This is a genomic window from Solirubrobacter phytolaccae, from assembly GCF_027587195.1.
Lineage (GTDB): Bacteria > Actinomycetota > Thermoleophilia > Solirubrobacterales > Solirubrobacteraceae > Solirubrobacter > Solirubrobacter phytolaccae.
In genome coordinates, this window is record NZ_JAPDDP010000064.1 from 1 (window position 1) to 46,811 (window position 46,811).

The window sequence follows — 46,811 nt, forward strand, 5'->3', positions numbered from 1 at the left end:
CTCGCGCCGCCCGCCAACGCCGCGCACTCGCGCCGCCCGCCAACGACGCGCACTCGCGCCGCCGCCGCGCGCGACGCGCACTCGCGCCGCCCGCCCACCACGCGCACTCGCACCGCCCGCCCACGACGCACCGTCCCTACACCGCGGCCAATCGAGCCCCCAGCGCCCGTACGGCGTCCCGCAGCTCCTCCGGCCGCACCACCTCGAACGCGCACCCCGCCCCGGCGAGCAGCCCCGCGGCCCAGTCCAGCGAGTCGGCCCGGAGCGTCAACCGCGTCTCGTCCCCGACCGCGTCCAGCTCCGCCAACGTCGCCGGGAACCGTCGCGCGGCCTCCTCGACCGAGCACGCCAGCACCACTTCGACCTCGTAGCGCCACGGCACCCGGGCCAGTGACCGGCTGACGAACGCCGTCGCGTCGAAGCCTTCGGGCGCGGGGACCCCCGTGCCGCCGACATCCACGAGTGACACGCGGTCCGCTCGTAGGAGTCGCAGCGACTCGCGGACGTGGTCGAAGCCGGCCACGTACCAGCGTCCGCCGTGCGCGACGACGCCGTGCGGGCTGAGCTCGCGCGCGGTCTCCACGCCGGCGGAGTCCGTGTAGATCACGGCGACCCTTCGCCCGCGCGCCGCGGCGTCCGCCAGCGCGAGCAGGGTCTCGCCGTCCGGGGGAGCGGCTTCGACCTCGCCGGTGAACCCCAGGACGGAGTCCAGCGACTCCACGCCGCGGCGCATGCGGTCGGGCAGCACGCGCCGGACCTTGCCGAGCGCGCTGTCGGCCTCCAGCCCGAGTCGGCGCGCCGCGAGCAGCCCGAGGGCGACCGCCGCGGCCTCGCCACTGGTGAACATCAGCGGCGGCACACGAAACCCGGGCTTCAACCGATAGCTGCCGCCGCGGCCGCGCTCGCCCTCGACGGGGATGCCGAGGTCGCGCAAGGCGACGATGTCGCGGCGCACCGTGCGGACGTCGACGCCGAGCCGGCGCGCGAGCTCCGGCCCCGTCGCGGTGCCGCGGTCCTGCAGGGCCTCGAGCAACTCGAGGACGCGTCCCGCCTTCGCCATTAGAGGACCGATTCTGCCCTGTTTACCGCGTACGGTCCACCCCATGCCCCACGAACCCCGGAACATCACCTTCCTCGGCCGAGACGGAGAGACCAAGCACTACGGCATCGGCGACCCGGATGCGGCGCATGTCGAAGCGCTCCGCGCGCGGGCGCGTGCGGACGCGCCCGGCTTCACGATCGCCCACCGCGGCGTATCGGCGGCGCTGAGCCTCGTCTACTGGTGGGCGAACGAGAACGAGCTGCACGCGCAGTTCTTCGTCGCGCCGCTGGACGAGCCGGGCGCGCTGGAGCCGTACGTGAGCACCGGGATCACCTGCGTGTGGGAGATGGAGGTGCTGGACTTCGAGCGCCGCGCGTGGCTGCAGGACGTCCTGATCGACGACGATCTCGAGGCCTACCTCGAGCGTGCGCTGGAGCCGGTGGCGGTCTGATGCCGGTCACCGACTTCGACTTCCTCCCGGGCCGCTGGGAGATCACCAACCACAAGCTCGTCGACGGCGAGTGGCAGACGTTCACGGCCACCTCGACGGCCTTCGCGATGCTGGGAGGGGTCGGTAACCACGACCACTTCGTGACCGACGGCTACGAGGGCTTCAGCCTGCGGCTGCACGATCCCGAGCGAGACGTGTGGCGGATCTGGTGGTCCTCGACGCAGCGCCCGGGCCGGCTGGACCCGCCCGTCGAGGGGCGCTTCCACGGTGACGGGACCGCGACCTTCGAAGCCGACGACGTGCTCGACGGCGTCCCGCTGCGGATGCGGTTCGTGTGGTCGGACATCACGGGCGAGTCCGCGCGCTGGGAGCAGTTCTTCTCCTACGACGGCGGCGGGAGCTGGGAGTCCAACTGGATCATGGAGCTGCGCCGCACGGGCGCCTGACGATGGTCGCACGCGTCACGCAGGCCGCGCCGCATCGGCGCCGCGCGCTCGCGTCGCGCCCCGTCACCGGGGCGCGACGGGGGCACGGGTGTCTATGCCGGGGTGGCGACGAGCTTCTGCGCCGCGTCGGCGATGGCGTCGGCGTCGATCTTGGCGCCGTGCAGCAGCTCTTCTGGCGTGCCGGAGCCGGGGATCTCACGGACGGCGAGCTTGACGACGTGCGCCTGCTCGTCACCCGCGGCCAGCGCTTCCAGGACGGCGTCGCCGAGGCCGCCCTCGGGGGCGTGGTCCTCGACGGTCACGATCGCGCCACAGTCACGGGCCGCGGCCCGGACGGCCTCGGCGTCGATCGGCTTGATCGAGTACGCGTCGAGCACGCGCGCCTTCACGCCGCCGTCGGCGAGCCGCTCGGCGGCCTTGACGGCCTCGTCGAGCGTGATGCCGGTGGCGATGATGGCCACGTCGTCGCCCTCGTGGGCGATGCGCGAGCCGCCGATGCGCACGTCCTCGTCCGGCGCGGTGCGCACCGGGGTCTTGGCGCGCAGGGTGCGGATGAACGAGATGCCGTCCTGGTCGGCCAGCGCCGCCACGAGCTTCGCCGTCTGCTGCGCGTCGCTCGGCTGCAGCACGGTCGAGCCGTGGATCGCGCGGATCGAGGCGATGTCCTCGAGCGCCATCTGGGAAGGGCCGTCCTCGCCGATGGAGACGCCGGCGTGCGAGCCGCTGAGCACGAACTTCGCGCGCGAGATCGCCGCCATGCGGACGAAGTCGTACGCGCGCGACAGGAACGCCGCGAACGTGGACACGTACGGCGTCCAGCCGCGCACCTGCATGCCCACGCCGGCCGCGACGAGCTGCTGCTCGGCGATGAACATCTCGAAGTAGCGGTCCGGGTGCGCTTCGCGGAAGTCTTCGGAGTGCGTGGAGTTGGACACCTCGCCGTCCAGCGCCACGACGTCGCCGCGGAGGTTCGCCAGCGCGGCGATCGTCTCGCCGTAGGCCTTGCGGGTCGCGACCTCGTCGCCCAGCGCGTAGCTCGGCAGCTCGCCGCCGGGGGTCTCGAACACGTGCGGCGTGCCCGGCTCGGGCTGGGCCACGTCGACGGACAGCGAACGCTCGCCGCCCAGCTCCGCGATCGCGCCCTCGGGATCGTCGAGCGGCTTGCCGTGCTTGCCGAGCTCGTTCTCCACGGCCTTCACGCCGCGGCCCTTCATCGTCTTGGCGACGATCGCGACGGGCTGGCCCTTCGTCGCCTCGGCCTCGGCGTAGGCGGCCTCGATCGCCTCGACGTCGTGGCCGTCGACCGCGATCGCCTTCCAGCCGAACGCCTCGATGCGGCGGACGTAGCCGTCGAGGTCCCAGCCGAGCATCGTCTCGCGCGTCTGGCCCAGGCGGTTGACGTCGATGATCGCCGTGAGGTTGTCGAGCCCTTCCCAGCCGGCGTGCTGGAAGGCCTCCCACATCGAGCCCTCGGCCATCTCGGAGTCGCCGCACAGCACCCACACGCGGTACGGGAGCTTGTCGAGCGAGCGGCCGGCCATCGCGACGCCCACGCCGATCGGCAGGCCCTGGCCGAGCGAGCCGGTGGCGACGTCGGTCGGCGGGATGCGCGGGGTCGGGTGGCCTTCGAGGCGCGAGCCGAGCTTGCGGAAGGTCAGCAGCTCTTCGTCGTCGATCGCGCTGACGGCTTTGAGCACCGAGTAGTACAGCGGCGAAGCGTGGCCCTTGGAGAAGATCAGGTGGTCGTTCGCCGGGTTGTCCGGGTTGGTGTAGTCCAGCCGGAGATGGCCGTCGATGAGCACCGCCATGAGGTCGGCGGCGGACATCGAGGAGGTGGGGTGGCCGGAGCCCGCAGCGGCGGAGGTGCGGATGGAGTCCACCCGCAGCTGCTGGCCGAGCTCCCGCCGGAAGTCGGCGTCGTGAGCCATGCCCTACGCCGCCACGAGCGTCTTGAGCTTGGTCTCGAGGCCCTCGATCAGGTCGGCGAAGGACTTGGCGAACTTCTCCACGCCCTCGCGCTCGAGCACCTGCACGACGTCGTCGTAGGACACGCCGGCCGACTCGTAGCGGTCGAGGATGCGGCTCGCTTCCTCCGTGTCGTCGAGGATCGTGTCGCCGCGGATGTCGCCGTGGTCCAGGACGGCCTCGACGAGCTCGCGCGGCATCGTGTTGACCGTGTCGGGGCCGACGAGCTCCTCGACGTAGACCGTGTCCTTGTAGTCCGGGTTCTTGACGCCGGTCGAAGCCCACAGGCAACGCTGCTTGGTCGCGCCCTTGGCTTCGAGCGCCTTCCACTCGGGGCTGCTGAAGACCTGTTCGTAGGTCTGGTAGGCGAGCTTGGCGTTGGCGATCGCGAGCTTGCCGAGCAGGTCGTCGTGCCCGCCGATCTCCTTGAGGCGCTTGTCGGCCTCGGTGTCCACGCGCGAGACGAAGAAGGAAGCCACGGAAGCGACCGTCTTCGGATCGCCGCCGCCGTCGACGAGGCGCTGGACGCCGCGGACGTAGGCCTCGGCGACCGCGCGGTGGCGCTCGAGGGAGAAGATCAGCGTGACGTTGACCGGGATGCCGCCGGCGACCGTGTCCTCGATGGCCTGCAGGCCTTCGAGCGTCGCGGGGATCTTGATCAGGAGGTTGGGGCGGTCGACGAGCTCGAAGAGGCGGATCGCCTCGGACTTCGTCTTGTCGGTGTCGTGCGCGAGGTTCGGGTCGACCTCGAGCGAGACCCAGCCGTCCTGGGCCTTGCCCTTGTCCCAGACGGGGCGCAGGATGTCGCAGGCGTCGCGGATGTCGTCCTTCGCGAGCTGCCAGAAGATCTCCTTGGCGTCATCGTGCTCGGCGCTGAGCTCGCGGATCTGGTCGTCGTAGGCGTCGCCTTCGGCGATGGCGCCCTGGAAGATCGTCGGGTTGGACGTGACACCCTCGACTCCCTGCTCGACAAGGCCCTTGAGGTCGCCGTCCTTCACGAACGTGCGCGAGAGGAAGTCGATCCAGACGCTCTGGCCGCGCTCGGCCAACTGCTGGAGCGGAGTGCTCATTGGGCGGTCCTTTCAAAGGGGGTTCCTACACAGTGACACTCCCCTTCTGGGCTTCCGGGCTAACGAACGGTGAACCCGCCCGAGTGGGGGGAAGACCGTCGGCTAGCTGGTGCGATGAAAGCGGGACGCCGCGCGGCGCTGCGGCGTCCCCGCGATCAACGTGGCCGGCCCGAGAGCTCGCGCAGCCAAGCGGCTACGGCTTGCTCATCGCGCCTGGACTCCCGCCGACGAGCGGCGCGCGCTTGGGAGGCCGTGATGGTGTTCGGCTCGGGCTGCCGGACGAAGCGCTGAGAGGGTGTCGTGGGGGGACGACCCTGGCGCGGTTGCTGGTCCGCCTCAGAGGCAATCGACATTGCTGACAAACCTACCTGGCCGAATGGGGGATGTCCACGCCTCTCGGGCCAACGGTGAAGCTTTGTTCTCGACCTGACGTCGAAAATCACCAGTTTGCGAGACAGGCGGCGGGCACCAGCAGATACTCCAAGAAGAAGAGCATCCAGACGCGCATGTAGAACCGCGTGAATTCGGTGTGACAGCTGGGATTGGCGGCTCTCGCCCAGTGCAGCAGCAGGCCCGCCGCGAGCGCGTGTCCGAGCGCCAACACGAACGGATTCGCGTACTCCGTCAGCAGCGGCGGCGCAACCACGATCATCCCGGCGTAGGCAATGAACAGGGCTGCCAAACCCGCCCGGAACACCCGCTCGGGCCCGAGCCGCACGGTGAACGTGCGGATGCTGTACCGGCGGTCCCCTTCGAGGTCCGGAACGTCCTTGAGGATCGCGATCGCGAGGCTGAACGGCAGCACGAACAGGCACAGCGCGACCACCGGCGGGTCGATGCGCCCCGCGAAGTGCCAGTACACGCCGAGGTTGACCACGACGGACCGCACACCGGAGATGCACAGCGAAGCCGCGACCGGATATCGCTTGAGCCGGAAGGGCGGCAGCGAGTACAGCGCCCCGACGGCCAGGCCGGCCGCGACCGCGCCCGTCTCCACCGCTCCCTGCGTGAGCGCCATCCCGAGCGGCAGCACGCTGCATACGACCACGATCACCGTCGCGGCCCGCAGGCTCAGCTCCCCGGCCGCGATCGGCAGGAACGGCTTGTTGACGCGATCGATCTCGACGTCCGTGAGCTGGTTGACCCCGACGATCGCGACGTTCACCGCGAGGCCGGCGACGAGCGTCGCCACCAGATCCCACACGGGCGGCGCCACGTCGAGCGTCGTCGCCGCGATCGCCCACAGCCCGAGCACCGACAGCGCGGTGCCGATGACGGTGTGCGGCCGCGAGAACCGCCACAGCACGAGCACGGGGTTCGCCCGCGCGGACACGGCGGCCCGGGACTGCGGCGCCGTGCCCGTTCCGCTCACGTCGCGGCCGCCCGCCGTGCTCTTCGGGCGCGGAAGGCCAGCACCGCCGCGATCGGCACGAACGCCGCGCCCGCCGCGGAGCCCGCCACGAACCGGACGGCGAACTTCAGCGGGCTCGCGGGCGACTCCTCGGCCGGTGCCGCGCGCGCGGCCGGCGACGGTCCCGGCGCGGGCTTGACGCCGCTCACCGCGAGCGCGTACGGGACGCGCTGGTCGCGGTACCAGTCCGGCGCGAGCGAGACCGTGCGCACGTCGGTGAAGCCCGCGGTCTCCATCCAGCCCGTGTAGTCCTCGGCGGGCGGGAACAGCATCCACGCCTCGGCCAGGGCGCGCGCCACGCGGTTGGCCGGGCGGACCGGGCCGATCACGAGCGCCGTGCCACCGGCCCGCGTGACGCGGTAGGCCTCGGCGATGCCCTGCTGCGGGTCGGGCCAGTACTCGATCGAGCCGGCGGAGACGTAGCGGTCGAAGCGGTCGTCCTCGAACGGCAGCGCCTCGGCGTCGCCGATCATCCGCGGGCAGGCGGCGAGCGCGGGCTTGGTCCGCGAGCGCTGCAGCTGGTGGGGGCTCTGGTCGAGCATCGTCACGTCGGCCGCGTCCACGCGCGCCACGATGCCCTCGGTGGTGAAGCCGGTGCCGGCGCCCGCGTCGAGGACCTGCTGGCCGGGCTCCAGGTGCGCGGCATCCAGCGCCAGGGCGCGCATCTCGGTGGTCCAGAACAGCGGGTTCACCCACCGGTCGTAACCCAGCGACAGGAACCGGTAGAACCAGAACGCCTCGCGTTTGTGCTGGATCAGTCGCATTGGTCGGGCACCATACGGCCATGAGCGAGGAGTTGGACCAGTGGCTGCCGGATCCCGTGATCCGGTCTCGCCACCGGCGCGAAGCGCGGGCGTCGGCGGACGCGTTGTGGGCGGCCGCGACCGCGATCCGGCTCGAGGAGACACGCCGGCTCGGCCCGCTCATCGGCTGGCGCATCCCAGGGGTGACAGGGTCCTCCACGTATCACGAGCTCTTCCGCGCCTACCCCTTCAGCGTCCTGGATGAATCGGAGCTTGGCCTGGTGTCCGGCCTGTGCGGCCGGATCTGGACGCTGGCGCGCGACTATCCCGCGCTCGACGGCGCTGATGCCTTTGCCGCATGGGACGAGCCGGGCACCGTCCGCGTCGCCTTCGCGCACGGCGCGCGAGCGCTCGGGGACGGTCGCGCCGAGCTGTGGTCGGAGGCGCGCGTGCAGCCCGTCGACACGCGCGCGCGGCTGCGGTTGAAGGCCGTTTGGGCACTGGTCGGCCCGTTCGAGCGGCTCGTCGGCGCGGAGCCGCTGGAGCTCGCCGTGCGCCGGGCCGAAAACGCCTGACCAATGTCGCAACCGCGCCCGAAAAGCGCCCCGGGCCGACGCAACGTCAATATCCTCGCGGCCATGGAGGCGGACCCGGCCCGGATCGAGGCGGCTCGACGCCTGCTGGCGGAGGTTCCCGGTGAGGCGATCGATCGCCTGGCCGCGCTCAGCGCACGGCTGCTCGGCGCCACCCACGCGCAGGTCTCGCTGTTCACGGACGTGCAGGTGCCGCTCACGCCGCCCACGCCGAGGCGTCCGCCTGCGGACGTGCTCGCCGCCGCCACCTTCGCCGACGCGCCGGCGCCCGCGCAGCCGGGCATCGGCGCCTATCTGGGGGCGACGATCGATGCCGACGGCCATCGGGTCGGCGTCCTCTGCGTGTACGACGCGCAGGAGTTCGCCTGGACCGAGCACGACCAGGACCTGCTCAAGGAGCTCGCGGCGGCCGTCGCGGCCGAGCTCGAGCGCGGGTCGCTCGCCGCCGAGCTGGAGGACAGCACCGCGCGCTTGGACCTCGGCTTCGCCGCGGCGGACATCGGCAGCTTCGATTGGGACCTGCAGACCGACGCGCTGCACTTCGACGACCGGCTGCTCGAGCTCTTCGGCTACACGCTCGAGACGTGGACGCCGCACATCGACTCGTTCTCCGTGCGGCTGCACGCCGACGACCTCCCGCGCACCCAGGCGGCGATCGCGAAGGCGATCGAGCACTGCGGCGACTATGAGGCCGACTACCGGGTCGTGCACGCCGACGGCAGCACCCGCTGGGTCGCGGCGCGCGGTCGCGTGCTGTGCGACGAGCGCGGGAAGCCCGCGCGGATGCTGGGCGCCGCGTACGACACGACCGCGGTCCACAGCGCGGCCGAACGGCTGGGACGCGTGCTCGAGACGATGAGCACCGCGTTCATGACCTTGGACCTCAACTGGAGGTTCAGGTATGTCAATGGCGCGGCGGAGCGGATGCTCGGCCACGGCCGCTACGACCTGGTCGGCCAGGACCTTTGGGCCAAGCTCCCGGAGCTGCGCAACAGCGAGGCCGAGCGCAAGTACCGGCGCGCGCTCGAGTCCGGCGAGGAGGTCGGGTTCGAGCACTACCACCCGACGCTGGACGCCTGGTTCGACGTGCGCGCGATCCCCAGCGAGGACGGCCTCTCGGTCTACTTCCACGACATCACCGGCCGCGTGCGCGCCGAGCAGGACGCCGCGCGGCTCGCGGGTGAGCGCGAGGACGCGCTCGCCGCCAGCGGCGCCGCCACCGGCCGACTGCAGATCCTCAGCGGCGCCAGCGCCCGCCTCGCCGGCACGCTGGAGGCCGAGGAGATCCTCACGATCCTCTCCGACGTGCTCCTCAACGGCTTCGGCAGCGGCGTCGTGATCGCGCTCAAGGACCGCCTCATCCGCGACCTCGAAGGCCAGGAGACGACGACGGCCGGCCCGGGCTTTCGGATCGCGCACACCGCGAACACGGACGAGGTGCTCAGGGGCCGGTTCCTCCCGGCCGGCGCGCTCGCCGCGGCCGCGGTGCAGGAGCAGCCGGCGAGCACGTTCGACGTGTCGCTCGGCGGCCGGCTCGCGCTCACGCTCCCGCTCGTCTCGCGCGGCCGCATGCTCGGCGCGATCCTGGTGCTCGACCCGGCCTCCAGCGCGCTGGACCGGCGCGTGATGATCGAGCTCGCCGCGCGCGCCGGCGTCGCGCTCGACAACGCGATGCTGTTCGGTGCCGAACGGCGCATGGCGCTCACGCTCCAGCGCTCGCTGCTCCCCGCGGACCTGCCCGAGCGTCCCGGCATCGCACTCGCGGCGCGCTACCTGCCCGGCACGGGCGGCCGCGACGTCGGCGGCGACTTCTACATCGCCCACCCGCTCGAGGACGACCGGCTGCTGCTCGTGATCGGGGACGTGATGGGCCACGGCGCCCAGGCCGCCGCGCGGATGGGTCAGCTCCGCGCGGTGCTGGCCGCCTACGCCTACGACGGCGACCCGCCCGACCGCGTGCTCGCCCACCTCAGCGTCCGCGCGCCCGCCCTGCTCGACCTGCCGATGGCGACCGTGCTCGCGGCGGTCTACGACCCGACCGACCGCCGGCTGACGTTCTCACTCGCGGGGCATCTGCCGCCGCTGATCGTCGCCCCGGACCACGACGCCTACTTCGTCGCCGCCGACCCCGGCCCACCGCTCGGGACCCAGGTCGGCGAGTACGAGCGCCACGTGACGACGTTGCCGCCCGACGCGACGCTCGTCTTCTACACGGACGGCCTGATCGAGGAGCGCGACCGCGCGATCGACGCCGGCATGGAGGAGCTGCGCCGGGCCCTGACCGGCGTCGACCTCTCACCGGACGACGTCGCCGACCACCTGCTCACGGCGCTGGACCGGGAGCAGGGCGGCGAGGACGACATCGCGCTGCTCGTCATGCGGGCGTAGCGCCGTCCTCCAGCGCGGCCGTCGAGGACTCGCCCCGGAACCACACGCGCCGCCCGCGCCGGACGACCACGGACACCCGGCCCAGCAGGCTGTGCCGCGAGCGGACCTCGAGCCGCCGCTCGTCCGGGATCGGCACGGGCAGGTGCAGCGGCGCGTCCGCCTCGCCCTCGAGCTCCACCCGCCAGCGCCGGTTGGACGCGCGCACCGCCCACTCGCCGCCCCCGGCCCGTGCGACGGTGCGCGCGAACGGCGGCGCGAGCGTGACGAGCTCGTCCGGTGTCCACACCGCGACGGCGGTCGGCGCGACACCGTGCACGCGGCCGCCCGCGAACGCGACGAACTCCGCCTGTCCCCACCACCAGTGCGGCGCGAACACGGCGCCCCAGTTCTTCTCCGCGTACGCCGAGACCCCGTCCAACGACCGCGCCCCGAACGTCCCCGACACGCGCGCCGACAGCAGCCACGGCGCCCAGTACTGCCCGAGGAACGGCACCATCTGCGCCGGCCCGAGCGGGGAGAACGCCCGGCGAGGCCACTCGCGGCGATCATCGAACCGCACGTCCAGCCCCGGGCCGAGCTCCACGCGCAGCGATTCGCCGTCCGCCCGCAGCGGCCCGGCACGGACGCCGAGCCCGTCGGGGGAGAGCCAGGGGTCGTCGACGACCTCGGTCCACACCTCACCGGAGGACGACGCCAACGTGATCATCGCCCAGTCGCGGCACACACCCGCGATCGCGCACACGCTCCAGCCCGGCGCGGAGAAGCGCCAGTAGTACCCCTCGAGGCCGACGCCGTGCGCGCGCCGGTGGTCGCCGAACGGGCCGTCGGCCCCGGTCCGGCGGTACAGCCGCCGCGCTACCGGGAGATCAAGGAGTGGGTGACGGGGATGTTCCAGCGTGCCTGGCCGGCGGCGATCGCGTCGTTCTCGCGGTAGTCGCGGTCGCCTTCAGGGTGGGAGAAGATCACGATGCGATCGGCCTTGAAGGTCACCAACGCGTCGTCGATGGCCTGCGCCGGATCGGATTCTCCCACGTCGCCGGCGGCGTCGACGCCGTCCTCCTCCAGCCGCTCGACGGACTCGGTCTGGGCCTCCACCGCCTCGGCGATCGCCTCGTCGGGGTCTGACACCCAGAAGGCCAGCTTGGATTGGTTGGTGGCGGGCGAGAGCACGAGGACCTCGGCGTCCGCGATCTCGTCGCCGAGGGCGTCGCGCAGCACGGAGGAGTCGATCGGCTCAGGGGTGACGACGAGCAGTTTCACGCCGATCGCGCTACCCGCGGTCCGCTCGGGCAAAACCCGGTGGGCAGGTCGAGCGCGAGCGTGGCGAACCCGAACCGCTGCTCGCCGTGGCCAGCGCCGGTACGCGGGTGGTAGTACTCGCGGTAGCCGCTGCGCTCGACGGCGTCGAGCGCGCCCTGGGCGAGCGTGTCCGCCTCGTCGTCGGCGCCCAGCGCCCGCAACCCGCCGGTCAGCAGCCACGCGGTGTTCATCCACGCGGCGCCGCGCCAGGTGCGGTACGCGTTGAAGCCGGGCCGGAACGACGGCTCCTCCATCGACACCGACGGCACGCCGAAGCGAGCGAGGTAGCGCCGCGGGTGCAGCAGGTGCTCCTCGGCGACCCGGGTCCGGATCTCGACCGGGAGGTTGACCAAGGCGAGCGGCGCCAGCGACGACCAGGTGGAGACCTCGACGCGGCGCTCGTCCCGGCCGGCGAGGTCGAAGAACAGCCCGCGCTGCTCGTCCCAGCAGCGGTCCACCAGCGCGGCCTCGGTGCGCGCGGCGTACGCGTCCCACGCGGCGTCCCCGGTGAGCCGGGCGAGCGCGCGCAGGGAGAGCGCGTGGGCGGTGTTCATCAGCACGTCCTCGACGTGCTCGTCGGTGGTGCGGGTGAGCGTGGCGGCGCTCCACCCCGCCCGCCGGCAGCGCTGGACGAGCCGCGCGTAGCCGGGCTTCCAGTGCGCCATCCGGCCGAAGACCTGGTCGTACTTGGGCGAGTCGTCGAGGCCGGACTCGTCGGGCAGCAGGATCGTGATCAGGCCGTCGCCGTCGGGGTCGCGCTCGCGGATGAGCCAGGCGGCGTGCGCTTCGAGCGCGGCGAGGTCCTCGGCGGTCGCGCCGCCCGCGTACTCCCACGCGACCGGCAGCAGCGGCGTCTGGATCGACTCCGTGGCGGCGTCCCCCCGGTAGTTCGCGGTCGCGTAGAACGGCGCGCGGCGCCAGCGCGGCGACGCCTGCCAGAACGCGGTGTGCGGAACGAAGCCGTCGGGGCGGCCGGCGCGGACGAGCGTACGCAGCTCCGCCCGGGCGCGCTCGGGCTCCAGGTGCGACCACGCGACGGCGTGAAAGCACGAGTCCCAGCTCCACTGGTGCTGGTAGCGCCGCGGGGACGGGCACGTGAACGCGAACGGCGTCCCGTCGCGGCGGATGCCCTCGCGCCAGTTGGCGCGGAGGACGTCCTCAGCAGAGGTCGTCGTAGGACACCGCCGCTCGGTGTTGCGCGCGCTCCAGCACCCGCTCGACCGCGTCGACGTGGCGCGGGAGGTCGAAGTCGGCGGGGTGCAGGTCCAGCCGCAGCAGGTCACGGGAGAACCGCGCGCCGGCCCGCACGACCAGCGGTGACGTCCCGCGCTTGACCGAGCTGGACGTGCCGAGGCAGAGCGCGGGTGAGCGCGAGCTGGCGTTCCCGTGCAGGCCGAGCAGCGTCGCCCACCAGTCGAAGCGCTCGGCGAGCACGGCGCGCAGCGCGCCCGTGTAGGCGTAAGCGGGGGCGACGAACCCGCGCGGGGTGACGCCGGCGTCGACGAGCACGCGGCGGCCGGCCTCGACCGACTCGGCCGTGGCCTCGGCGCTCATCCCGGCGTACTCGGCCGCGATCCCGCCCTGCCAGTGGCGGACGATCCGCGTCCCGAACCGCGCGGGGCGCGTCTGGCGGTGGCGCAGGCCGTGCTGGGCGATCGCGTCGCCCGCGTCCTGGCGGTCGAGCAGCCAGTAGGCGAGCTCGGGCGAGCGGGTGGCGAACGGGTGCAGCTGCGGCGCGGGGATCACGAGCAGCGTCACGCGATCGACCCCGCGGTCGTAGAGCCACTCGCGGATGTCGTGGCAGCGCCGGAACGTGGCCGGCTCGACGTCGTGCAGCGCGACCGCGAGCTTCGGACCGTCGATGCGCGAAGGCCGGGCGGCGACGTCGGTCGAGAAGCGGGGGAAGTCGGCGAGCGTCAAAGGGTCTCCAGGTCGGCGAGCTCGAGGGCGAAGGCGGTCTCCCAGCGGTGCGCGGCGGCGAAGCGGGCCGCGGCGAGCCGGTTGGGGGTGCGGGCGCGGGCACGCTCGACGGCCGCGAGCAGCGCGTCGACGTCCCCGGCCGGGAACGTCTCGGCCAGCGGGCCGATCACGTGCGCGGACGGCGCGGCCTCGCAGGCGACGACCGCCGCACCGCTGGCGGCGGCCTCGAAGGCGACGAGCCCGAACGTCTCCAGTGCCCCCGGCATGACCACGCAGCGGGCGGCCTCGTAGGCGCGGGCGAGCGTCTCGCGGTCGGCTTCGTGGCCGAGCATGCGGACGCGGTCGCTCAGGCCCAGCCGGCGGATCCGCGCGGCGACCTGCTGCTCGGCCGTGCCGGTGCCCATGAGCCACAGCGGCCACGGCTCCTCGGAACGGGCGGCGGCCTCGAGCAGCTCGAAGATGCCCTTCTCGCGGCCGAGCCGGCCGGCGTAGAGCACGTGGTCGCCGCGCTTGACCTCGCCGCTCGGGAAGAACGCGGGGTCGAGCCCGAAGCGCAGCGGGAGCGTCGCCTCGCGGCCGGTGTCCCGGAGCGGGTCGCACGCGGACATCACGGCGTCGACGTGCCCGTAGACGCGCTTGAGCCAGCGGCCGAGCGCGGGCCGGTAGAGCGCGTCGGGGCCGGGGAGCGCGGCGGCGTCGAGCGCGAGCGAGCCGTGGTGGACCATCACCACGCGCGCGCCGACCGATCGTGCGGCGGCCACCGCGGCCTTCGGCGCCCAGAACGGGTCGTGCAGGAGCACCACGTCGGGCTCGAGCTCGCGCAGCAGGTCGACGAGCGGCCGCGTGCCGAGCGGCCAGCGGTAGCCGTTGCTCGCCGCCACGCGCACGGACGGCAGCGCGCACGTCGGCCCGCTCACGTCGCGCTGCGCGCCGGGGATGACGAGCCGGTGCTCGAACTCCCCGGTCCGCGCGGCGTACGCGGCCTTGGCGTCCAGGTAGGTGCGGATGCCGCCGCTGCGCTCGCCGTAGAAGAGCGCGACGTCGACGACGCGCAGCGCCCGCCGCGAGGGGACGAGCCGCAGGGGCGCCCGCTCGGGAGCGAGCACCGCGCTCACGCGCGCGGCTCCCGGACGAGCGCGCGGCGGCGCAGCTCGAGGACGAGCGGGGTCTCGGGCAGGTGCGCGAACAGCGCGGCGTCACGCAGGCGGGGCGCGCCGAACGGTGTGATCGCGAGTGCGGGCGTCGCCGCGCGGGTCGGCGCGGCGACGTCGTCAAGGTCGAACCTAAAGGGGACAGTCCCCTTTAGGTTTGGGTCGTGTCGGTGCTGCGGTGCTGCCTGGTCGGGTGCTGCGGTGGTGCTTCGGGTCATGCCGCGCGGACCTGGCCGGTGGCCGCCGCGCGGGCGTCGATGGCGCGCATCCAGCCCGCGCCGAGGGCGGCCATCGAGGCCTCCCACGTGCGTTCGCGGACCGCGGCGAGACCGCCGCGCGCCAAGCGGGAACGGGCCGTGGGGGAAGAGGCGAGACCGGCGACCGCGTCCGCGATCGCGCTCGTCCGGGCCGGGCAGAGCATGCCCGTGCGGCCCGAGTCGATCAGCTCGGTCGGGCCGCCCGCCGCCACAGCGACGACGGGCAGGCCCGACGCCTGTGCCTCCAACACCACCTGCCCGAAGGTGTCGGTCTGTGAGCAGAAGAGGAACAGGTCGGCGTCCGCGTAGGCGCGGGCGAGCGCCTCGCCCTCGAGCCAGCCGAGAAACGTGCCCGCGCTGCCCAGGCGGGCGCGCAGCGTGTCCTCCTCGGGCCCGCCGCCGGCGAGCACGAGCTCCAGGCGCGGGTCGCGCGCCCGGGCGGCGAGGAACGCGTCGGCCAGCAGGTCGACGCCCTTCTCCTTCGTGAGCCGGCCCGCGTAGAGGACGCGGACCTTGCCGTCGCTGGAGCGGGTGCGCAGCGTCGGCGAGAAGCGCTCGACGTCCACGCCGCGGTCCCAGCGCCCCACCTGCTCGATGCCCATCGTCGCGAGCCGCGCGTCGGAGACCTTCGACGGCGAGAGCACAACGTCGCACGCGCCGTAGAAGGCGCCGAGCGCGGCCTCCATCGCGAAGCCGAGCTGCTCGTTCCCGCTGCGCAGCTGCGTGTAGGCGGTGAGCTCGGTGTGGTACGAGCCCGCGGTCGGCAGGCCGAGGACGCGCCCGATGAGCGCGCTCGCCACGCCCGCCGGACCCGGCGAGCAGAGGTGCAGCACGCCGTAGCGGCCTTCGCTCAGCGCCTCGACGACCGCCGGCAGCGACGGCACACCGACCCGCAGCCCGGCGTAGAACGGGATGTCGACCTCGGCCACCGCCGACAGCCGGCGGTCCACGTGCGGGTCGGTGCCGATGACCTCGACCTCGAAGCCCGGCACGCCGCGCTCGCGGATCTCGTCGATCGTGTGCGTCACGCCGTGCATCCCGCCGATCCCGTCGGCGACCAGCGCCACGCGGATCGGCTCGTTCTCGCGCCGAGCCAGCTTCTGCTTCTCGCGGCCGAGGAAGGCGGCGGCGGGCGCGTACGGGATCGCCGCGACGCACGCGCCGAACACCTCTTCGGCGGCCGCGTCGAGCTCACCCGGCGCCGCGATCGCCCGGGCGACCGCACGCTCGAGGCCACGCTCGTGGCAGCGCCGCGCGCGCCGCTCGAGGGCGGCGTGCGAGAAGCCGTCCGACTGGAGGAGGGCGAGCAGGTCACGCTCGCTCAGGCGCAGGTCCACCGCGTCCAGCCACGCGCGCAGCAGGGCCCGGCCGTCCTCGGGACAGAGGTCGGCGGCCATAGGGCCACTACGGGCATCGCCCTCCGTCATGACGCGCTCGACCATCCGCAGGACCGCGCTCGGGTCCGGTGCGCTGCTCGACTCGCCACGGCCCAGCGCGCGAACCGCCAGCGCCATCGCCGCGTGCGCCCACTTGGCCGCGGAGCCCTGGTCACCCTGGGCTTCGACGCGACCGGCGCGGATGTGCGCGAGGAACTCCGCCGGGCCGGGCGCGAAGGGCGTCTCCGACCACGTGCGACCGATGTCGACGCCGGCGTGATCGTCGGAGCCGCCGACCCCGATCCCGCCGTGCGTCTCCGTGTAGATCGCGGCGGGGTGGTTGAGCTCCGGGGCGCGCGAGCCGTTGCGCACCTCCCAGACGTCGAAGAGCTGCGCGAGCCGGCGCCGGTGGCGCGGCTGCAGCGGCGCCTCGACGGCGTAGAACGGGTGCGCGAGCGCGCACGTGATCTCGTTGGAGTGCAGGTAGTCGGCGACGATCTCGACGTCGTCGTTGTGCGCCTGCAGCCAGTCGTGGTCGTCGGGGGTGATGCCGAGGCAGAGCACGTGCACGGCCTGGGGCTCGCCCTTGAAGCCGACCGTCAGCTCTTCGGAGATGAACACGTCCGGCAGGTCGGCGATCGACAGGACGCCGTCGATGGTGTCGTGATCCGTGATGGTCACGAAGTCCATCCCGCGGCGCTTGGCCAGCGAGTAGACCTCTTCGGGCGGCGTCGCGCACTCCGGCAGGCCAAGAGCGCGCTGGACGCCGAGCTTGGAGACCTCAGATGCCGTGGAGTGGCAGTGGAGGTCTGCACGGCTGGTGGTCATGTCCGCAGAATCGCCCTGCTCAGCAGGTCTTTTGTGATCAAGCAGCAACGAACCGGTGATCGTCCTGTGAACATCCGCACGAGATCCGGAGGCGATGGCGAACCTGAGGCCCGTGAAGGTGCGCACGTGGGAAGGCCGCGCGGAGGATCAGTTCATCCAGCTGACCGAGGGCATGGTCGCGGCGGAGACGCTCGAGGACCCGGTCGACGGCACGGACTTCACGGTCGAGGAGATCGCGCCGCGGCATCAGCTGATCACGGTCGCGCCACGCGCGCACCGCATGGGCCTCGTGCTGCCCGGGCATCCCGAGCAGCGGTTCGTGGGCCTCGGCGCGCGGCACGGCCTGCACGTCGACCAGGCCGGTCGCTCACTCCAGCTCGGCGCCGACCGCGCGTACACGGGCCCGGACTGCCCGCCGGACATGCTCGACGTCGGCGGGATCCCGCAGGGCGACTACGCGCCGGTGCCGTTCGTGCTCAGCAGCCGCGGCTGGGCGGCGTGGGTGGAGAACGAGGGGCACGGCGTGCGCTTCGACCTCGGCGACGAGGTCGTGCTCTCCACGCGCGCCGCCGCGGGCCCGCTGCGCGTGCACTTGTTCACGCACGCGACGCCCGCCGCCCGGCTGCGCGCCTTCCTGCGCGCCACGGCGTCGTTCCCGGCCGTGCTCCCCGAGTGGGCGTACGGCTTCTGGAAGAGCCGCGACGTCTACGCCCACCAGCGCGACGCCGAGGCCGACTACGAGGGCCACCGCGCGCACGACATCCCGCTCGACGCGATCGTCCTCGACTCGCCCTGGGCGACGCAATACAACACGTGGGAGTTCAACCCGCACCAGTTCCCGGACGCGCGCGGGTACGTGCAGCGGCTGCGCGAGGACGGCGTCCGCACGGTCGTCTGGGTCGCGCCGTGGGTGAACCTGGACTCGCGCGAGGGCCAGTACCCGCCCGACGACGAGTCCGCGCGACTGCACCGCGAGCCGGCGCCGAACTACGAGCCGCGCCACTTCGTGCGGGACTCCAGTGGCGACCCGGTCGTCGCCAAGTGGTGGATGGGCAAGGGCTCGCCCGTCGACTTCACGTCGCCCGCCGCCGAGGCGTGGTGGCGCGAGCAGGCCAAGCGGGTGCTCGCGCTGGGCGTCGAGGGCATCAAGGCCGACGATGGCGAGGGCTGGTACATCCCCGACGACGCGCGCTTCGCCGACGGCACGACCGGCGCGCAGGCGGCCTGGGGGCACGGGCTCAAGTACCGGCGCAGCATGCAGCGCGCGCTCGACGAGGTGCACCCGGGCCGCGGCGTGCTGTTCGGCCGGCCCGGCTGGACGGGGCAGCAGGGCGTCGGCATCACCTGGGGCGGCGACCAGCCGAGCGACTTCTGGTCGCTGCGCACGCTCGTCGCCGCGACGCTCACCGCCGCCGCGACCGGCTTCAGCAACTGGTCGCACGACATCGGCGGCTACCTCGGCGAGCGGCTGGTCTCGAGGGCGAACAAGGAGCTGCTGGCGCGCTGGGTGCAGTTCGGCTGCTTCACGCCGCTGATGCAGGCGCACGCGCGGTTCGAGCAGGAGGCGTGGACCTACGACGAGGAGTTGCTGACGATCTACCGCGCGCACGTCCTCCTGCACGAGCGCCTGGTGCCGTACGTCCGCGCCGCGGCGGCGACCGCGCAACGCTCAGGCCTGCCGATCGTCCGGCCGCTCGCGCTCACCGATCCGCGCGACGTCCGCGGCTGGTCGATCGCGGACGCGTACGGCTACGGCCCGTCGCTCTGGGTCGCGCCGGTGCTGGAGGACGGCGCGCGGTCGGTCCACGTCGACCTGCCGCGCGGCGACTGGATCGACTGGCACACCGGCGCCGAGCACGCGGGCGGCGGCGAGGTCGACGCGCCGGCGCCGCTGGACCGCATCCCGACCTGGGTGCGTCGCGGCGCGCTGCTTGTCACGTATCCGACCGAGCACGTCGCGCGCGGACTGGGGGACACGCCGGAGCACGAACGCCCGCTCGAGGCCACGCTCTACGGCGAGCCAATTGGCGGCCGGGCGTCGGTCCGCCTCGCCGACGGCACGAGGATCCGCTACGAGCGCGGCGAATTCTCAGTCACCCCCGACCGCCGGGTGGCCTTCCGGGCGCGAACCTAGCCCAACGGGCTGTTCACATCCTCGCCGGTCACAAGGACGATTCTGGACTCATGGCACTCGCCTCCCACGTCGCCCCGCTGCGGGCACCGCGCTCGGGCTCGGCCCGCCGCATGCGGTTGGACCTCGAGGACGGGGCGCGCACGACGATCCACGTCGCCGCCTACGCCACCGCGAGCACGGAGTTGCGCGTCGCGGTGCTGCGGGGACAGGCGAAGCTCGAGGCGTGGTGCGCCGGCCAGGGTGTGCAGGAGGCGATCGTCGGCGGCTTCTTCGCCCGCCCGCACGGCACGCCGCTCGGCGAGGTGCGCACCCGCGGCGTCGTCCGCGAGCACGTGCCGTTCACCGCGCCGTTCGACGGGGTGCGCGCGTGCGTGCACGTCGACGGCGGCGTCGCGGCGATCGCGCCGCGCTCCGCGCTGCCCGCGACCCCGCGCGGCGACCTGTTGCAGGCCGGTCCGCTGCTCGTGCGCGACGGCCGTCCGGTGTTCCGTCGCGAGGAGGACCACGAGGGCTTCAGCGCCGCCAACGGCCAGTTCGACTCCGACATCACCGACGGCCGCTACCCGCGCGCCGCGGTCGGCCTTGCGGAGGACCGCATGTTCGCGGTCGCCGTCGACGGCCGCTCGCGCCACGACGCCGGCGTCACGCTCGAGGAGCTCGCGGCGCTGATGGCCGCGCTCGGCTGCCACTCGGCGATGAACCTCGACGGCGGCGGCTCGACCTCGCTGATCTCCGGCGGCCGCCTGCGCAACCGCCCGCGCGCCGCTTACGACGTGATGGAAGAGGGCGGGCGCCCGATCTCAACCGCGCTGCTCTTCGTCCCGCGCTGACGCGCGCTTGCGGCGCTTGCCCTCGTGCATCGCGGCGACGCGGGCGACGGGGATCGCCCGGCCCTCTTCGACCAGGTCCTCCGGCAGCGACTGGGGCGCGGGCATGGCTTCGGCCCACGGGTCACGCGCGCCGAGCACGTCCAGCGCGGTCTTGATCGTGAACTCGCGCGGGTCGACGCTTTCCAGCTCGTCCCAGGCGACCGGGAACGACACCGGCGTGCCCGGGCGGATGCGCGGCGAGTAGGCGGCGACGACGGTCGCGCCGCCCGCACGCGTAGCGTCGACGAACACCTTGCCCTCGCGCTCCTCGACCACGTAGGCGGTGGTGGCGAGCGCCGGGTCTAGCGCCGCCGCGCGGGCCGCCAGAGCGCGCGTCGCGGCGGCCACCGCGTCGCCCTCGATCGGCATCAGCGGGACGAAGACGTGCACGCCCTTCGCGCCGCTCGTCTTTACCGCTCCCGAGAGCCCCGCACTCGACAGCGCCTCCCGGACGAGGAGCGCGGTCCGTGCTGCGACGTCGAAGGCCGCGCCCGGCGGTGGGTCGAGGTCCAGCACGAGGTGCGACTGCGGGTGGCCGAGCGTCGGGTGGTACTCGACAGCGCGCTGGTTGGCGAACCAGCGCAGCGTCGCCGGGTCGTTGCAGAGCGCGTAGTGGACCTCGCGCTTGGAGGTCTCGGCCCAGATCGCCACGCGCTCGATCCAGTCGGGCGCGCCCTTGGGCAGGTTCTTCTGCATGAACGGCTTCTGGCCCGGCCGGACGCGCATCACCGACAGCGGGCGGTCGCGGAGCTGGCCCACGAGCCGGTCCGCGACCGCGTCGAGGTACGCGACGAGGTCGCCCTTCGTGGCCTCCGCCCCGTCGAACAGGAGCGAGTCGAGGCTGGTCAGGGCGACGTCGTCCCGGTTCACACGGTCAACCCTAAAGGGGGGCGGCGGTGAACACCACGCGCACCCGCTCGACGAACTGGCGCGTGCCCGAGGAGACGCTCGTCGGGTCGCTCTCGCCGCCGCCCGAGGTGGGCTCCTCCTCACCGCCGCCGCTCGACAGGTTCTGGACGCGGCTCGAGTCGTCGTCGCCGTCCGGCGCGAGGATGACCGAGCGCACGCCGACGATCCGCATGCCGGTCTGCGCGGCCGCGTCGTCCGCACGCTTGCGCGCGTCGGCGATCGCGGCCCGCGTCGCCAGCAGGCGTCCGGCCGACGGGTCGACGAACCCGTACTCCGGGCCCTCGATGTTGTCCGCGCCGGCGTCGGCCGCGGCGTCCATGAGCGGGCCGATCTTCGTCACGTCCCGCACGGTGAAGGTCAGGTACTGGCGGGCGGTGTAGCGGATGTAGGACGGGCGCCGCTTGGGCTTCACGCGCGAGCGGCTGATGTTCACGGACACGGTGCGGATGTCGCTGGGCGCGACGCCGGCCGCCGTGGCGGCCTGGGCGATCGCCTTGGCGACGCGGTTCGTGGCGTTGCGCGCCGTGGTCGTCGAGCGTCCCTGCTCAGAGACGTACACGGCGAACGAGGCGACGTCCGGGGTGACCGTCGCGAGGCCGACGCCGTCGGCGGCGACGGTCGGCGTGGTGTCCGGCGTGGGGGTCGGCGTCTGCGCCGCGGCGGGCGTGGCGAACGCGAGTACGGCGAGACCGGCAAGGAAAGCGGTGCGCATGCCGGGTCAATACCCAGCAATTCAGTGTTCAACCTTCGCTCCCCGTGAATGAAGGCAACGCCCCACAGGGTATGTTCACGGTCTGGCTACATCACCTTCACACCCGCACGTCCTCATGGGCCTGCTCTTCTACCCGCGCGGGGGTTCCGCCCACGTGGCGCGCAACCTCGCGCACACGCTCCCGTCCGTGGGCTGGGGCGCCTCGATCCTGTCGGGCAGCGTCACCGGTATGGGCGACGCGCGCCGCTTCTACCACGACCTCGACGTGCGACCGGTGGACATGAGCCGCGCGCTCGAGTCCGGCGATCCCATGGCCGCGGACCCGCCGATGCACCCGTCCTACGAGGACCGGCCGGGCGCGCCCGACCGCGTCTTCGGCCTGCTGGACGCGGCCGCCGCCGAGCATCAGGTCCAGGCGTGGACGCGCGCGCTGCAGTCCGCGGGCGCCGCGCACGCCGACGTGCTCCACCTGCACCACCTGACGCCGCTCTACGAAGCCGCGAACCGCGCCGCGCCGGGCGTGCCGATCGTCGGCCACCTGCACGGCACCGAGCTGCTGTTCCTCGAAGCGGTCGAGCGGGACCCGCTGCGCTGGCCGTACGGGCTCGCGTGGGCCGAGCGGATGCGCCAGTGGGCGCTGCAGGCCGAGCGCCTGATCGTGCTGTCGGAGAGCCAGATCGACCGCGCCGAGCGCGTCCTGCCGGTCGACCCCGACCGCTACACGCTCATCCCGAACGGCTACGACCCGGACTGCTTCTTCCCGCGCGAGATCGATCGCGCCGCCGAGTGGGCGCGCCTGCTGCCCGACGCCGGCATCGAGGCCGACACGCCCGTGCTGCTCTACGTCGGCCGCTTCACCGAGGTCAAGCGCGTTCCGCTGCTGATCGAGGCCTACGAGCGCGCCCGCCCCGGCTTCGCCCGTCGCGCGCCGCTCGTCCTCGTCGGCGGGTTCCCGGGCGAGCACGAGGGCGAGCACCCCCGCGACACGATCGCGCGGCTGAACGCCCAGGACGTCCACCTCGCCGGCTGGCACGAGCACGACGACCTGCCCGACATCCTCTGCGCGTCCGACGTGGTCGTCCTGCCGAGCGTGCGCGAGCAGTTCGGCCAGGTGATCGTGGAGGGCATGGCCTGCGGGCTGCCCGCGATCGCCGTCGACGCGCACGGTCCGGCGGACATCGTCGATCACGGCGAGACGGGCTGGCTCGTGGAGCCCGACGACCTGCACACGCTCACGAACGCGCTCGTGGAGGCGGTCAACCGCCCGGACGAGCGCCGGCGCCGCGGCGCGAACGCCGCCGAGGACGTGGCCGAGCGCTACGCCTGGCCGGCATTGGCCGACGACGTGGCGACCCTCTACGGCGAAGTCAGTGGCCGCGACGCAATGTTGTTGCGTGCAAACGGGGTCTAGAGCCACTAAAAGCTGCGCCAAACGCAACGAACGGCCAGCGCGTCTGTTGAGGAGCGTGCACGCCTGTTGCTACCTTGTCACTCCCTTCCGAGCTCTCGGATGGGGTGCCGCGTCCCCCGACCCCGTCGCTCGCCTATGTCTGAACGTCCACGTGGCCGGATCGGCCTCTACGACCCGTCCTACGAGCACGACGCCTGTGGCGTCGCCATGGTTGCCAAGCTCGATGGGAAGCCGTCGCACGAGGCCGTAGAACGAGCCATCGTGGCGCTCGAGAACCTCGAGCACCGTGGCGCGGCGGGCGCTGATCCCAACACGGGAGACGGCGCCGGGATCCTGCTCCAGCTCCCCGACGACTTCTTCCGCGGCACGGTCAAGGCCGAGCTGCCGCCGCTCGGCGCCTACGGCGTCGCGATGTGCTTCCTCCCTCGCGAGGAGGCGCGGCGTGTGGAGTTCGAGGAGCTCCTGAAGCGGACCGTCGAGGACGAGGGCCAGCGGGTCATCGGCTGGCGCGACGTGCCGGTCGACAAGGACTACGTCGGCATCACGGCCAACCTTTACGCGCCGTACGTCAAGCAGCTGTTCGTCGCCGCGAGCGACGAGCTCGCAGCCGACCAGGACGCGTTCGAGCGCAAGCTGTACGTGATCCGCCGCGTCGCCGAGCTGGCGGCCGGCCCGGAGCTCGTGATCCCGAGCTTCAGCAGCCGCACGATCGTCTACAAGGGCATGCTCACCAGCCCGCAGCTGCTCGGCTACTTCCCGGACCTGGCCGACGAGCGCACGAAGACCGCGATGGCGCTGGTCCACTCGCGCTTCAGCACCAACACGTTCCCGAGCTGGGAGCTCGCCCACCCGTTCCGGATGATCGCCCACAACGGCGAGATCAACACGGTGCGCGGCAACATCAACTGGATGCGGGCCCGCGAGTCGCAGCTCGCCTCCGAGCTGTTCGGCGAGGACCTGCAGAAGGTGCTCCCGGTCGTGCGCGCCGGCGGCTCGGACTCGGCCACGTTCGACAACGTGCTCGAGCTGCTGACGCTGGCGGGCCGCACCCTCCCGCACGCGGTGATGATGATGATCCCGGAGGCCTACGCCGACCGGGACGACATCCCCGAGGAGCTCAAGGCGTTCTACGCGTACCACGCGTGCCTCATGGAGCCGTGGGACGGCCCCGCCGCGGTCACGTTCACCGACGGCCGCGTGATCGGCGCGACGCTGGACCGCAACGGCCTGCGCCCCGGGCGCTGGCTGGAGACGACGGACGGCTGGGTCGTGCTCGGCTCCGAGACCGGCGTGATGGACGTGCCGGCGAGCATGATCAAGCGCAAGGGCCGCCTGCAGCCGGGCAAGCTCTTCCTCGTCGATCTCGAGCGCGGCGTGATCGTCGACGACGCCGAGGTCAAGCGCGAGGTCTCGACGGCCAAGCCGTACAAGCAGTGGTTCGACGAGGGCATCGTGCGCATCGCCGACCTGCCCGAGGCGCCGACGCTGCCGAAGCCCGATTCGCCGCTGCACACTCGCCAGCGCGCGTTCGGCTTCACGCAGGAGGACCTGCGCGTCCTCCTCGCGCCGACGGCCGCGAAGGGCGAAGAGCCGATCGGCTCGATGGGCAACGACAACGCGCTGGCCGTGCTGAGCGACCATCAGCCGCCGCTGTTCAACTACTTCAAGCAGCTGTTCGCGCAGGTCACGAACCCGCCGATCGACCCGATCCGCGAGGCGATCGTGATGAGCCACGGCACGGGCGTGGGCTCTGAGAGCAACCTGCTCACCGAAGGGCCCGAGCACGCGCACCAGCTGCTGATGCAGACGCCGCTGCTGTTCGACCGTGAGCTCGCGCAGCTGCGCCACGTGGACTCGTCGGTCTTCAAGGCGCACACGGTCGACATCACGTGGCCGGTGAGCGAGGGTCCCGACGGGATGCTCGCCGCGCTCGAGCGCGTGTACGCGGAGACCGACGCCGCGCTCGCCGACGGCACGAACATCCTCATCCTCTCCGACCGCGCGACGAGCCCCGAGCGGGCGCCGATCCCGTCGCTGCTGGCGGTCGCGAGCGTGCACCATCACCTCGTGCGCGAGGGCACGCGTCTGCAGACCGGCCTCGTGCTCGAGTCCGGCGAGCCGCGTGAGGTGCACCACTTCGCGACGCTGATCGGCTACGGCGCGTCCGCGATCAACCCCTACCTGCTGCTCGAGTCGCTCGAGGAGCTCGTCGACGACGGCCGCGTGCCGGGCGTCGACGACTTCGAGACGGCCCAGTGGAACGTCGTCAAGGGCGTGGCCAAGGGCCTGCTCAAGACGATCTCGAAGATGGGCATCTCGACGATCCAGTCCTACAACGGGGCGCAGATCTTCGAGGCCGTTGGCCTCGCCGAGGAGCTCGTCGACCGCCACTTCACCGGCACCGCGTCGCGGATCGGCGGCATCGACAGCCAGATCCTCGCGATCGAGACGCTCCAGCGGCACGCGCGCGGGTTCGAGCTCACGAACGACGACCTGCTGCCGGTCGGCGGCGTCTACGCGTGGCGCCGCGAGGGCGAGCACCACATGTGGAACCCGGAGACGATCGCGCTCCTGCAGCACTCGGTCCGCCACGGTGGCCAGCCGACCTACGACGAGTACTCCAAGCTCGTCAACGAGGACGCGGCCCGGCGCGCGACGCTGCGCGGGCTCCTGAAGTTCAAGGAGCTGCCCGAGGACGAGTGGCTCTCGATCGACGACGTCGAGTCGGCCGCCGACATCGTCAAGCGCTTCGTCACCGGCGCGATGTCGCTCGGCTCGATCAGCCGTGAGGCGCACGAGACGCTCGCGATCGCGATGAACCGCATCGGCGGCAAGTCGAACACGGGTGAGGGCGGAGAGGATCCCGTCCGCTTCACGCCGGACGCGAACGGCGACCGTCGCCGCTCCGCGATCAAGCAGGTGGCCTCGGGCCGCTTCGGCGTGAACATCAACTACCTCGTCAACGCCGACGAGCTGCAGATCAAGATGGCCCAGGGCGCCAAGCCCGGCGAGGGTGGCCAGCTGCCCGGCCACAAGGTCGACCGCTACATCGGCTCGATCCGCTTCACGACGCCGGGTGTGGGGCTCATCTCGCCGCCGCCGCACCACGACATCTACTCGATCGAGGACCTCAAGCAGCTCATCTACGACCTGCGCTGCGCCAACCCGGGCGCCCGCATCTCGGTGAAGCTGGTGTCCGAGGTCGGCGTGGGTACGGTCGCGGCGGGCGTGGCGAAGGCCAACGCCGACCACGTGCTGATCGCCGGCCACGACGGCGGCACCGGCGCGTCCCCGCTCAGCTCGATCCAGTCGGCCGGCGCGCCGTGGGAGATCGGCCTCGCCGAGACCCAGCAGACGCTCGTGCTCAACGACCTGCGCTCGCGCATCTGGGTGCAGACGGACGGCCAGATCAAGACGGGCCGCGACGTCATCGTGGCCGCGCTGCTCGGCGCGGACGAGTGCGGCTTCTCGACCGCCCCGCTGATCGCGACGGGCTGCATCATGATGCGCGCCTGCCACCTGAACACGTGTCCGGTGGGCATCGCGACGCAGGACCCGGAGCTGCGCAAGCGGTTCAAGGGCCAGCCCGAGCACGTCGTCAACTTCTTCTTCTACGTGGCGGAAGAGGCGCGGCAGATCATGCGCCGCCTCGGCATCCGCCGCTACGAGGATCTCGTCGGCCGCGTGGACCTGCTCGAGGCGGACACCGCGATCGAGCACTGGAAGGCACGTGGCGTGGACCTCACGCACCTGCTGTCCGCGCCGCCGGTCGCCGACGACGCCCCGCGCCGGCGCCTGCGCCCGCAGGACTCGCCGCTGCCGGGCGCGCTGGACTGGACGCTGATCGAGTCGGCGAAGGACGCGATCGACAACCGGATGAAGGTCACGGGCGACTTCGACGTGCGCAACGTCAACCGCACCGTCGGCGGCCTGCTCTCGAGCGCGGTCACGAAGGTGCACGGCGCCCAGGGGCTCCCGCCCGGGACGATCCAGTACACGCTGCGCGGCAGCGCCGGCCAGTCCTTCGGCGCGTGGCTCGCGCCGGGCGTGGAGCTGACGCTGATCGGCGACGCGAACGACTACACGGGCAAGGGCCTGTCCGGCGGCGTCCTGGCGGTCACCCCGCCCGAGGACTCGCTCTTCAAGGCCGAGGAGAACGTCATCGTCGGCAACACCGTGCTCTACGGGGCGAGCGGTGGCCGGGCGTTCTTCCGCGGGCTCGCGGGCGAGCGCTTCGCGGTGCGCAACTCGGGCGCGAGCGCCGTCGTCGAGGGCGTGGGCGACCACGGCTGCGAGTACATGACGGGCGGTCGCGCGATCGTCCTCGGCCCGACCGGGCGCAACTTCGCGGCCGGCATGAGCGGTGGCGTCGCGTACGTCCTGGACGAGGACGACACGTTCGAGCAGCGCTGCAACATGGGCCTCGTCGGGTTCGACCCGATCGAGGAGTCCGACGCCATCGAGCTGCACAACCTGATCGAGGAGCACGCGGAGCGCACGGGCTCGCCCGTCGCGCAGCGCATCCTCGACGCGTGGGACGACTACCTCCCGCGCTTCAAGAAGGTCATGCCGCACGACTACAAGCGTGCGCTGAAGGAGATGGCCGAGGCGGAAGCGCCGATGCAGGCCACGGAAGATCGCGACGCGGCGACCGAAGTCGTCGGCGCGCCGGCGACGGGCACCGGGAGGAACTCCTAGATGGGCAAGCTTGGGGGGTTCCTCGAGATCGCGCGGGTCGAGCAGCCGGAGCGCAATCCGGCCGAGCGCCTGCACGACTTCAACGAGTTCGTGGAGACGCTGCCGGCCGACGGCGTCCGCGAGCAGGGCGCGCGCTGCATGGAGTGCGGCGTCCCGTTCTGCCACAACGGCTGTCCGCTCGGGAACCTCATCCCCGACTGGAACGACCTCGTCTACCGGGACCGCTGGCGCGAGGCGCTGGACCAGCTCCACGCCACCAACAACTTCCCGGAGCTCACCGGCCGGCTCTGCCCCGCCCCGTGCGAGGCGGCGTGCGTGCTGGAGATCCGCGAGGGTGACGCGGTCTCGATCAAGCAGATCGAGGTCTCGATCATCAACCGCGGCTGGGACGAGGGCTGGATCAAGCCGCAGCCGCCGCTGGTCGAGACGGGCCGCACCGTCGCCGTGATCGGCGCCGGCCCGGCGGGCATGGCCGCGGCGCAGCAGCTGCGCCGCGCGGGCCACACCGTCACGGTCTACGAGCGCGACGAGGCCGGTGGCGGCCTGGTCCGCTTCGGCGTGCCGCACTTCAAGATCGAGAAGTGGGTCATCGAGCGCCGGCTCGAGCAGCTGATCGCCGAGGGCGTCGAGTTCCGCTACGGCGTGGACATCGGCAAGGACATCACGCCCGAGGACCTGCGCGCGCAGCACGACGCCGTGGTCATCGCGACCGGCTCGCGCGTCCCGCGTGACCTGCCGGTGCCCGGCCGCGAGCTGGACGGCGTGCACTACGCGATGGAGTACCTGTACGACCGCGCGCGTGTGCTCGACGGCAACGCGCCCGAAGCGCCGATCACGGCCGCGGGCAAGCACGTCCTCGTCGTCGGCGGCGGCGACACCGGCGCGGACTGCGTCGGTCACTCGCTGCGCGAAGGTGCCGCTTCGGTGACGCAGATCGAGCTGCTCGGCGAGCCGCCCGCCAAGCGCCCGGACGACCTCACGCCGTGGCCGCGCTGGCCCGTGAAGCTGCGCACCTCGTACGCCCTGAAGGAGGGCGGCGACCGCGACTTCGCGATCTCCACCACCAAGCTCACCGGCAACGGCAAGGTCGAGCAGGTGCACTGGGTCCAGAACAGCGGCCAGCCGCCGTTCGACGCCGTCCCGGGTACCGAGGAGTCGCACCCGGTCGACCTCGTGCTGCTCGCGATGGGCTTCCTGTCGCCCGAGCAGGATCTGCTGGAAGGGCTGGGGGTCGAGCGCGACGCGCGCGGCAACGCGAAGGCGGGCGCGTACAGCACCTCCGCCGAGGGCGTGTTCGCCGCGGGTGACGCCCGCCGCGGCCAGTCGCTGATCGTGTGGGCGATCAACGAGGGGCGCCAGTGCGCCCGCGTCGCCGACCGCTACCTGCGGTCGCTGCCGGCGATCGATCCGCGCGACGAGGAGTCCGCGGGCACCAGCGACCGCTTCGGGTCTGCGGACCTCGGCGCGGACCCGCCGCAGATCGCTTCGAATTCCTGAGCGCTTGACTTTCGACTACGCCGCGTAGGAGGGTGGGCCTCATGAGAGGCCCATTCTCCGCCGCGGCCGTGTTGGCCGCCGGCGTCCTGTTGGCGGGTGCTGGTCCGGCCCTCGCCTCCGGCGGCAACGACACGTCCGCCAAGCTGCGCAAGGCCGTCTCCGTCGACGGCATCCGGCTCCACCAGACGGCGCTCAACCTGTTCGGTGAGCTCAAGGACGGCAACCGGCTGGCGGGGACGCCGGGATACCGGCTGTCGGCGGACTACGTCGAGCTCAACGCGAAGCTCGCGGGGCTCAAGACGAGCCGCCAGGACTTCACGTACGACCTGTTCTCGCTCGCCGACTGGAAGAAGCCGATCCTCGACGTCCGGCGCGGCAAGAGCTACATCCCGGGCATCGCCGGGTCGATCCCGGGTGGCGACTTCGGCTCGATGGTGAACACGGTCTCCGGCGACCTGACCGCCCCGGTGTGGGCCGCGGACCTCGTCATCCCGTCACCGGCACCGAACACGTCGACCTCCGGCTGCGAAGCGTCCGACTTCGCCGGGATGCCGGCGGGCGCGATCGTGCTCATCCAGCGCGGCTTCTGCGGTGAGCTGACCAAGTGGCTCAACGCGCAGGCGGCGGGCGCCGGCGCGATCGTCTACATCAACGAGGGCAACGTGGGGGTGCCCGGCCGTGAGGACCCGCGCTGGTTCAACCTCGACGGTGCCGGGATCACGATCCCGATGACCGCCGCGCAGGTCGCGACCGTGGCCGACCTCGCCGGCAGCGTCCGCCAAGGCCTCGTGGGCAAGACCGTGCGCTTCCGGATCGACTGGCGCACGAACCCGGCGGTCCCGACCCAGAACGTGATCGCGGAGACCCGCACCGGCGACCCGAACAAGGTGATCGTCGTCGGCGCGCACCTGGACAGCGTCGGCACCGGCCCGGGCATCAACGACAACGGCTCCGGCTCGGCCGCGCTGATCGAGTTCGCGCACGAGTTGCGCGGCGTGTACCCGAAGAACAAGATCCGCTTCATCTGGTTCAGCGCCGAGGAGTCGGGGCTGCTCGGCTCGGAGGCGTACATCGCGAGCCTGCCGGCGAGCGAGCGGGCGAAGATCGCGGCGAACCTGAACTTCGACATGATCGGCTCTCCGAACTACGTCAACTTCGTCTACGACGGCGACCTGTCGGACTCGCCGCCGATCGGCGAGGACGTGTTCCACCCGGCCGCGCGGCCGTTCTCCGCGACGATCGAGAAGCTCTTCCTGGACTACTTCAAGTCCCAGCGGATCCCGACGCTGCCGACCGACTTCGACGGTCGCTCGGACTACGGCCCGTTCATCGCCAACGGCATCCCGGCCGGTGGCCTCTTCACCGGCGCCGAGGGCATCAAGACGCCCGAGCAGGCGGCGCTGTTCGGCGGCACCGCGGGTGAGCAGTACGACCCGTGCTACCACCTCGGCTGCGACAACGTGTTCAACAACTCCAACCGCGCGCTGGACCAGAACTCGGATGCCGCGGCGCACGTGCTGATCACGCTCGCGCAGAGCAAGATCCCGGACCGCCCGGCCGTCACGCCGGCGCCGCCGAGCGCGCGCCGGGGCGGGGCCCAGGCGCACGACCACCGCGATCTGCTGACCGCGATCGATCGCTGAACCCGGCGCGGGCGGGACGGCGCGCCGTCCCGCCCACCGCCATGGCTAGCGCTGGACCTTCGACCCGCGCCAGTCCGACTTCACGACGGCCCGCGCGCTCCGCTGCTTGGCGGTGACGGCCCGCGCGGCGCCGCCACCCGCGTTCGCGAGCGTCCGCGCCGCGTACCTGCCGGTCACGTACGCCGCGCCCTGGCTGAGCTGCTCGAACGCGGTCCAGTCGATGTTGTCGATCGTGTCGCCCGCGCCGTGGTAGTTGACGTCGAAGGCGACGTTCGGCAGCCCACCCCACTTGGTCGCCTGCGCCGCGGACTTGAGCTCCTCGGCGCCGGAGAACAGGCCACCTGCCGGCGTGCCGTTGTCCTGGAAGGCCTGGTAGTCCGAGCGGCCGTCGAACGCGGTCGGCTCCGTCGCGAGGCCCTGCGCGGCGAAGTAGTCCACGAACGCCTTCTCGATCTCCGCCGACCCCGGGTTCACGTCCGGCGCGGAGGCCGGCGGCGTGGAGTCGGAGAAGTCGCCGTCGTAGACGAGCTTCGCGTGGTTGGGGGAGCCGAGCATGTCGAAGTTGAGGTTCATCGCGATGTTCGCGAAGGCCGCGTCGGAGAGCTGGTTCACGTATTCGGTCGAGCCGATCAGGCCCTCCTCCTCGGCGCCCCACCAGGCGAAGCGCACCTTGTTCGCGGGCGCGCCCAGCTTCGCCAGCTGCACCGCGAGCTCGAGGTTGAACGCCGAGCCGGTGCCGTTGTCGTTGATGCCCGGGCCCTCGGGGACCGAGTCCAGGTGCGAGCCGACGAGCACGACCTTGCCCGGGTCGCCGCCGGGCGTCTCGGCGATGATGTTCGACGTCGAGCGCTCCTCGGTCCGGGTCGAGGTGTCCAGGTGCACGGTCGCGCCCTGCAGGGCCACGCCCTCGGCGTAGGAGACGCTGACGGACGGGATGCCGACCGCGACGCCGAGCGTGCCCGCGAACAGGTCCGTGCGCTCGGGGTCGGCGGAGTCGCCCTGGTTGAAGACGATCGCGCCGGCCGCGCCCGCGTCCTCGGCGTTGGCGATCTTGACGGCGAAGTCGCACGTGCCCCGCTGCACGAGCGCGATCTCGCCGGGCTGGAGCGCCGCGAAGTCGCCCGCCTCGCAGCCGCTGGTGCTGGCGCGCGGCGGGGTCGTGTTGATGTCGATCGCGCGCACCGCGGCCGTGACGTCGCCCGAGCCGGAGTAGTCGAACTGGGCGAAGTCCGTGTACTCGACGAAGCTGCGCGGCGTGGGCAGCGTCTGCTCCATCACCGGCGTCGCGAGCGTGCGGAAGAAGAGGAAGTCGAAGGGCTGCACCTGCGGCGTGTAGCCGGCGGCGCGCAGCGTGCTGACGACGTAGGCCTGGGTGGCGCCGTAGCCGGCGAGGCCCGAGGCGCGGTTGCCGCCGTTGAAGGTCGCGATCTCCTGCAGCGCGTCCAGGTGGCGACGCAGGCCGGCGGCGGTGATGACCCGCTTGGCGGTGTCGGCCGAGACCGGGGCCGGCGTGGGCGCCGGCGGCTGGGGCGCCGGGGGCGCGGGCGGGACCGGGGCGGGCTTGACGCTGATCTTGATCCGCCCGGCGGTCTTGCACGTCGAGGACGGCGAGCCGGTGCGGCGCACGCAGGCGACGAGCGAGTACGTGCCCGCCTTGAGCGTCGCCGGCACGGTGATCGACAGCGACAGCGAGCGGGCCTTGCCGGACTTGAGCGACTTTACGGCGTAGCCCTTCAGGTTCGTCTTCGAACCTTTCGCCGGCCGCAGCGACAACGTCAGCCGGCCCGCGGCGGCCTTGCGGCCCTTGGCGTTCGCGACGCGCGCGGTGAGCTTGAACGTGCTCCCGGTCTCGGCGCTCGCGGGCGGCTTGCCGACCCGGCTGACGCTCAGCTTGGCGGCCGGCTTCGGCTTGGCCGCGTGCGCCGCGGTGGGCGCGAGCGCACAGACGAGGGCTACACCGCAGGTGGCGGCACGCAGGGCGTGACTCAGCACCAGAACCTCCTGTTTGTTGGGGAGACGAAAACTCGTTCCGATACGGCCGGAACCCGTACCCGCTTACTACGTACCGTAGTCACGGCTTCCCTATGAGAATCGGCCCACCACGTTTGAAACCTGGTGTAGGTTTCCCATGAGGTCGGCATGAGGCCAAGCGCACGGCTTTTGAGAGGGGCCGTGCTCCAGGGCGTTGGGGCTCGCGCCGGCAGGGACAGTTGAGAGGGAAGTAGAGGGGCGATGGGATTGCCTAACCGGAGGGTGCTTGGCGCAGCCATGGCTGCGGTCGTTCTCGGTCCGCTTGCGATAGCGGGAACCGCCGACGCGGTCGACATGAAACGACCGTCGGTGTTCCAACGCGGAGCGACGGGCGCGGCGTCGTTGTCGGACGGGATCACGACAGGACCCGCGGGTTCGTTCCAGGCCGCGGGTGTCCGCACGGCGACGTTCTCGACCACGGGCCAGCACGGCGTCAACGTCGATCACCTGCCGACCGCGAAGGAGCACGTCGAGCTGCTCGGCAAGCTCGAGCTCGAGACCCCCGCGGAGTACCGCTACAACCCGTCGACCGGTGCGCCGGACCCGACGCAGCCGGGCCTCGTGGCGGGCCAGATCGCCGACGTGTCGGTCTACAAGAACGCGGCCTACCTCGCGTCCTGGTCCGAGCCGAGCTGCAAGCGCGGCGGCTTCTTCTCGGTCGACATCACCGACCCCGCCAAGCCGAAGCAGCTGGCGTTCGTGCCCGCCCTCGAGGACACCTACCACGGTGAGGGCACGCACACGATCACGCTGGACACGGCGAGCTTCAAGGGCGACGTGCTGGCGGTCAACAACGAGTCCTGCGGCCCGGTCGGCGAGGGCGGCTTCGACCTCTACGACGTGAGCGACCCGGCCAACCCGAAGACGCTGGTCCAGGCCGCCGGCGACCGCACCCCGGACGACGACACGGCGTCCGGCGAGGACCCGTCGGTCGCGGCCAACAGCGCCCACTCGATCTTCATCTGGCAGGACGGCGCGAAGGCCTACGCCGTCATCGTGGACAACACCGAGGCCCACGACGTCGACATCTTCGACATCACCGACCCGCGCAACCCGGTCTTCGTCGCCGACCTCGACCTGTTCGAGGTCGCCGAGGCGCAGGACGTGGACATCGCCGACACCGGCGCCAACGGCCAGCTCGGCTTCCTGCACGACATGACCGTCAAGCACATCAACGGCGTGCCGGTGATGCTGGCGTCCTACTGGGACGCGGGCTACATCAAGCTCAACGTCGCCGACCCGGCGAACCCCGTGATCCTCGGTGACACCGACTTCGGCGAGGAGGATCCGCTCGTCGACATCCCGGGCACCGACGAGCCGTGGTCGCTGCCGGAGGGCAACGGCCACCAGGGCGAGTTCAGCCACGACAACAAGTACATCCTGGCCGCGGACGAGGACTTCGACCAGTACCGCGCGATCGGCCTGATCGACGAGGAGGAGTTCGGGCTGCTGCAGTTCACCGCGTGGGGCAACCCGTCCCAGGGGCCGGCGGTCACGCCGAGCACGCCGCTCGAGGGCACCGTCGTCTACATCGGGCAGGCCTGCAACCCGGCGACGATCCCGGCGGCGACCGGGACCGCGACGATCGCCGTCGCCGAGCGCGGCGGCACCCTCCCGGACGGCGTCACCGCCTGCGGCTTCCAGAACAAGGCGGAGAACGCCGACACCGCGGGCTACGACGGTCTCGTCATCATGAACAACGCGACGAACGCCGCTCCGCAGTGCGACAACGGTGTGATCAACATGTCGTTCGCGGGCTACACCCGTGACCTCATCTCCGTGATGGTCACGCGCGAGGTCGGCATGCTCATGCTCGGCGCCTACGACCCGGACACGTACTTCTGCAACCCGGGCGGAACGATGACGCCGGCGCCGGCGATCGGCACCGTAGGCAACCCGATCAGCCTCTCCGGCGCCTTCGACGGCTGGGGCTACACGCACCTGTACGACAACTCGGGAGCGGACCCGGTCGCGGTCGACCACTTCGCGATCGAGGAAGCCCTCGACGAGCGCTTCGCCGTCGGCTTCGGCGATCTGTCGGTGCACGAGTTCGCGACCGACCCGACGGAGAACCTGGCGTACACCTCGTACTACGCGGGCGGCCTGCGCGTGCTCGGCTTCGGGCCCGGCGGCCTCGAGGAGGTCGGCAAGTTCATCGACAAGGGCGGCAACAACTTCTGGGGCGTGGAGACCTACACCCAGAACAACCAGCGCCTGATCGCCGCCTCCGACCGTGACCACGGCCTGTACCTGCTCAAGTACACGGGCAAGGGCGCGGCGGCGGCCCCGACGTGCTTCAACGTCGGCGTCAACGGCGCGCAGAACGCGGCGTCCAGCTTCGACCTGAGCTGCACGGACGCCAACAGCAACCCGCTCACGTACTCGATCGTCTCTCAGCCGGCGAACGGCACGCTGACGGTCGAGGGCAAGACGGTGCGCTACACGCCGAACGCCGGCTTCACCGGCACGGACTCGTTCACCTACACCGCCAACGACGGCGCCGCGAGCTCGGCTCCGGCGTCGGCGAGCGTGGCGGTCGCCGTTCCGGTGCCCGCTCCGGGCCCCGGCCCGACGCCGCAGCCCGGCCCGAAGGCGGGCGCGTGCGCGAACGACATCTTCGGCACGGTGGCGCGCGACCTGATGGCCGGTACGGGCGTCGGCGAGCGGCTCATCGGTGGGCGCGGCAACGACGTGATCGACGGCAACGGCGGCGCCGACTGCCTGCTGGGCGAGGCCGGCAACGACCAGCTCAGCGGTGGCCTCGGTGACGACGACCTCACGGGTGCGGCCGGCAACGACACGCTCGAGGGCGACGCGGGCAAGGACGAGCTCTCCGGCGGTGCCGGGACCGACCTGCTCGACGGCGGCAGCGGCAACGACTCGCTCAGCGGCGGCGACGGCGCGGACAAGATCGTGGCCGGCGCGGGCACCGACTCCGTCAAGGGCGGGGCCGGCAACGACACGATCAGCGTCCGCGGCGGCGGGCGCGACACGGTCGACTGCGGCGCGGGTCGCGACACCGTGACCGCTGACAAGACGGACCGCGTGAACCGCAACTGCGAGGTGGTCCGGCGCAAGTAGTGATGGACACTCTGGGCGGGCGCTCCGGCGCCCGCCCGTTGTGGTGGCTGGTCGTGCTCACGCTGGCGCTGCTCGTGGCGGCGCCGGCGGGGGCGCGCAGCGAGGCCGCCGCCCCGCTCCCGCACTGCGCGGGCGGGAGCGGCCGGACGATGGACGACTCGGTGCCGCCGCCGCCCGACGACCGCGACTGCGACTTCGTCAAGGACAACGTCGACAACTGCCCGCCGCCACCCGGCACGAGCGAGGATCTGCGCACGCGCAATCCGAACCAGGCCGACTCGGATGGCGACGCGACGGGTGACTGGTGCGAGGCCGACGACGACGCCGACGGCGTCCCGGACTGGAGCGACGGGCAGGTCGAGTACAACTCGACGCGCGTCAAGCGCGACAACTGCCGGACGATCGTCAACCCGCTGCAGGAGGACGACAACCACAACGGGGTCGGCAACCTCTGCGAGTTCGACACGGACCGCGACGGGCACTTCGACACCGAGGACAACTGCCCGAACGCGCCCAACCCGGACCAGTCGGACCTCGACAGCGACCGGGTCGGCGACGTCTGCGACAACGACGACGACGGCGACTACACGCGTGACGGCGAGGACAACTGCCCGCTGATCCCGAACCCCGACCAGCTCGACGCGGACGCGGACGGCATCGGTGCGATGTGCGACGACAACGACACGCCGCCCGCCCCGCCCGACCCCACCCCCGTGCCGACCGTGCCGGGCAGCGGTGACGGCGGTCCCGACACGCCGGGCGGCGGCACCGCGAACGTCAACGACCGGCAGGCGCCACGGGTGACCGTGCGCGTCGCGTTCTCCCCGCGTGTGGACGAGGTGCAGGACGGGCTCGTCGTGCGGGTGACCTGCTCGGAGGCGTGCGCGGCCAAGGCGGCGTTGACGGTCTCCAAGGCTACTTCGCGCAAGCTCAAGCTGCGTTCCGGCCTGACCACGGTCGGGAGCGGCGAGGCGAGCCTGGAGGCCGCGGCCTCCACCTACGCGTTCGTGCGCTTCGACGCCCGCGCGAAGGCTCGCCTCCTGAAGGCCAAGCGCACCGAGCTCACGCTCAAGCTCACGATCACCGACCCGTCCGGCAATGTGCGGCGCGTGTCGGAGTCGTTGTCGTTGCGCCGCTAGGCGCGCAGGCGGATCCGCGGCGCGTTGCGCGCCGCGGAGTTGCCCGCCGCGTCGGTCGCGACGACCGACAAGCGGACGGTGACGCGGCGCTTGCGCTTGAGCGCCTTCTTGGCCTCGCGCAGCGCACGGCCCGTGAGCTTGATCGCCAGCTCGGCGCCGCCGCCGGCGACGTTGATGCGGGCGGAGGCGTTGTCGAGCGGGAGCGAGATGTCGCCGGCGTCGAGGAAGCCCGAGGCGCCGATCGTCCCGCGCTCGCTCGAGGTCGCGGCGACGCGGACGACGGCCCTCTTGCCGAGCTTCTGCAGCGTGACCGCGCTGGCGTCGACCTTCGGGGGCGTCTTGTCGGCCTGGATGCCGACCGTGTCCGGCGGCGGCGCCGTCTTCGTGCGCGTCACGGTCTCGCAGTCGCCGGCGACGACGTCCAGCTCGTCGGCGTCGACGCGATCGCTGCCGTCGCCACAGCGCACGCTGTCGGCGAGGCCGTCGCGCACGACGACGCTGTCGTCGCCCGGGCCCGCGTCGACGTCGTCCGTGCCGAGCCCGGCGGTGACGACGTCGTTGCCGCCGCCCGTGGCGAGCCGGTCGTTGCCGTCACCGCCGTCGACGGAGTCGACCAGGTCCCCGGTGGTGATCACGTCCGCGCCTGCGCCGCCGAGCACGATCGCCGGCAGGCCGGGGGTGATCGTGGCCGTGTCCTCGCGGTCGCCGAGGTCCACGCGCACGCGCGTGATCCCGCCGCTGGGGCAGAAGGCCTGGATCACCCAGAAGTTCGGCTCGCCGGTGATGTCGCCGGGCCGGCAGGTGCCGACGTCCGTGCCGCCGTCCACGGTCGGGTCCAGGAACTCGATGTCGCCGCCCGTCGCGCGCACGGTGAGCGTGTTCAGCGACGTCGCGTCCTGGGACAGGTACACGGCCTCGCTGCCGAGCACGCGGATCAGCGAGTGCGCGCCGGCGGCGGCAGGGGCGACCACCAGCAGGGCGGCCGCCAGTAGGAGTCCGCCGAGCAATGGGCGGTGCGCCTGATGTGGTGCAGCCGCCAGTGCCTCGGGCCGCGCGCTCGAGCGTGGCGTGCCCCTGGCACGTGAGCCGAGTGGGTGGCGCGAGGTGCCGCGGATGTGCCGCAGCAGGTGTGCCGGTATTGCTCGGTGGGCTCCTACGGGCGGAAGCGATCTCGCCACGTCTTGCCTCCGTCCTGGGTCTCGATGATCGAGCCGTCGCTGAGCGCGACGAACGCGCGCTGGGGCCCGACCGCGTGGATCTCGTAGGGCTCGCCGCCGACCTTGCCGACGTCTTCCCAGCGCGTGCCGCCGTCGGTGGAGACGCTGAACGTGCCGTCCTTGGTCGCGCGGTAGAGCGTCTTCGCGTCCGGCCAGGCGAGCCGGATGCCGTCGGCGGGCGCGAGCGGGCGCCAGGACTCGCCGCCGTCCTCGGTGCGGAACAGCTCGGTGTCGGTGGAGGCGACGATCCGGTTCTCGTCCGCCGGGTCGACCTCGAAGTCGATGATCAGCCCGCGCGGCGTGAACGCCTCCTCGAAGGTCTTCCCGCCGTCGGGCGAGATCAGCATCGCCGACAGCACCGCGTCGAACGCGTAGAGCTTGCCGTGGCGCAGGATGATCTTGTGCAGGTCGGCGTCTGCCATCCGCGCGACCGCGGACCAGGTCTTGCCGCCGTCGTCGGAGCGGATCAGCCCGAGGAAGTTCGGCAGCGTGCCGAGCTTGTCCGGATGGCCGCTGCCGAGCAGCTGGTTCGGGCCGGAGGCGCGCAGCTCGAGGAACGTGCCGACGGTCGCCGTCTTGCCGGCGTCGTGGATCGTGCCCTTGACCGGCGTGACCGTCTTGCCGTCGGCGCTGATGCGGAAGAAGCCGCGGTTCGTGGTCAGCAGGAAGTCGTTCGTGGCCGGGTCGATGTCCAGCGTGTTGACCAGCGGCGGCTTCTTCTTGAGGTCCACCAGCCGGTCCGACGGCGCCCGCGGCGGCGCGGCGTCCTTGGCCGGCTCGCCACCGTCCCCACCGCAGGCGGCGAACGCGGACGCGAGCGCGGCGAGCACGAGCGCCCGCCTCACGTGGACCCCGCCTGGGCGAGCAGCCATAGCGCCAGCGTCGTGAACCCGACCATGATCCCGAGCATCCAGTATTGGGAGCGGACGGCCAACCGGGCCTCACCGTAGAGCGCGAGCGCCCGGTCGTGCGCCAGCACCAGCGCCGCGACGTGCCCGGCGACGACGAGCGCCACCTGCAGGTACCACGTCGCGTTCTGACTCAGCACGCCGTAGTCGATGCCGTCCTTCGCCCACCCGAACAGGTCCCAGCCCGCGCCGAACGGGTCGGACGCCGTGTAGCGGATCGCCTGGCCTTCGATGACGAGGAACGAGAGGTAGTGCGCGGCGACGTAGACCGCGGCGATCGGCACCAGCGAGTGCACGAACGCGCGCGCGAGCGTGGTCGTGTCGGGGCTGCCGGGCACGCTCTGCGCGCCCGCCATGCCCAGGCGGTAGAAGCCGCCGATGAGCGCGATCGCGAGCAGCAGGCCGATCGTCCCGGCCGGGATGTTCTCCGCGCCGCCGAGCGCGTCGCCGACGCTCCGCCACGCCGCGCCCTGGCTCAGGCCGTCATAGGTGACGGTGCCGATCATCACCACGACGAAGCCGACGATCCCTGGCGGGCGCTCCAGCGGCGGCAGCCCGCCGAGCAGCGGCCGCACGCCGACCACGCCCTCGCGCTTCTCCAGCGGCGAGATCCGTGAGAGCAGGTTGAAGTAGACCGAGAAGCCCTCGCCGCGGCGCAGCCAGGTCTCGGTGCCGTAGACGGCGCAGCCGATCCAGGTGAGCACCGAGTAGACGGCGGCGGCGGTCGCGAGCCGCGCGGGGTGCTCGCCCCAGCCGCTGACCAGCTCGAACCACGTGAACCCCAGCAGCGCGAGCGCGGCCGGCCAGACGCCGAGGCGCTCGGGGTAGGGGCGGACGCCGCGCAGCTGCAGCGCGCGCCCGACCGCGCGCCACGGGTTGAAGGCGCGGAAGACGTCGCCGAGGAGCACGCTCGCGAACGCCATCCCGACCCAGAACGTGATCAGCACGAACACGGGCGCGAAGTTCGACAGCGGGTCGTCCGGCCCCAGGTAGCCGGCGAGGATCGCCGTCACGAGCAGCAGGACGCCGACCGCCCCGCACACGACCTCCACGGCGCGCGAGCCCAGCGCGGCGCCGCCCGGAAGCGGCCGCCACCGCGGCTCCTCGAGCCGCGGCTTGGACCACAGCACGCCGAGCGCCGCGAAGGACACGAGCAGCACGAGCGCCGCCGCCCACCCGAACAGCCACTCCGGGATCGGCAGGTTCGCGCGCTGCACGAGCCCGTGGGCGTGCGCGGGCGCGGCCGCCAGCAGGAACGCCGCGGCCCCGCCGCCGGCGATGACCGTCCGCTGTCCGGCGCGCAAGGTCAGCGGCGGATCGCGAAGAAGACCTGGACGCCCTTGCTGCAGCGGAAGGTCATCTTGGAATCCTTGAAGTCCTTGCAGGTGAAGCCGGCCGGCTTCCGCTTGGACGTCAGGTACGACTTCGCGCTCTTCATCGCGCTCGCGCACCGGATCTGGTCGGCCTTGATGACGTAGTTGCGCTTCGCGACCACCAGCGGCCCACAGGTCCGCGGCGGAACCGTCGCTCCGGCCCCCACCGGAAACGCGATCGCGACCACAACCGCCAGCACGGCGGACACTCCCACAACCCTCACGCTGGGAACGGTACCGCTAAGTGACGGTAATGAGAACCGCCACCGTGTCGATTTCCTAACCCGCCAGTTCGGCCACCGCGGCGAGGAGCCGCTCGGTGTCCGACGCGTCGTTGTAGTGCAGGAACCCGGCCCGGATGCCGCCGTGCGGGGCGAGGCCGAGCACGCGCTCGAGCTCCCACGCGTAGTAGTTGCCGTTCCACACCGAGATCTCACGCTCAGCTAGAGCCTTAGCCACGACGTCCGGGTGATGGCCCTCGACGGTGAACATCAGCGTGGGGGCGCGGTCGGCGGCGTCGCCGTAGAGCGTCACGTGGTCCATCGCCTTCAGGCCCTCGAGCGCCTGGGCCATCAGGCCCTCCTCGTGCGCGCGGACCTGGTCGAAGTCCAGCTCGAGCATGTACTCGGCGGCCGCGCGCACGCCCGCGAGCGACTCGAACGGCAGCGTGCCGAGCTCCCAGCGGTCGGGCGCCTCGTCCGGCGCCGGGTTGAGCTTGTCGGGGTGAAAGGCGGACAGCAGCTCCGGGCTGGCGCAGAGCACGGACACGTGCGGGCCGAACCACTTGTAGGCCGAGCAGGCGAGCACGTCGGCGCCGATCGTCGCGAGGTCGTAGCGCCGGTGCGGGGTGGCGTGGACGGCGTCGATGTAGACCTTCGCGCCGACGGCGTGCGCGGCGGCGACGATCCCGTCGAGGTCAGGCACGGTGCCGACCGCATTCGAGGCGGCGGTGACCGCGACCCACTTGGTGCGCTCGCTCAACACGGCCTCGACCGCGGAGGCGGGCAGCTCCAGCGTGCCCTCGGTGGGCTCGGCGAATTTGACCGTCACGCCCGCGCGCTCGGCGGCGATCACCCACGGGCGCACGTTGGAGTCGTGGTCCAGGCGCGTGCAGACGATCTCGTCGCCCGGCTCGAGCCCGCGCACGACGGTGGCCGCGAAGCGCATCGTGGTCGCGGTGAAGCTCGGGCCGAAGAAGATGCCCTCCGGGTCGCCGCCGAGCAGGGTCGCGCACGCGGAGCGCGTGCTCGCGACGAGCTCGTCGGTGGCGATCGCCTGCTTGAACGCGCCGCCGTGGTTGGCCATCGAGCCCGAGCGCATGAAGTCGGACATGGCGTCGATCACGCTGTCGAGCACCTGGCTGCCGGCGGCGCCGTCCAGGCGCGCCCAGCCGTCCGACAGGCCGGGGAAGCGGTCACGGTTCATGACTGGGCGATCTCCTCGGCGAGCTCGATGTCGTGGTCGTAGGACAGGACGTGCGAGGCCTGGACGGGATCGAGCCAGCGCAGCTCGTCGACCTCGTCGTTGGGCTCGAAGTCGCCGCTCTCGACCTCCATCAGCCAGTAGCGGACGGCCTTCGAGCGACCCTTGCGGTCGTCGTAGTAGACGGGGGAGAGCTCCTCGCCGAGCGTGCAGCGCAGCCCGGTCTCCTCCCACACCTCACGCAGCGCGCACTCCTCCCAGGTCTCACCCGGATCGAGCTTGCCCTTCGGCAGCGACCAATCGTCGTAGCGGGGACGATGGACGACCGCGATCGCGCCATCCTCGCGGCGGATGACCCCACCCGCGGCCTTGACCTCTGCCTCTTCCGGCTGCATGGCGCGCCATCCTGGCAGAACATTGGCCATTTGTCGGGGTCGTGTTCTCAGGTTGCCCGTCTAGATTCGGCGCATACGCCGTGGAGGGCTGATCGGGGTGGTGGTGCTGGCGGCGCTCGCGCTGCCTGCGTCCGCGCGCGCGGACGTGGAGCTGGACCCCGCCACGGACACGGTGCGCGTCGCCGCGAACCTCGACGGGACGCTGACCGCGCCCGCCCCCGGCACGGCGGCGGCGATCGGCCTCCGGTACGTGCGCGAGCACCGCGCCGCGTTGGGCCTGAACGCCGCTGACCTCGAGACGCTCGGCGACCCGACGGTCGAGACGTTCGCCGGCATCCGCCAGGTGCGCTGGCCGCAGGCGGTCGACGGGATCGAGGCCGCCGACGCGGAGCTGCGCGTGAACGTGACCGACGACGGCCGCGTGCTGAGCGTGCTCGGCTCGCCCTCGTCGGACCTGCCGACGGACACCACGCCGCGCCTGGCGAAGCCCGACCCGGACGCCGAGCTGACGATCTACGACGATCGGCTGGCGTACCGCTACGAGGACGAGGTCGCGCCCGACGCGATCTACGACGTGATCACGGACGCCGACACCGGCCGTGTGCTGCGCAAGACGAACCTCGTCAAGTCGGTGGACGCGGAGGTCTGGGACCTGCACCCCTCGGACACGGTCGATCCCCATCTGTTCGACATCGGCCCGTGGCTGAGCACGCCGACCAGCACCCGGCTCTTCAGCCAGTGGATGCACGTGTACTCGGACGTGAACGACAACAACGCCGCCGACAGCACCGAGGAGGTCGTGCCGGGGACGTACCCGGCGACGTTGATCACGACCGGCGGCGCCTGCACGCCGGCCAAGCCGTGCACGTGGACCGCCATCAACCCGCAGCTGAACCGTGAGCAGAACGCGGTGCAGGCGTTCTACCTCGCGAACCGCTTCCGCGAGCACCTGCGGGACGCGGTCGGCTTCGACTTCGGCACCGACCGGCTCCTGCTGGAGACCAACGACGGCGGCGGGACCAACAACGCGAACATGTACACGCCGCCCGCGGGCCGGTCGCCGCGGATGCAGATGTACCGCTGGTCGAGCACGCGCTTCCGCACCATGAACAGCGGCGACGACGCTTCGATCCTCTTCCACGAGTACGCGCACGGGCTGACGAACCGGCTCGTCAAGTACCCCGACGGCGTCGGCGCGCTGAGCTCGTGGCAGGCGGGCGCGATGGGCGAGGGCTGGAGCGACTTCTACGCCAAGGACTTCATCGTCTCCAGCGGGCTCGAGAACGACTCGACGACGCCGGGCGAGATCCACATGGGCGAGTACACCGACGCGCTGCCGAACTCGATCCGCAGCAGCGCGCTCGACTGCCCGGCCGGCAGCGGCGGCAGCTGCCCCGGCTACACGTACGGCGACTTCGCGCACGTCACCAGCGGGCCCGAGGTCCACTACGACGGCGAGATCTGGGCGCAGACGCTGTGGGACGTGCGGACCGAGATCGGCTCCAGCGACGCGCTGCGCCTCATCACCGCAGCGCTGAAGCTCTCCCCGCCCGAGCCGTCGTTCCTGGACATGCGCAACGCGATCCTGCTGGCCGCGGCCGCCGATCCCGCGGCGCTGCGGGCGAAGCTCTGGGCCGTGTTCGCCAAGCGCGGGATGGGCTTCTATGCGAGCGCGACGGACGGCGCCGACATCGCGCCGGTGGAGGACGACAGCCTCCCGCCGGTCGCGGGCACGCCGCTCGGCACCCTCACGGGCACGGTCGTCGACGCCGCCGGGAACCCGGTGGTCGACGCCACCGTCAGCATCGGCGGGGTGCTCACGGCCAAGACGAACTCGGCCGGTCAATACACGCTCGCGAACACGCCGGTCCGCACGTACGAGCACGTCATCGTCACCGCCGCGGGCTACGACCGGACGGTGCTCGAGGACGTCGCGGTCCCGGGCGTGGCGGACGCCACCATCCGCCGCAACTGGGCGATCGGCGCGACGCTGCGCTCGACGGCGGGCAGCGAGAACGCCGAGATGGGCTGCGGGCCCAAGCAGGCCTTCGACGGCGTCCCGGGCAGCACGTGGTCGACGTCCCAGCCGGGCGGCGACAAGGAGCTCGTCCTGCAGCTGCCGGAGCCGATCAACGTCACCGGCTTCGGCGTCGACCCCGGCGCGGGCTGCGGGGACACCGAGAGCTCTTCGACGGCGCAGTTCCAGATCGCGGTCGGGCCGAGCGCGACCGGGCCATGGACCGACGTTGCGGTCACCGGCACGCTGACCGCGGCGGATCGCCACGTGATGAAGGTGTTCCCGACCACCCGCAGCAACGTCACGTTCGTCCGGATGCTGCCGATGAGCACCCAGACCGCGAACGTGGACTACATCGACCTGTCCGAGTTCGCCGTCTACGGCACGCAGGTCGGCGCGCGGCTCGTGACCACGCCGGCCGCGAACGCCGCGAGCCGGACGGCGACGTTCACGTTCGCCGGCGGGACGGGTTACCAGTGCCAGTGGGACGCCGGCGCGTTCGAGCCGTGCGTGTCACCGGCGACAAGGACGATGAGCGAGGGCGCGCACACCTTCACGCTGCGGGCGAGCGACGACCCGACGGACATCTCGTACGCGTGGACGGTGGACACCGTCGCGCCGACGGTGGCGATCTCAGGTGCCTCCGTGAGCGACGACGTGGCCACGTTCACGTTCGCCGCGACCGACGCCACGGCGCTCACGTACCGGTGCACCTTCGACGGGTCGACGGCGCCGTGCGCCTCGCCCGCCTGGTACGCCGGGCTCGGCGACGGGACGCACAACTTCCAGGTCACCGCGACCGACGCGGCGGCCAACGCGGCGTCCGCGTCCCGGTCCGTGACCGTCGACGTGACCGCACCGGAGACCACGATCAGCTGGGCGCCGCCGCCGATCCTCACCACGCGCGACTTCACGTTCGCGTTCGGGGCGAGCGAGCCGTCGACGTTCGTCTGCTCGGTCGACGGCGTGCCGGCGCAGCCGTGCACGAGCCCGCTCGCACTGACCGGGCTCGCGGAGGGCGCGCACAGCCTGGAGGTGACCGCGGTCGACGCCTCCGGCCGGGCCGATCCGACTCCCGCGCGCAGCGACTTCACCGTGGTCATCCCGGGTCTGCCACCGGCGCCGAACCCGACGCCGACCGCCACGGCGACCCCGCGTCCGCCGCTGCCGCCGCTGGCGCTCGCTTCCGCGACGGCCGCGAAGACCGTGTCGAAGAAGACCGGGCGCGTGAAGGTCACGCTGCGCGGCACCCGCGGGGCGACGGTCACCGTGCGGGCGAAGCTCGGCTCGCGGGTGGTCGGGAAGACGACCAAGACGCTGCGCGGCACGTCGCTGGCGTTCCAGCTTGCGCTTGACAAGAAGCGGCTCACGGTCGGCAAGACGGTCACGGTCACGCTCACGGGCAAGGGGTCCGGAATGGCCACTGGGACCCGAACGCTCAAAATCCGGGTCAACCGCTGACGTCAGCGTCCGGACTTCCGGCGCCTGGCCGGACGTCCAGCGCGGCCCTCGGACGTGCGTCCAGAGGGCTCAAAAAGTCACCCCGGCGTCCGAATTTGTGCGTACAGTCGCCGCTCTGCCTGTCCAGCAGCCCGATCAGCGGATTCTCTTTGCACGCCAGCGACGCTGGATTCGTGTCGCTGCGTCCTGCGCGCTCGGCAGCATGCTGCTGCTCTACGTCACCCCGATCGCGCAGGCCGCCCCGGGTGACCAGGCCGACCCGCCGCTTCCCGGCGTCGTCAGCCCGCAGCTGACGTTCCCTCAGTACGAGCCGCCTAAACCGAATCCTTCCGACGAGCGGGAAACGTCGGCCGAAGAGCCCAAGGTCGAGGACGCCGAGCCCGCGGAGCAGCCCGCCGAGCCGGCCCCGCAGCCCCCGCAGACGGCGCCCGCGCAGACGCAGGAGCAGGCGCCCGCGCAGCCCCAGCCGGCCGCGCCCGCCGAGCAGCCCGTCGTCGACAAGGACGACTACGCCGTCGAGAAGCCCGCGCCGGCCGAGTCCGAGGAGGACGAGGCCCCGCTGACCGACCGCGACGAGTCGAGCCCGATGGCGCCGATGTCGAGCGACCAGGTCACCCAGGGCCACCGCCAGGCCGCCCCGGACCCGCTCGCCGAGGCCGCCCCGCAGCCCGCCGTCTCCCTCACCGAGACCCAGCAGCTGCTCGAGAAGGCCGCGACCGCGCCGACCCCGACGCCCGTCCCGGTCACCCCGGCCCCGGCCCCGGCCACCGCCGCGGTCGTCGCGCCGGTCACCACGAGCGACGCCCCCGTCGCCGCGGCGAGCACCGCCGCGTCGTCGGACGCCGCCGCGCCCGCGGGCGAGTCCGCGTCCGCTGGCAAGGCTCCCTCGGGTGCCGCCGCCGGACGCATGTGCCACGGCCGGCACGAGCAACGCCGCGGCGAGCGGGAGTGTGA

34 protein-coding genes and 1 pseudogene are annotated in these 46,811 nt (G+C 72.3%); 14 read left to right on the plus strand and 21 right to left on the minus strand.

Going from position 1 to position 46,811, the window contains the following annotated elements:
• Positions 1-136: 136 nt before the first annotated feature.
• Positions 137-1,060 carry a helix-turn-helix transcriptional regulator gene (locus tag OJ997_RS26620; RefSeq protein WP_270028333.1) on the minus strand — a complete coding sequence of 308 codons (924 nt, stop codon included), beginning with the start codon at positions 1,058-1,060 and terminating at the stop codon, positions 137-139.
• 43 nt (positions 1,061-1,103) lie between these two features.
• On the opposite strand from OJ997_RS26620, the gene OJ997_RS26625 reads away from it, so the two are divergent.
• Together OJ997_RS26625 and OJ997_RS26630 are read left to right on the plus strand one after the other, a co-directional pair.
• Positions 1,104-1,493: a hypothetical protein gene (locus OJ997_RS26625; protein WP_270028334.1), complete on the plus strand. Its 390-nt coding sequence runs from the start codon at positions 1,104-1,106 to the stop codon at positions 1,491-1,493.
• Positions 1,493-1,939: a hypothetical protein gene (locus OJ997_RS26630; RefSeq protein ID WP_270028335.1), complete on the plus strand. Its 447-nt coding sequence runs from the start codon at positions 1,493-1,495 to the stop codon at positions 1,937-1,939. The genes OJ997_RS26625 and OJ997_RS26630 overlap by 1 nt, the downstream gene beginning before the upstream one ends.
• 92 nt (positions 1,940-2,031) lie before the next feature.
• On the opposite strand, the gene OJ997_RS26635 is transcribed toward OJ997_RS26630, so the two are convergent.
• The 4 genes from OJ997_RS26635 to OJ997_RS26650 form a co-directional block, all read right to left on the minus strand.
• On the minus strand, positions 2,032-3,867 hold the full coding sequence (locus OJ997_RS26635; protein WP_270028336.1) for a transketolase: 1,836 nt from the start codon (positions 3,865-3,867) through the stop codon (positions 2,032-2,034).
• Between the two features lie 3 nt (positions 3,868-3,870).
• Entirely contained in the window at positions 3,871-4,974 is a 1,104-nt protein-coding gene (gene tal / locus OJ997_RS26640) for a transaldolase (protein WP_270028337.1), read from the minus strand.
• Positions 4,975-5,413: 439 nt separating this feature from the next.
• Positions 5,414-6,346: a homogentisate phytyltransferase gene (locus OJ997_RS26645; protein ID WP_270028338.1), complete on the minus strand. Its 933-nt coding sequence runs from the start codon at positions 6,344-6,346 to the stop codon at positions 5,414-5,416.
• Positions 6,343-7,149 (minus strand): methyltransferase domain-containing protein, encoded by an 807-nt coding sequence (locus tag OJ997_RS26650; protein ID WP_270028339.1) that lies wholly within the window; start codon positions 7,147-7,149, stop codon positions 6,343-6,345. The genes OJ997_RS26645 and OJ997_RS26650 overlap by 4 nt, the downstream gene beginning before the upstream one ends.
• A 20-nt stretch (positions 7,150-7,169) precedes the next feature.
• On the opposite strand from OJ997_RS26650, the gene OJ997_RS26655 reads away from it, so the two are divergent.
• Both OJ997_RS26655 and OJ997_RS26660 read left to right on the plus strand, forming a co-directional pair.
• Complete coding sequence (locus OJ997_RS26655) at positions 7,170-7,703, plus strand: hypothetical protein (RefSeq protein ID WP_270028340.1); 534 nt, start codon at positions 7,170-7,172, stop codon at positions 7,701-7,703.
• 63 nt (positions 7,704-7,766) lie between these two features.
• Positions 7,767-10,109: a SpoIIE family protein phosphatase gene (locus OJ997_RS26660; protein ID WP_270028341.1), complete on the plus strand. Its 2,343-nt coding sequence runs from the start codon at positions 7,767-7,769 to the stop codon at positions 10,107-10,109.
• Here the strand turns inward: OJ997_RS26660 and OJ997_RS26665 are convergent.
• From OJ997_RS26665 to OJ997_RS26690, 7 genes are all read right to left on the minus strand, one after another.
• Positions 10,096-10,851 (minus strand): tocopherol cyclase family protein, encoded by a 756-nt coding sequence (locus OJ997_RS26665; protein WP_270028342.1) that lies wholly within the window; start codon positions 10,849-10,851, stop codon positions 10,096-10,098. The genes OJ997_RS26660 and OJ997_RS26665 overlap by 14 nt on opposite strands.
• Before the next feature lie 113 nt (positions 10,852-10,964).
• Complete coding sequence (locus OJ997_RS26670; protein ID WP_270028343.1) at positions 10,965-11,369, minus strand: putative universal stress family protein; 405 nt, start codon at positions 11,367-11,369, stop codon at positions 10,965-10,967.
• Entirely contained in the window at positions 11,366-12,535 is a 1,170-nt protein-coding gene (locus OJ997_RS38165) for an MGH1-like glycoside hydrolase domain-containing protein (RefSeq protein ID WP_372517938.1), read from the minus strand. Before OJ997_RS38165 ends, OJ997_RS26670 begins: the two co-directional genes overlap by 4 nt.
• Before the next feature lie 31 nt (positions 12,536-12,566).
• Positions 12,567-13,328, minus strand: coding sequence for a DUF2334 domain-containing protein (locus tag OJ997_RS26675; protein ID WP_270028344.1), 762 nt, complete (start codon positions 13,326-13,328; stop codon positions 12,567-12,569).
• Entirely contained in the window at positions 13,325-14,443 is a 1,119-nt protein-coding gene (locus OJ997_RS26680) for a glycosyltransferase (RefSeq protein WP_270028345.1), read from the minus strand. Before OJ997_RS26680 ends, OJ997_RS26675 begins: the two co-directional genes overlap by 4 nt.
• Positions 14,440-14,697, minus strand: a complete 258-nt coding sequence (locus tag OJ997_RS26685; RefSeq protein WP_270028346.1) for a hypothetical protein — start codon at positions 14,695-14,697, stop codon at positions 14,440-14,442. The genes OJ997_RS26680 and OJ997_RS26685 overlap by 4 nt, the downstream gene beginning before the upstream one ends.
• The gene (locus OJ997_RS26690) at positions 14,694-16,940 is read right to left on the minus strand and encodes a glycosyltransferase (protein WP_270028347.1); all 2,247 of its coding nucleotides are present in this window, start codon (positions 16,938-16,940) and stop codon (positions 14,694-14,696) included. The genes OJ997_RS26685 and OJ997_RS26690 overlap by 4 nt, the downstream gene beginning before the upstream one ends.
• A 112-nt stretch (positions 16,941-17,052) precedes the next feature.
• On the opposite strand from OJ997_RS26690, the gene OJ997_RS26695 reads away from it, so the two are divergent.
• Positions 17,053-19,074 carry a glycoside hydrolase family 31 protein gene (locus OJ997_RS26695; protein ID WP_270028348.1) on the plus strand — a complete coding sequence of 674 codons (2,022 nt, stop codon included), beginning with the start codon at positions 17,053-17,055 and terminating at the stop codon, positions 19,072-19,074.
• A 50-nt stretch (positions 19,075-19,124) separates the two neighbouring features.
• Positions 19,125-19,904: a phosphodiester glycosidase family protein gene (locus OJ997_RS26700; protein ID WP_270028349.1), complete on the plus strand. Its 780-nt coding sequence runs from the start codon at positions 19,125-19,127 to the stop codon at positions 19,902-19,904.
• On the opposite strand, the gene OJ997_RS26705 is transcribed toward OJ997_RS26700, so the two are convergent.
• Together OJ997_RS26705 and OJ997_RS26710 are read right to left on the minus strand one after the other, a co-directional pair.
• Positions 19,875-20,813: a DNA polymerase domain-containing protein gene (locus tag OJ997_RS26705; RefSeq protein WP_270028350.1), complete on the minus strand. Its 939-nt coding sequence runs from the start codon at positions 20,811-20,813 to the stop codon at positions 19,875-19,877. The genes OJ997_RS26700 and OJ997_RS26705 overlap by 30 nt on opposite strands.
• Before the next feature lie 10 nt (positions 20,814-20,823).
• Complete coding sequence (locus tag OJ997_RS26710) at positions 20,824-21,564, minus strand: SIMPL domain-containing protein (protein ID WP_270028351.1); 741 nt, start codon at positions 21,562-21,564, stop codon at positions 20,824-20,826.
• Between the two features lie 115 nt (positions 21,565-21,679).
• Between OJ997_RS26710 and OJ997_RS26715 the strand changes: the two genes are divergently transcribed.
• The 4 genes from OJ997_RS26715 (at position 21,680) to OJ997_RS26730 (ending at position 30,813) form a co-directional block, all read left to right on the plus strand.
• Positions 21,680-22,975, plus strand: a complete 1,296-nt coding sequence (locus OJ997_RS26715; RefSeq protein WP_270028352.1) for a glycosyltransferase family 4 protein — start codon at positions 21,680-21,682, stop codon at positions 22,973-22,975.
• A gap of 135 nt (positions 22,976-23,110) precedes the next feature.
• Positions 23,111-27,673, plus strand: a complete 4,563-nt coding sequence (gene gltB, locus OJ997_RS26720; protein ID WP_270028353.1) for a glutamate synthase large subunit — start codon at positions 23,111-23,113, stop codon at positions 27,671-27,673.
• Positions 27,674-29,170: a glutamate synthase subunit beta gene (locus OJ997_RS26725; RefSeq protein WP_270028354.1), complete on the plus strand. Its 1,497-nt coding sequence runs from the start codon at positions 27,674-27,676 to the stop codon at positions 29,168-29,170.
• Positions 29,171-29,211: 41 nt separating this feature from the next.
• Positions 29,212-30,813, plus strand: a complete 1,602-nt coding sequence (locus OJ997_RS26730) for a M28 family peptidase (RefSeq protein ID WP_270028355.1) — start codon at positions 29,212-29,214, stop codon at positions 30,811-30,813.
• 45 nt (positions 30,814-30,858) lie between these two features.
• On the opposite strand, the gene OJ997_RS26735 is transcribed toward OJ997_RS26730, so the two are convergent.
• The gene (locus tag OJ997_RS26735; protein ID WP_270028356.1) at positions 30,859-32,805 is read right to left on the minus strand and encodes a M28 family peptidase; all 1,947 of its coding nucleotides are present in this window, start codon (positions 32,803-32,805) and stop codon (positions 30,859-30,861) included.
• A 333-nt stretch (positions 32,806-33,138) separates the two neighbouring features.
• On the opposite strand from OJ997_RS26735, the gene OJ997_RS26740 reads away from it, so the two are divergent.
• Both OJ997_RS26740 and OJ997_RS38170 read left to right on the plus strand, forming a co-directional pair.
• A complete protein-coding gene (locus OJ997_RS26740) occupies positions 33,139-35,925 on the plus strand; it encodes an Ig-like domain-containing protein (RefSeq protein WP_270028357.1) in 2,787 nt (928 codons plus the stop codon).
• 2 nt (positions 35,926-35,927) lie between these two features.
• Complete coding sequence (locus OJ997_RS38170) at positions 35,928-37,064, plus strand: thrombospondin type 3 repeat-containing protein (protein WP_270028358.1); 1,137 nt, start codon at positions 35,928-35,930, stop codon at positions 37,062-37,064.
• Here OJ997_RS38170 and OJ997_RS26750 read toward each other — a convergent pair.
• The 6 genes from OJ997_RS26750 to OJ997_RS26775 all read right to left on the minus strand — a co-directional run bounded on the left by OJ997_RS26750 (position 37,061) and on the right by OJ997_RS26775 (position 42,379).
• Positions 37,061-38,071: a hypothetical protein gene (locus OJ997_RS26750; protein WP_270028359.1), complete on the minus strand. Its 1,011-nt coding sequence runs from the start codon at positions 38,069-38,071 to the stop codon at positions 37,061-37,063. The genes OJ997_RS38170 and OJ997_RS26750 overlap by 4 nt on opposite strands.
• Positions 38,072-38,217: 146 nt before the next feature.
• Positions 38,218-39,153, minus strand: a complete 936-nt coding sequence (locus OJ997_RS26755) for a WD40/YVTN/BNR-like repeat-containing protein (RefSeq protein WP_270028360.1) — start codon at positions 39,151-39,153, stop codon at positions 38,218-38,220.
• Positions 39,123-40,493 (minus strand): fenitrothion hydrolase, encoded by a 1,371-nt coding sequence (locus OJ997_RS26760; protein ID WP_270028361.1) that lies wholly within the window; start codon positions 40,491-40,493, stop codon positions 39,123-39,125. Before OJ997_RS26760 ends, OJ997_RS26755 begins: the two co-directional genes overlap by 31 nt.
• Positions 40,494-40,495: 2 nt before the next feature.
• Complete coding sequence (locus OJ997_RS26765) at positions 40,496-40,786, minus strand: hypothetical protein (protein WP_270028362.1); 291 nt, start codon at positions 40,784-40,786, stop codon at positions 40,496-40,498.
• A 55-nt stretch (positions 40,787-40,841) separates the two neighbouring features.
• Positions 40,842-41,987 carry a cysteine desulfurase-like protein gene (locus tag OJ997_RS26770; protein WP_270028363.1) on the minus strand — a complete coding sequence of 382 codons (1,146 nt, stop codon included), beginning with the start codon at positions 41,985-41,987 and terminating at the stop codon, positions 40,842-40,844.
• Positions 41,984-42,379 (minus strand): NUDIX hydrolase, encoded by a 396-nt coding sequence (locus OJ997_RS26775; protein ID WP_270028364.1) that lies wholly within the window; start codon positions 42,377-42,379, stop codon positions 41,984-41,986. Before OJ997_RS26775 ends, OJ997_RS26770 begins: the two co-directional genes overlap by 4 nt.
• A 103-nt stretch (positions 42,380-42,482) precedes the next feature.
• Between OJ997_RS26775 and OJ997_RS26780 the strand changes: the two genes are divergently transcribed.
• Positions 42,483-45,857 (plus strand): M36 family metallopeptidase, encoded by a 3,375-nt coding sequence (locus OJ997_RS26780; protein WP_270028365.1) that lies wholly within the window; start codon positions 42,483-42,485, stop codon positions 45,855-45,857.
• A gap of 202 nt (positions 45,858-46,059) precedes the next feature.
• Positions 46,060-46,811, plus strand: a pseudogene (locus OJ997_RS26785) (hypothetical protein); the annotation flags it as partial.

What these genes read in the sequence shown, in the direction of transcription:
- OJ997_RS26620 (WP_270028333.1), bottom strand. Translation starts at nt 1,060, where the DNA reads ATGGCGAAGGCGGGACGCGTCCTCGAGTTGCTCGAGGCCCTGCAGGAC.
- OJ997_RS26625 (WP_270028334.1), top strand. Translation starts at nt 1,104, where the DNA reads ATGCCCCACGAACCCCGGAACATCACCTTCCTCGGCCGAGACGGAGAG.
- OJ997_RS26630 (WP_270028335.1), top strand. Translation starts at nt 1,493, where the DNA reads ATGCCGGTCACCGACTTCGACTTCCTCCCGGGCCGCTGGGAGATCACC.
- OJ997_RS26635 (WP_270028336.1), bottom strand. Translation starts at nt 3,867, where the DNA reads ATGGCTCACGACGCCGACTTCCGGCGGGAGCTCGGCCAGCAGCTGCGG.
- tal (WP_270028337.1), bottom strand. Translation starts at nt 4,974, where the DNA reads ATGAGCACTCCGCTCCAGCAGTTGGCCGAGCGCGGCCAGAGCGTCTGG.
- OJ997_RS26650 (WP_270028339.1), bottom strand. Translation starts at nt 7,149, where the DNA reads ATGCGACTGATCCAGCACAAACGCGAGGCGTTCTGGTTCTACCGGTTC.
- OJ997_RS26655 (WP_270028340.1), top strand. Translation starts at nt 7,170, where the DNA reads ATGAGCGAGGAGTTGGACCAGTGGCTGCCGGATCCCGTGATCCGGTCT.
- OJ997_RS26660 (WP_270028341.1), top strand. Translation starts at nt 7,767, where the DNA reads ATGGAGGCGGACCCGGCCCGGATCGAGGCGGCTCGACGCCTGCTGGCG.
- OJ997_RS26685 (WP_270028346.1), bottom strand. Translation starts at nt 14,697, where the DNA reads ATGACCCGAAGCACCACCGCAGCACCCGACCAGGCAGCACCGCAGCAC.
- OJ997_RS26690 (WP_270028347.1), bottom strand. Translation starts at nt 16,940, where the DNA reads ATGACCACCAGCCGTGCAGACCTCCACTGCCACTCCACGGCATCTGAG.
- OJ997_RS26700 (WP_270028349.1), top strand. Translation starts at nt 19,125, where the DNA reads ATGGCACTCGCCTCCCACGTCGCCCCGCTGCGGGCACCGCGCTCGGGC.
- OJ997_RS26710 (WP_270028351.1), bottom strand. Translation starts at nt 21,564, where the DNA reads ATGCGCACCGCTTTCCTTGCCGGTCTCGCCGTACTCGCGTTCGCCACG.
- OJ997_RS26715 (WP_270028352.1), top strand. Translation starts at nt 21,680, where the DNA reads ATGGGCCTGCTCTTCTACCCGCGCGGGGGTTCCGCCCACGTGGCGCGC.
- gltB (WP_270028353.1), top strand. Translation starts at nt 23,111, where the DNA reads ATGTCTGAACGTCCACGTGGCCGGATCGGCCTCTACGACCCGTCCTAC.
- OJ997_RS26725 (WP_270028354.1), top strand. Translation starts at nt 27,674, where the DNA reads ATGGGCAAGCTTGGGGGGTTCCTCGAGATCGCGCGGGTCGAGCAGCCG.
- OJ997_RS26730 (WP_270028355.1), top strand. Translation starts at nt 29,212, where the DNA reads ATGAGAGGCCCATTCTCCGCCGCGGCCGTGTTGGCCGCCGGCGTCCTG.
- OJ997_RS26740 (WP_270028357.1), top strand. Translation starts at nt 33,139, where the DNA reads ATGAAACGACCGTCGGTGTTCCAACGCGGAGCGACGGGCGCGGCGTCG.
- OJ997_RS38170 (WP_270028358.1), top strand. Translation starts at nt 35,928, where the DNA reads ATGGACACTCTGGGCGGGCGCTCCGGCGCCCGCCCGTTGTGGTGGCTG.
- OJ997_RS26755 (WP_270028360.1), bottom strand. Translation starts at nt 39,153, where the DNA reads ATGGCTGCTCGCCCAGGCGGGGTCCACGTGAGGCGGGCGCTCGTGCTC.
- OJ997_RS26770 (WP_270028363.1), bottom strand. Translation starts at nt 41,987, where the DNA reads ATGAACCGTGACCGCTTCCCCGGCCTGTCGGACGGCTGGGCGCGCCTG.
- OJ997_RS26775 (WP_270028364.1), bottom strand. Translation starts at nt 42,379, where the DNA reads ATGCAGCCGGAAGAGGCAGAGGTCAAGGCCGCGGGTGGGGTCATCCGC.